The following is a 55,395-nucleotide window of genomic DNA, read 5'->3' as shown; positions in this document are numbered from 1 at the left end:
GCTCTGCTTGTCGGGGACTGGCGTCACTACCGCCTAGCGCTGAGAGCTTTTCGCGCATCGGCAGGTAGTCACCGGCGTGCTGCAGCGCTAGGGCGGAAAGAATACGCTTCAGTTCGGTGTTAAGTCGCTTCATGGTTGTCTCCCGTGTAAGTCAATTGTTGCTGATATAGCAACAGCCATGCCAGTTTTTTTGTCGGCAAGTGGTTGTTTCTTTAATGCATTTTCTGACTGCTGCGAGGCTTACTGTTGCTTGTTGCAACGCCTGTTTTGGTGGTTCCGTGAATATGTGGGAAATGCAGGGGATTCAGGAAGCTGATAGAGTTGTTGCAATATGTAACGCGGGGTTGTGTTTTGTGACAGCGGTTGGGCAAAGATGAGCAGTCTGCAGGGCAAGATCAGAGGCGCCTACATCGCCCTGGTGATGAGTACAGTGGTGCTCGCTATCATTGCCTTCTCCGATCTGCTGTTTCTGCAGCGGCAGGTGACAGAGGGTGAGATAGTCACGGCGCTCAACGATGCGATTCTTGAGATGCGCCGTGAAGAGAAGAATCTGTTCCTCTATGCCGGTGAACGGGCGCTGGCCGATACCGACCGTCAGGCGCTGCGTGCGCAGCAGATCCTGCAGCGTGAGGGGGCTGCGTTGCGTGAGAGCATTGGCCAGGATGAGCAGGCGCAGATGCGCCAGGCGTTACAGGTCTATCGTGAGCATCTGCGTCAGTGGCAGTCGGTAGCGGCTGAGCGGCGGGATGCGCTACATCAGGATCTGCGTCGCCTCGGCCGTCAGCTCTATCTGGTGGTCGAGTCTGCTTCCACGCGCGAGCGGCACCTGCTGACGGCGGTAATTCAGGAGTCGCAATGGTTTCTTTTCATCTTTCTGGTGTTGATCGGCCTGTCGATATTTATTGTCGGACGCAAGCTCAGGCGTGCCGTGGTCAACCCGCTTCGGCAGCTGGAGTCGGGGTTGGCATTGATCGCTGAGGGGCGTTTCGACCGGCTCGACACCCCCTCCGGCGACCGCGAGTTCATTGCTTTCACTGAGGCATTAACCGCATGCTCAAAGAGCTGGAGGTCCGCCGCCGACGTCTGCTGCAGTCGGAGAAGCTCGCCTCCCTGGGGGTTCTCTCCGCCGGTATCGCCCATGAGTTGAACAACCCGCTCTCCAATATCTCCTCCTCCTGCCAGCTGCTGATGGAGGAGTTGGAGGAGGCGGAGCCTGCACAGCTTCAGGGATGGTTGCGCCAGATCGACAGTGAAACCGAGCGCGGTCGAAAAATTGTGCGCAGCATGCTCGACTTTGGTGATCAGCGGCTGTTCCGCAAGCAGCGGCTGAAGTTGCTCGATCTGATCGAGGAGACTCGCATCATCATCGACAACATGCTGCGTCAGCATCGCGCCCATCTCAGCGTCAATGTCCCCGCCGAGCTCACCCTGGAGGCCGACAACAGCGCCTGCAGCAGCTCTTCATCAATCTGATCCAGAATGCCTTGCATGCCACCGGAGAGGGGGCCCGACTGCGCATCAGCGCAGTGCTCTGCGAGCGTGGTGTGGCGATGATCCCGGTGGGGGCGGAGGTGGCCGGCAACCTAAAGTGCATCACCAATGAGCAGGGGCGCTTTGTCGAGATCCTGGTGGCTGATGATGGTCCTGGGATACCGGCCGAGCACCTTGGGCGGGTCCTCGACCCCTTCTTTACAACCGGCGAGCCAGGGCAGGGTGTCGGCCTTGGATTGTTCATCGTGCAGGAGATTGTACGTGAGCACGATGGCTGTCTTGCCATCACCTCCCGTGAGGGGGAAGGGACACAGGTGATCCTGCTGCTGCCGGGGGAGGTATCGGCCGATGAGTGAGGCGGCGCGTATCCTGATCGTCGATGATGAGGTGGCGGCGGTGGAGAATTTGGCCCATGTCTGTCGTAAGGCGGGACACGAGGTGACCACACGTACCAGCAGCAGTGCCGCGTTTGAGCTGCTGGAGAGCCAAGAGTTCGATCTGGTGCTGAGCGACCTGCGTATGGAACGGGTCGATGGCATGGCGATCCTGCGGCGAGTCAAAGAGTTACAGCCGGAAACGGCGGTGGTATTGATTACTGGTTATGCCACGCTCGATTCGGCGGTGGCAGCGATGAAGGCGGGGGCCTTCCACTACATTGCCAAGCCATTTCGCTTGGACGAGGTGCGCGAGGTGGTGCGTACTGCCCTGGAGCTGGTGCGGCTGAAACGTGAGAACCGCCAGCTCAAGAGGCAGTTAAACCAAGAGCAGGCTGGTCCCACCATTATTACCCAGGATGCCGGTATGCTGCGCCTGCTGGATACTGCCCGGCAGGTTGCTGCCACCGATACCACGGTGCTAATCGGGGGAGAGAGCGGTACCGGTAAGGAGTTGCTGGCGCGCTATATCCATGGCCACAGTGGGCGGCGTGAAGGCTGTTTTCAGGCGCTCAACTGCGGTGCTTTGCAGGAGGAGCTGCTGGCCAATGAGCTGTTCGGTCACGAAAAGGGCGCCTATACCGGGGCCAGTGAGGCGCGTCCGGGACTGATTGAGAGTGCCCAGGGTGGTACCTTGTTTCTCGATGAGATCGCCGAGATGTCATCGGCGATGCAGATCAAACTGCTGCGGGTGATCCAGGAACGGGAGCTGGTACGGCTGGGGGCGAGCCACCCGATTGCGGTGGACATCCGGCTGATCGCTGCCAGTCACCGGGATCTGCGAGCTGAGGTTGCCGCTGGACGGTTTCGTCAGGATCTCTACTACCGGCTCGACGTAGTTGGCCTGCAGTTGCCGCCGCTGGCGCAGCGCCGTGACGATATCCCGCTGCTGGCCTTCTACTTTCTACGCAAATATGTAGCGCGCATGGGGCGCCATGTGGAAGAGATCGAACCGGCGGCGATGGCTGCGTTGCAGGCCTACGACTATCCGGGCAACATCCGTGAACTGGAGAACATCATCGAGCGCGGTGTGGCGTTGGCACACGGCAGTGAACTAACCGACGCCAGCCTGCCGCCGAGCCTCACCGAGCGGACGATGCAGGTGGTGCGGGAAGAGGCCGGGCGTCTACCCACTCTGGCGGAGCGCGAGACCGACTACATTCGTTATGTGCTGGAACGCAGCGGTGGAAACCGTACCCGTGCGGCACAGATCCTCGGTATCGACCGGGTCTCGCTGTGGCGCAAGCTGAAGAAGTACGGCATGGATGAGGGCTGATACACCCTTTCGCCGTCGCGGCTGTCGCCCCATCACTGCTGGAGTGATGGGGGGCGATCAGGCGTTGCCCTTGTTTTGCATACCGATGCCGTGGGTTTTGGCGAAGTCGAGCATACGCTGGATCGGTTTCACCGCCCGCTCCCGTACGGCCGGATCGATCTCAATGGCGTTCTCACCACTGCGCAACACCTGCGCTAGATTCTGCAGTGAGTTCATCCCCATCCAGGGACAGTGGGCGCAACTGACACAGGTCGCGCCCTCGCCGGCGGTGGGGGCCTCGATCAGTACCTTGTCCGGCGCCATCTGCTGCATCTTGTAGAAGATGCCGCCGTCGGTAGCGACGATGAACTCCCTGTTCTTCATCTCTTTGACCGCCTTGATCAGCGCGGTAGTAGAGCCGATCACATCGGCTTGATCGACGATGTTCTGCGGTGACTCCGGGTGTACCAGTACCGCTGCATTGGGGTGCAGGCGGCGGGTTCGTTCTAGCGCCACCGATTTGAACTCCTCGTGGACCACGCAGGAGCCAGGCCAGAAGATCATCTCCGCACCGCTGATATGCTGCACATAGTGGCCCAGGTGGCGGTCTGGCGCCCACAGAATCTTTTCGCCACGCTCGGCCAGATGCTGCACGATGGGCAGGGCGATGCCGGAGGTGACCACCCAGTCGGAGCGCGCCTTTACCTCGACACTGGTGTTGGCATAGACCACTACGGTGTGGTCAGGGTACTGGTCGCAGAAAGCGCTGAACTGATCCGCCGGACAGCCCTCGTCGAGGGAGCAGGTGGCCGCCAGGTCGGGCATGATGACCTGCTTCTCCGGGTTGAGGATCTTCGAGGTCTCGCCCATGAATCGCACTCCGCAGACCACCAGGGTTTCGGCCTCCTGCTCGGCGCCGAAGCGGGCCATCTCCAGGGAGTCGGCGACACAGCCGCCAGTCTCCTCGGCCAGCGCCTGCAGATCGGCGTCGGTGTAGTAGTGGGCGACTAGTACCGCGTTGCGCTGTTTCAAAAGCGTCTTGATCTCTGTCTTGAGTGCCTCTTTCTCCGCAGCCGATAGCGCGGGCCACTGGGGATGGTCGGGGACCTTGATGGTGGGCAGGTCGACAGTGATGGATGGGGCGTTGGCGCTCATGTCAGGTCTCGGTGTTGGGTTCATTTGATGATCTCTACCCGCTTCGGGTTTTTTACCCGATAGACGCGGGCGGGGCGATGGTTGCCGGTGCGATGTTGCTCGCCGGTCTCCTCGATCTGGCCGAGGGCGAGCATGCGCTTGCGGAAGTTGCGTTTGTCCAGTCGGGTGCCGAGCAGGATCTCGTAGACCGATTGCAGCTGACTCAGGGTGAACTGCGCCTCCATGAACTGAAAGGCAATGGTGGAGTAGTCGAGCTTGGCGATCAGCCGCTGCTGGGCCAGGGCGATGATCTCTGCATGGTCGAAGGCCAGCGCTGGCAGGGTGTTGAGCGGGAACCAGTCGGTCGCTTTGGCATCGCTGGCGGCCTTGGGTGTGAGCCGGTCGGAGGGGGTCAGGGCATAGTAGGTGACGCTGATCACCCGTTCGCGCGGGTCCCGATCGGGCCTGCCGAAGGTGTAGAGCTGCTCCAGATAGATGCCACTGATGCCTGTCTCCTCCTCCAGTTCCCGCTTGGCGCAGTGCTCAAGATCTTCGTCGATCTCAAGAAAGCCGCCGGGCAGCGCCCACATGCCACTGTAGGGCGCATTGGCACGCTGGATCAGCAGTAGCTGCAGTTCCCCTTCGCGGATAGTGAACAGCACCACGTCGGTGGTGACTGCCGGGTGGGGGTGGCGGTAAGTGTAGGGTGCATTCTGGTACATGGGTCGGAGTGGGCGGTGTCTGGTGTGGCGCTATTTAGTGTGAAGTGTACACCAAGATAGTGTCATCAATACACCTGTCGGGATCGGGTATGAACTGGAGGGGTAAATAAGCGAATGTGGACGGGGTGCGGGTTAAAGGAACGGTTTGCCAGGCCGATCTTTATGGATGTCAAGATGAGTAGGGGAGTCTGGATGTCTGCACAGCTGATGGCGAAAGAGAGGGTGTTGCGGGTCAAGCATCTGCCGCCACTGTCGGCAACGGCGTCGCAGCTGCTGGAGCTGTTGCCGCGGGAGGATGTGGAGCTCAAGGAGCTGGCTGAGGTGATTGGGCAGGATCCGGGGTTGACCGGGCGTCTGCTGGGGCTCGCCAACTCGGCCTATTTTGCACTACCCAGCCCGGTGCTGACGGTGGAGGCGGCGATCATTCGGGTGCTGGGGCTGAAGATGGTGAAGAGCCTGGCGTTCAGTATCGTGCTGGCCGGTGCCTTCGATACCCATCAGTGTCCGGCTTTTCTGCTCGATCGTTACTGGTACAAATCACTGGCCACCGCTTTTTTGGCGCGTCGCCTGAGTGAGCTTGATAGCGGTGATGAGGTGACAGACCCGGATCGGGCCTACCTCTGTGGCCTGCTGTTGGATCTGGGGCAGTTGCTGCTGGCGCATGAGTTTCCACACGTCTATTCGCAGGTATTGAGTGAGGTGGAGCGGCGGCCGGAGCTCGATTCTGCACAGCTGGAGCGGCAGTCGTTGGGGATTACGGCACAGGATGCCGGCGTTTGGCTGGCTGACCGCTGGCACCTTCCAGCGGAGGTGGTGGCGGTTCTCGCCGGCTGTTCTGGTGTTAAGGAGGGGAGGCGCGTACCGGCAGAGACTCCCCTGGTGATGGCGGCTGAGGCCTTGGTGCTGATCTCAATGCGTGGTGAATCCTTTGCCAAGTTGGGCGACGGCCGGCCGTCTGGTTTGCCGGCAACAGAGCAACTGCAGCGGATGGATGAAGAGTTTGTGCAACAGCAGGATGCGATACAAGCGCTAGCGGGTCTGCTGGTGAGTTAGGGTGCCTCTGAATGAAGCTGGGTGAGCAGAATTGTGAGGCTGAATTTTCCGCTGCAAGGCGGAAATTGCAGGTAATAGCCGGACTATTGCCAAGATTTTCAACGCAGCAGCGGGAAATTTGGACCGCAAGGCTGCCATCCATGATTCATTCAGGGGCTCCTTAGAGGTAGTGTGGTGGATTTCTCCTTCAGTCAGGTATCAATGGATCTTCGCGAGCGGTTCTTCAACCTGCTCGATTCGCTATCGGCATTGCGTGCCCTATCGCGGATCGATATGGCGCGGCTGACCGAAGAGGAGCTGGTCGAGCAGGCGCTTGAACAGCTGGTGCGTTACCAGAACCTGGAAAGTTGCTCGGTGTTTTTCCTGGAACAGGGCGAGCTGCGCTGTGTTGCGGGAACCAGCATGTCGGAAATTCATACCAGGAGGGCCGGGATCCAGATGCATGTCAGTCGCGGCTCGTCACAGATGCATTTCGGGCTGGGGGAGGGGATCATCGGCATCGCAGCCCAGACCGGGGACCTGCAATATTGCAACGATTGTCAGCAGAGCCCTGCCTACAAACCCTTTCCCGATGAAGAGGTAGGGCGGCCGGGGTCACTGGTCTGTGTGCCGATCAAGATGGGGGATCGGACTCTCGGTGTACTCAACGCCTCCCATCCGATGAACGATTATTTTGAGCCCTGGCAGCAACACACCATCAGCCTCTTCTGCAGCATGCTGGGACAGATGTTGCACAATCATCGGCTGCTGCATGACCTGGAGTATGTCGTGGATCAGCGCACCGTGGAGTTGCGTGCGGCGCTGCGGGAGGCGGAGCAGCTGCGACAACGCTATGAGCGGCTCGCTGCCATCGATGGGCTGACTGGCCTGCACAATCGGCGCTTCTTTTTCGATGAGGCGGGTAGGATGCTGGCCCAGGTGCTGCGCCACGATTTCGCCTGCAGTCTGCTGCTGCTCGATGTGGACTACTTCAAGCGGGTCAATGAAGAGTGGGGTTTTGCGGTGGGGGATCGCCTGCTCTGCCGTATCGCGGAGATCCTCAAGGCAGAGGCGCGTGGCGGTGATCTGGTGGCGCGGATTGGGGGAGAGGAGTTTGTGGTGCTGATGCCAGATTCCCAGTTGGAGGGTGCGCATCTGCTGGCACAGCGGATCCAGGAGCGTTTTGCGCTGATCGATCTTGGTGTGGAGATTGGCCGGCCCAACCTCAGCCTGAGTGTAGGGGTATCGATGTTGGATCGGCAGAAGAGCCGGCTGCGCTCACCGGCTGAATTGGTGGAACAGCTCTACACAGAGGCAAACCAGGCGCTCTACCAGTGCAAAAGCGAAGGTTGCAACTACAAGGCCTACTCTCTGTAACGCTCAGCAGGCGTAATCAGTTACTTGTGTCTCCGGCCGCGGCAGTGTCGGTTTGGAGGCACTGCCGCGGCTATTTTCTCTATGCGTTCTGCTCCTGAGCGGTCGCTATCTCCTCTGCTGGAGCAGTATCAGTGGAATCCTCCGGTGCTGCAGAATGGTGTGCGGTCTTCAGGCTGTTACCCGACGGATTGGTGAAGCGGTCGTTGAGGGTCTGCACATAGTTGTCAGTCGACTTGATCACCTCGGTCAGGCGGGCACGTGTGCGACGTCCCCAGCCTGCGGGAGCGCGCATGAGCATACTGCGCCAGGGTTTGGTGCTGCGCAGGAAGCTGCCGAGCGGGTTGCACAGCAGGCCGGCCGCTTCGCTCTGTTTGTGCAGGCTGGCAATCAGGCTCTTTGCTGCCAGTGAGCGGACACTGAAGTGGATCGCGCCGAACACCAGCAGCAGCGGGATCAGTAGCAGCCATGGGTTGAAGATCGGGTTGCCTGCCGCGTCGAGCAGCCAGGGCGGGGTGAAGCTGAAACCTTTCCAGTAATTGGCCTTGATGCTGAAGAAGAGCAGCAGTGCGAGCAGGCCTCCGATCAGCACGCCATCCCCCCAGAAGACTCGTTTGCGCCACCTCTTCAGGGTCTTGGCGACCAGCGGGATGCTGCGCTCCTCGATGTCGCGCGCGGTCTTTTCGAGGGCGCCGACGATGCGATAGGCGCGCTCGATCTCGACCTCCTCCATGCGGCCGTGGATATCTTTCAGGTCCTGGTCGCGTTTCTGCTCGTAACGTTCTCGCAGGGCAGTATCTTCGATCGGTATCGCCGCCTCTGGACTGTAGATGGTGTAGAAGCGTCCTGCGGTGAGGCCGCGCTCACCCAGGGCGCGTTGCCAGGCAGCGATTACGTCTTCCGGATTGTTCTCGCGGGCGGTGGTGTCGATCTGGTTGAGAATGTAGAGGAACTTGCCGGAGTCGGGGCGGTTGATAGTGTCGTCGATCAGGTGGTCGAGGGTGTCGCGCATGGCGCCCGGTTCCGGGTGACGCGCATCGAAGAAGACCAACACCAGATCCGACAGGCCGATGATATGGTCGGTGATGCGCAGGGTGGCGGTGCGTTGCGCATCGGCGTCAAAGCCGGGAGAGTCGATGACGATTTTGCCGCGCAGCTTGTCGCTGGGGCAGGTCTTGAGCTGCAGGTAGGCGTCGATGCGGGCGCCCTCGCCGGTGGCCACCTTCTCGATCTCATCGGACATCTGATAGAAGGGGAAGCGCGGGTCGGAGTCGAGCGCGACACCGGGCAGGGCGTGGCCGGTCTCCTCCCGGCTGTAGCAGATCACGGTGAATTTGTCGTCCACCGCCTGGTTGCCGGAGCGCTGGATCTTGTGGCCGATGTAGTGGTTGATGAAGGTCGATTTGCCCGCCGAAAAGGTGCCGAGAATCGAGATCAGCGGCCACCAGGGGATCTGCATGGAATAGGAGTTGTCGCCTTCGAGTAGGCCGAGTTTAAAGCCGATCTCGTCCAGGGTGCGGAAACTTTTGACCGTCTCCAGCAGGACGGGATTCTCCTGTTCAAGGTGGGTTTCCAGGTGTTGCAGGCGCGATTCGATAATCTTTCCGGCGGGGTGCATAGGGTGCTTTCTCCTCAACAAGGCCGATGATGTCGGGTGGTTGTTCGACGTTCCCTTAAAATTAGCGATTTCCACATACTAGCGCGAGCCAGATTTAGGTTACAGGGATAATTTGTCTCTGTGGATTGCATGCCAAGTTACAAGTCAAAGGGCGCGCGCGAAAAAAGTCGTATTTGTGCAGATGCTTAAATAGCCTTTATATCAGGGTGTCGGGCTGTCTGTTTTGTTGCATTGGTAATCGGCATCGGGGATACTTTCACGCCAAAATCACTCCAGTTCCTCTACTGTTTGCTGGAAAGCGCCTTGGATTTTGTGGAGATGGTATGGCTGATCTTTTTTCCGATGCATGGATGAAGGGTTTCATGGAGCACTGGAATGCCGAGCCAGAACTCTCCGACGCACTGGCCCAAATCGGTTTCAATAGTGTCATCGGCTATGGTTTTGTTGGCGATGCCCAGCCGCGTGGTGTGCTGTNGTGGATAATGGCAAGGCGACCTCTGCTGGGGAGTATGAGGGAGAGGCACTCAACTGGGACATCCGGGCTTCGGAAGCACAGTGGAAAAAGTGGTTGGCAAAGCCACCGGGCATGATGGGATTGGGCGTTGCTTTTACCTCTCGCAAGATGCGTTTTGAAGTGGGTGATTACGCCTCGATGCTCAAGGACCCACGCATGGCTGGTCCCTTCATCAAGAGTTTTTCGGTAATGGGGCGTGTCTGATAGCCTCTCCTCAGGCGGATCGCTGGCTCACTGCTGAGCCGAGGATTTGGCAGATTTCTCATAAAGATTCGGATATTTATACTCATCTAGGTTGCGCAGGATTATGGGTGACAGAATAAAAACGTTGGTTATTACTCTTAGCATGGCCTTGGCTGCGGCATCGGCAAGCACGCAGGCTCAGGAGTATGACGCCAGCAGCGGTGATCGCTTCGTGGTGCAGCAGGCGCAGGGCGTAACCCAGGTTTCTTTGGGCGGCACGGTGGTGCCCTATAAGGAGGTGACTCTGTCGGCGCAACTGCCTGGTCGGGTCAAATACCTGGCCGGTATCGAGGGCGATGCCTTCAAGTCGGATGATCTGCTGGTCGAACTGGATGACAGTGAGCTCTCGGCGAAGCGCCAGGCGGCACTGGCGCAATTGGCCAACGCCGATGCTCAGCTGCGTAATGCCGGGGTGCAATACTCCCGAGAACTTTGGTCGCCGAAGTCAAAAAATTCTCCTGGTGGCATGGGGGTGCCGAATCTGTTTGATCAGATGTTCACCCGTCAGATGGAGGATGTGATTGGCGAGCGTGATCGTGATGCAGAGCGCGGCGCCGATCTCTATGCCTCGCAGACCCGTATCCAGCAGGCGCAGAACACCATCCTGCGGGTCCAGTCAGAGATCCGGGCGATCGATGCCAAGCTGCGTGACGCCAAGAGTGTTGCGCCATTTGCTGGCGTTATCATGAAGAAGTTTATCGAGGTGGGTGACACGGTGCAGCCGGGGCAGCCGCTCCTCAAGTACGCGATGTGGAGTACCTGCAGATCGTTGTGGAGGTGCCCGGACGGCTGCGTCCCGGTCTAGCGAAGGATGATGCTGCGTGCCGAGCTGGATGTTGGCTCCCAGGAGATCCCGGTGAGGGTGGCGCAGATCTTCCCTATGGCCGACGCCCAGCGCCACACCGTCACCATCAAGTTTGACCTGCCGCAAGGGGTCTCGGCACCCGGCATGTACGCCAAGGTGCAGGTGCCGGACTTCAACGCGCCGACCCGCAGCAATCCGGTTATCCCCTCCAGCGCCATCCGCTACAACGGTAGCCTGCCCGGGGTCTACGTCATCGGCGAGGATGACAAGCCGATGTTGCGCCTGATCCGTGTCGGTGAGGAGCTGCCTGGTGGTTACACCATGGTGCTTTCCGGTCTGCGGGCGGGCGAGCAGGTGCTGCGTAACCCCGGTGTCGGTGTTAGTGCCGGCTGGACCCAGCCACAGCGCTAGTTAGCAGCTATCCAAACAGAGGCAGGTGGGTGATGATCAAATTCCCGCGCCTTTTCTTTCGCTATTCGTAAGGGGACCCAGCCCCTTCTGTTGCAGAGGCTTTGCGAGCGAATATGAGCCAGAACGACGACCACAACGATCAGCTCCACTCGATGGATCCCGATTACGAGGCCCACCTGGGCATAGCCGGCAGGACCGCTCGGTTCTTCATCGAGTCGCCGCTGTCGCCGCTCTTCTTCATCGCGATGATGATGATGGGGCTGATGGGCCTAATGCTGACTCCGCGCCAGGAGGATCCTCAGATCTCGGTGCCGATGGTCGACATCTTCGTCCAGTATCCGGGGGCGGCGGCGGAGCAGGTCTCCAGCCTGGCGATCGAGCCGCTGGAACGGATCATGTCGGAGATCCCGCGGGTCAAGCATGTCTACTCTGCCGCTCAGCGTGGTGGCGGTGTGGTCACCATCGAGTTCGAGGTGGGCGAGGAGATGGGGGCCTCGCTGGTCAAGGTGAATGACAAGCTCGACTCCAACATGGACAAGATTCCGCCGGGGGTGATGCCACCGCTGGTGAAGGCCAAGGGTATCGACGATGTGCCGGTGGTCAATCTGACTCTCTGGTCGAAGGATATGGATGGGGATTCAGTCCCCGATGTGGACGATGGCCAGCTACGCATGCTGGCCCACGATGTGCTGCAATCGATCAAGCAGCTGCCCGACACCGGTAGCGGTTTTGTGGTGGGTGGTCGGCGTGAACAGATGACCGTCGAGGTCTATCCGGAGCGTCTGTCGGGCTTCAACATCAGCATTGATCAGGTTGCCCAGACGATCAAGAAAAACAATATCGAGCTGCAGGCGGGCGGCATCGAAGGCGGTGATAGCCGGTTTAATGTGACTACCGGCGCCTTTCTGCGCTCTGCCGACGACATCAACCGTCTGATGGTCGGCATGCATAACGATGTGCCGGTCTATGTGCATGACNTAGCGCGGGTGACCCAGGGGCCGGAAGATGCCAAGCAGCTGGTGGCCTATTACACCGGCAAGGCCAGCAATCTCGATATCCGGGCCGATGGCGTCCCTGCAGTGACCATCGCGGTAGCCAAAAAAGAGGGCTCCAACGGCGTCACCGTGGCCAGTTCGATCATCTCCCGGGTCAACAAACTCAAAGGCACTCTGATCCCCAATAACGTCGCGGTCAGCATTACCCGGGATTATGGTAAGACCGCCGATGACAAGGTCAGCGATCTGATCTTCAAGCTGTTTGTGGCCACTGGCTTCGTCTTCCTGCTGGTGCTGGCGGCGTTTCGTGCCTTCCGTCCCGCTATAGTGGTGGTGCTGGTTATCCCGGTGGTGCTGCTGATGACCATCTTCAGCGCCTGGCTGATGGGCTACACCATCGATCGGGTGAGTCTGTTTGCCCTGATCTTCTCCATTGGCATCCTGGTGGATGACGCGATCGTGGTGGTGGAGAATATCTACCGGCGCTGGCTGGAGGAGGGCAAGACCGATGTAGCCACCGCGGTGGATGCGGTGCGTGAGGTGGGTAACCCAACCATCCTGGCCACCTTTACTGTTATCGCGGCGCTGCTGCCGATGGGATTTGTCTCCGGCATGATGGGGCCCTACATGGAGCCGATTCCGGCGCTGGGTTCGTCGGCGATGCTGATCTCGGTATTTGCTGCCTTTGTCTTCACTCCCTACCTCACCATGTCCCACTGGTTGCGCCCCTCGATGCGCTACCTGAAGACTGCCGGCGAGCGCGAGCACAAGGAGGCGGAGAGGTTGGAAAGGATGTTTCGTCGCGTCCTGGTGCCGATGATCGAGACTCCGAGAAAAGCGCGCTTGTTTCGGCTGGTGATGTGGGGGACGTTCCTGTTCGCCTGTTCGTTCTTCTACTTCAAGTGGGTGGCGGTGAAGATGCTGCCGTTGGACAACAAGCCCGAGTTTGCGGTGGTGCTCGACATGCCGGAAGGCACCGCGCTGCCGGTTACCGCGAACCTGGCGCACCGTATGGCGGAAGCGATCCGGGTCCATCCCGAGGTGATGGCGGTGCAGGTCTATGCGGGGACTGCACGCCCGTTCGATTTTAACGGAATGGTGCGTCACTACTACCTGCGACAGGATCCTTGGCAGGCCGAGGTTCAGGTGCAGCTGACGCATAAGGGCAAGCGTGCTGAGAGTAGCCACGATATTGCAGTGTATACACGGCGCCTGCTGACCGATATGACCGAGAAGCTGAAGCGGCAGAAGAGGATCCCGGCGGGTGTCAAATTCTCGGTGGTGGAGATGCCGCCAGGTCCGCCGGTGCTGCAGTCGGTGGTTGCAGAGGTCCACGGCCCAAACCAGGCGGTGCGCCACCAGGTGGCGAGTGAGTTGACCGAGATCTTCAGCCGCACCGAAAGTCTTAGGGACGTCGACAACTATATGCGCGATCCCTACAAATACTGGCGTTTCGAGGTGGATACTGAGAAGGCAGTGCGGCGCGGTATTTCGGTGGAGACGATCAATCGCAACCTGGCGATGGCGCTGGGCAGTGCGCCGGTGGGTGACGTCAAACAGCGCGCCGGGCATGAGCCGATCAATATCGTGATCCAGGTGCCCCTGGCAGAGCGTTCCGAGGTGACTCGTCTGGGCGATCTGCCGGTTCAGTCCGACAGCGGCATCACTGTGCCGTTGCGGGAGTTGGGGCAGTTTGTGCTGGTCACTGAAGAGCCGATTATCTATCATAAGGATCTGCGCGACGTGGAGTACGTGGTGGCAGAGGTCGGTGGCAAGTTGGCGGCGCCGGTCTACGGTATGTTCCAGGTGCAGGATCTGCTGAAAGAAGATGGCTACATCAGCCCCGACGGGGTGGCGCTCGAGAGCTTCTGGCTGGGGCCACCGAAGGATGACACCACCTCCGCCATCGAGTGGGCCGGCGAGTGGACAGTGACCTACGAGACCTTCCGCGACATGGGCGCAGCGTTCATGGTGGCGCTGGTGTTGATCTATGTACTGGTGGTCTGGGAGTTCGGTAACTTCCGCATCCCGGCGTTGATCATGGCGCCAATCCCGCTGACCCTGCTGGGCATCATTCCTGCCCACTTCGTGTTCTTCCACTTTGGTGCGGGCGGCGAGTTTACCGCCACCTCAATGATCGGCTGGATCGCCCTGGCGGGCATCATCGTGCGTAACTCGATCCTGCTGGTCGACTTCTCGATCCATCAGATCCAGCAGGGTGAACCGGTGGTGGAGGCGGTGATCCAGTCCTGCAAGACTCGCACCCGGCCTATCCTGATCACTGCCCTTGCGCTGGTGGCGGGTTCCTCTGTGATCTTTTTCGATCCGATCTTCCAGGGTATGGCAATCTCGCTGGCCTCAGGTGTGCTGGTCTCCACGGTGCTGACCCTGATCGTGATCCCACTGGGCTGCATCAAGGCGAGCAAGGATCTGGTGGAGGTTGCCGCGGCAACCTGTCCCGCCGGGGTGACCATGAAGAGCTATGAAGAGCTGATGCCGGGCGGTACGGCAGCAGCGATGAGTTCGGCGCAGCCAAAGCCGGTAGCCGATTCGACACCGCTCTGGATTGGGGTGTGGGGCAAGCTGATCACCATCGTGACCATGCTGTTCTATTTTGTTCGCGGCATCGTTCTGCTGTTGATGCAGCTATTCAGGAAAAAGCCATCCAGAGGGAAAGGCACGCCAGCAGCCGGCAATGCGTCGACCCCGCCCTCCTCTGGAAGCGGTGGGGCTGGCGGTGCAGATCGGGTTGTCGCTGGCTTGGCAGAGGCCGCCCCTGCGTCAGCCTTACGCCAACAGCAGCAGATGCTTCGGCCCGGGTGGAAGCGGAGCCGGCAAAGATAGTCGCGCAGGCTGATGCCGTTGACAAGGTTTCTGGGGCGACGAGGCAGGAGGGTGTCGCTAGCGAAGCGCCTGAGCCAGTTGCGGAAGCCGTGCAGCCAGATATGGCCGCAAGCGGGAAACCGGCGGCAGAAGCGGCACAGAGTGAACCGACGCCCAAAGTCCCGGCGAAGGCGCCGCCGAAGGCCAAAAAACGGCCATCGACTCTGAAAAAGAAAGTGGCGAAACCGAAAGCGGTCGAGGCCGTGACCAAGTCCGCTGTTGGCGTTAATTCAGCCGTTGCTCTGGAGGCGGGAACGCCCCGAGCAGGAGCGGTTCCGCTCCGGCTAAGAAAAAGGGCGGGCGTCGGGGCATTCGTTTGAAGAGCTGAGTCTGATGATGGTGGCGTCGCTTTGAAAGCTCTTCTGAATCGTCATCTGCTTAGCTTGGTGTTGGCTGTGGTCTGCCTGTTCGGTCAAGCCACTGTTATTGCAGGAGATCCCTATCAGGGCTATCGCTTTCGCCCACTGACTGATTCCCTCTGAACAGCGGCGGCAGGTGGTGCAAGAGCCTGCCGCTTTGCCGTGGCGCCCGAGTCTGGGTGAGACCAGAGACAAGAGGCGATCTGAGACGGCAAAGGGCTCACTCAGCGATGGCTCTGCTGCATTGGGCCTGCCGCGAGGCACCTATCGCCCAGTCGAGCGCTTTACGCAGGTTCCAGCCCAGGTCGGCAGCTATCAGTTTCGTCCGATTTCGTCGACAGAGGGGAAGCGCATAGATGCCCAGGGCAGGCCGCAACCACAAGATCGCGCAGCCGCCCTTCATAATCCCCCTCAGCGCTATCGCTTTCGTGGTGATCCGCTGCCTGAAAAGCGTAATAAACCTGCCCCCTTCAATTGGAAAGACCCCGATCAGCCAGCGGTTTCGCCCAGGTTTCGACCCGATAGTCGATTTCGCAAAGCAGGGCCCTTACAAAGTAGGGGGGCGGTTGCGCTATCTGGTCCCGCTCGAACTGAATCGTGTCTGCGAGCCGCCGCCGATGGGCTTCATATCAATCCTGTTGGTTATGCGATGATCTCTGAAAAACGGGAGANAATGAATAAGGGTAAAGGCTTGTATGCTGCTCTGGTGTGGCTGGCGTTGTCGTTCAGCGGCGCTCTTCAAGCGGGCTTCGCCTGCATTGAGTTTTCAGCGGAGATGGTCCAGCTTAATCCGGGCGGTGAAACCGTCAGCGGTAGGGTGTTGTGGGCAAGCGACACATGCGTACAGAGCTCAGGCAGGGTGGGGACACGATTGCGTTGATTGCTGATAGCGAATCGGGGAGCAATCTGCTGCTAAATCTTGAGCAGCGCACCTATCTGCTCCAGCAGGGGCGCCCAAACGTCGATGTAAAGTCTGGACGCGGTGAAGAAATCCCTGTGAAGAGGTAGAGGGCGCACTCTGTGAAAGGCTGGGTGAAGAGCAGCTCAATGGACGGCCAGCGAGCAAATGGCAGATCACCCTCGGCAGTGGGGAGGGTGCTCAGAAGGTGACCCAGTGGCTCGATAAACAGCGAGGCTTTCCGCTACGTACTCTCTCAGAAGGCGGGCAGCAGGCTGAGATGCGCCTGCTGGGCAGAGAGACCCTCGCAGGCCGGAGTGTGGAAAAGTGGCAGGTGAGTGTGAACCGCCCCGAGCAAGAGGTTGTTCGGACCACCCAATGGTATGATCCGGCGCTTTGTCTTGCCATTAAAGAGATTTTTCCGGGGGGTAGGGTGCGCGAGCTGAAACAGATCGAGCTTGGTGAGCAGTCGCCCGCTCTTTTTGTTGTGCCTGAGGGGTTCAAGCAGGTGGAGCTCCCCCGCTAGGGGGCTGATAAATAGGGCCTTGAAGGCGGAGTGACAGCTTCCCCGGTGGTTTTTTATCGGCTTGATTACCGTTAAACTGTGCGGCTAGTAATGGCGCGCCTGCTTGATCAGGCTGGCCGGCAATGCCTGCCCTGTCTGGCGCTTCCTCTTCCCATGTTGGGTCTTGTTCCCAGCAAAAATAGGTAGTTTGATGAAGACGGATAGACTTAAGCTGTTCTCTCTCGGCTCATTTTTCCTCATGTCTTTGCCGCTGATTGACGCAGAGGCCTATGTGCCAAACGGTGGCTTCTACTCGCCTTATGATTATCGTGCGTCGTTCTATCCGGAGCGTCAGAGGAGCCCTGATTATCCTCTGCCGCAGCCACGGGTTAGCTATCCGTTTCAATGGCAAGGCGTAACCCCGACACGTTTTCTTGAAGAGCTGCCACCGTTGTGGAGGGAGCGTTTTCGCCCCTATTCATCCGCTGGCGATCGCTATGGTAGACGTTATGTTCAGCCCGTCGACTACCGGGAGCCGGCGCCACGGATTCGATACTCTTTTCCTGCTCAGCCTCATCAGGCGTATGGATGGCGGCGTTCGAGGCCAGCGGTGGCGGATCGGTACCAGGGTTACACTGGACACATCTATCCGCCCTACTGGAATGCGTCAAGACAACCAGCGCCTCCTGCCTGGATGGCACATGAGTATGCCAACTATCGTTTCCGGCCGATGCGCCGGCAGTCTGGGCCGCAGCCGGTGCGCAACTGGGGCATGGTTGCACCGCGATCTACGGGCTACTCCCCGCAGTTTGCTGTGCCGCAGCAGGTTCAGATGCCGACCTTTCGGCCATCCCCTGATTACTACCAAGCAGCCCAGGTGCCAGATTATTCCAGGTTCAACCAGACGCGAATTCAGCACGGGTGGCAGCGACCTGGTCGTGAGTGGGCTGGAGCAGGCCCGGCTGCGAGCGGGCGCTATATCTATGGCTATTCAGCGCCTGCACGCTATGTATTTCGCCCTATGACGCAACCAGTTGCGCCGCAAAACAGGGCCAGTGGCTATCACAGAGCTATTCTGCCGGTGCTTATTCAAGATCCAACCCAGTCGCGTCGGCGCTTCAGGATAGGAGATCTGCCGCCTACAATCCTGCAGTGCAACCAGCTAATAATTGGAGGTTCGTGCCCCGTAATGAGAACAGGCCAGCGATGCAGCGGGGCTATCGTTTTCGGCCTGTCGGAATGACGCGCCAGGTGCCGGTTGCTGTGAGTGGTTGGCGAGGCGATTTTCGCAACAGGAACGAAGAGAACTATCGGCATGCTCAGCCTCAGGAGCTCTCCCCCAGTCGAGACGAATGGCCGATGTTGTCGAGCCTGCCGGACTGGCCGTCACGATGAAACGGATGATGATCCAATGCCGCGGCCTTTAGCTGCTTGGCGGGATGTCATATTGCAACGAGAGACGAACCTATGATCACGGTAGTCGGTAGTCTGAAGGGTGGTTCAGGAAAGAGTACCCTGACCTTTAATCTCGCTGTCTGGTTGGCAATGGCCGATACCGATGTGGTGTTGGTGGATTGCGATCCACAGGCGACTTTGACTGACGTGGTCGAAGTGCGTACCGAGGAGGGCTATGATCCGCGCATCAAGGTGCTCGATTCGAATGGCCTGGATGCAGCGCTGGCGGATGAACAGGGTGAGATGCTCATCGATGTGGGTACTGCCGATATCGAATCCTTGAAAAAAGCGTTGAAGATGGCCGACCGGGTGGTGATTCCGGTTCCCCCTTCGCAGGCCGATGTCTGGTCAACACAGCGTTTTATCCGCTTCGTTGAGGAGGCGCTAGGTGACCGGGAGATGCCTGAGTTAGTGGCATTTATTAATCGTGCGGACACCCACCGGGCGATCCGTGAGTCGGATGAGGCGGCCGCTGCTCTGATCTCCCTGCCTGGTATCGATTTCGTAAAGCAGCGTCTCTGCCAACGCACAGTCTTTCGGCGCTCCTTCAGTGAAGGGTTGGCGGTGTTCGAGCTCGACCCGCGCGGCAAAGCATCGCGGGAGTTCAATTCACTTACAGCAGCCCTCTATCCGCAGCATCTGCGGGCATAGGCATCAGCCGTTTATCAATAACCAATCGCAGCATGATAATCAGGCGTTCGCAGAAGCGTCTCTGTTTGCCAAAGAGGAGAGAGGTATGGGGATTATAAAAAATTTGTTGGCATTGATTGGCTTGGTTGCCATTCTTGCTGGCGGTGGGCTCTATATGAAATATAAGAATGTGGCCTCAGAGTTCGACCCGGGGGCGATTGACGCCTATGGGGATATGGTGCGGCAGCTGCTCGAAACGAAAAACGCAGCAGAGGCGACGATCTGGAAGCTCCCCGTTGAGGAAGGGCTCTCGGCTGATGAGGTTGAGGAGACCATGAAGTTCGTTGCAAACGAATACAATATGTCACATGTGGGTGAGCTGCCGCTCTCCAAGGATATCGAGGCGAAGAGTGGCAAGAAGTATCGCTATGTGAAGATCTTCCTCTTCTGTAACTCACTGACTGCAGCCAGAATGCTCGACTATTCAGATGCCTACTCTGCCTATCTGCCCTGTAGAATCACCCTGATAGAAGACGAGCAGGGAAAGCTCTGGCTGATTGCGCTCAATATGGATTTGATGATCTACGGTGGTAAACCGCTGCCTCCTGCGTTGAAAGAGGAGGCGATTCAGGTCAAGGAGTACATCCTCGATATCATGAAGCGTGGGGCGTCCGGAGAGTTCTGAGCCTGGCCGGAAAGGCCCAGTCAGCAGCTAAGTGGTTCGGTATCGCTTGTTGGTCTGGAAATCTCTGAATTAGAAGGCCTGCGACGATTATCGTCGCAGGTTTTTTTATGGGCTCGAGGGGGGGGGCAAACAGGCAGCCATAGTTGCAGCTGGCAGTGCTTGACGAGAAACGCCCCTGAACAGGGGCGCTCTTATATCGTTATCTGCAGTGTGGAGTGGGCCTGCGGCTACTCCACTTTTTCGATGCGCAGATTGGTTGGTGGATCTGGGGCGTAGGTCTCGATGGCGCCGATCTCCCAGGCTGCCCCTTTTGGCCGTCGGTTGCCCTTTAGATCGTAGCGGATGTCGATGCCGTAGAGGTCTTCGAATTCCTGATACGCCTTGCTGAGAATGCCGGCATCAACACCAGGGGAGTTGGAGACCTGCTCGTAGCTGTCTCTGGCAAATACAGGGGCTTTTACCAGATTGTTGCTGCTGCTAGCCAGCTTTGATACCAGGCTGGAGTCTGACAGCAGATCGACATCCGAACCGGAGCGGGAGGTCCCGCCGATATCGACCGAAGCACCGGCCGTGGCGCTGTTCCACAGCAGGTTGTTGCGCAGATCTATCTGTTCCGAGATGCAGCTATCTACGATGATGTTGTGTAGAGATGCGTCCAGGATCAGATTGTTCTCGATACTGAAAGAATCCGCTCCGCACTGCCAGGAGTGATGGATGCCATCCTCTGTGTTGACGATGGTGTTATTCACCACTTTGACATTGGTGGAGTCGCCGCCGATATCGAATTGGATGCCTCTTCGAACATTACGGATTATATTGCCGATGACATAGCCATCCTTGACCCCCTCGATTCGCAATCCACGTCCACCTGCCTGTGAAATGTCGTTGAAAAGCAGCCATGCACGGATGGGCCCATAGCCTCCAGCGAGATCGATGCCGTTACTGCCAAAGATGACGGCGTCGCCGATGGATGTATCAGACTTCTCATATCCGTAGATAGTGTTTTGGGAGATGATAGCGTCATGGATGGTCTTCAGGTCGACGCCGTTTTCGCGGTCCTCATGCATCACATTCTTGCCCACATAGACAAACCGCGGTGCAGGTAGACAGCGGTGGCAGCCTTGGAATGAGTCGCCGCTGTTGTGGTGGATGTGGTTCTCCAGAATCCACATATTGGTGGCACCGCTGCTCAGATTGACACCATGCATGTCGATCGGATTGCTTGGGCTGCCCCGGTGGTTGTCATGAATGTGGTTATGGTAGACCACATTGTTATTCGAGCTCCCCATCGAGACGGCGGAACCGTGGTTGCCCCAGTAGTCGGGGTCGCTGCTGACTTCACTGTGGCGGAGCACGATGCTCTCGGAGCCCGAGGCCATCTTAATGTTGATGCCGGTGTGGAAGTGGAGGTTCTCGACGATCAAGAACGAGCCGCCCAGCTCGATAACGCTCTCGCCGGGATCCTCAAAGCGGGGCATATTGTCAGGATCGGTGCCGCGGACGAAGACCGGTTGGCTGGCAGTGCCCGATGCTGTGATGTATTTGTCCCGGCCGATGTAGTAGGGGCCGCCATGGATCTCCACCACCGAGCCGGCGGGTAGAGAGATGGAGCTGCTTTTGAATAGGTCACAGATGGGGGCGCTTTTGGTGCCAGGCCAGTTGTTTTCGCTGCAGTTCGGGTCAGTGTTATCCACATAGTGGGTGTAGGGGGCAGTGCTATCGTTGCCATAGCCGGAGGCCCCGCTGTACATCTCGACAGATTCATCAATGCCAAATGGCGGCTCTGGAATGCCGATCGGTGGATTGTAGGCCAGGGCGTGCTGGACTGGTAGAAAAACACACAGCATTGCTGCCAGTTTGATCTTGCTTAAGCTGTTCATATCGCTCACTTTAGCGTTAGTTCCCAACGTCATGTCGTATGTCGTCCTTTGCTGCCGTTTATAAAGCCCTGCGGCTTGGGTTTGTGACCAACTCTGCGTTCCGGGTGTCATGACAGGACGCAGGAGACGTGTCGGGTGTCCGGCTGGGCCGGGTACGGCTGTTGAGGCGGCAATCCGCAGGTGAATCGTTCCGTTAGTTGCCAGATAGTGCCAGGATTATAGGTGTCAATTATCCCGACAGTCTTCGGCCTGCTTCACACTCCCCGCGTTCGGCGGCCTCTGAAGGATCATGGACAGCAGACTGCGACGTGAGACTGTGTCAGTCGTCGAGTTTGGCGATGATGCGGTTGCGCACAGGTTCATTCATGTCCGGGATCGGAAAAAGAGATGTTTTTCCCCAGAATCCCCTCCATCAGAAATCTGCCAATCGATCTGCTGATCTGTTGCGGCCCACACTGATCACCCTCCCGGGTTTGCAGCTGTCCGCCAATGATGAGCATCGCGAGGCCATGCATCATGGACCAGGCGGCAAGCGCCAACTCTTCGGTAGGCTCGTCACGGAAGACGGCTGCAGCCTTGCCGCTCTCGATCAGGGATAAGAGACTGTTGAATGCCCTTTCGAGGCCTCGGCCAGTGTGCCGGAACACTCACCAGGCGTGATGAATCCGCCAAACATCAGCTGGGTGATCTCGGGGTTTTCCACGGCCAGCTCAACATAGGCGATGCTTGCCTCCTGAAGCTGCCTGGTGGGGTCATCGGGGAAAGTCAGGGATGCCTCCCGGGTGCGTGTCGCCAGCGCATTGAAGCCGGATTCAGCGATCGCCATGAGCAATGCGCCTTTGTCTTTGAAATGACGATAGGGGGCAGAGTGGCTGACCCCGGCCCGCTTGGCCACCGCTCTCAGGCTGATGGCGTTAGGCCCCTTCTCGGCAATCAGACTGATTGCGGCCTTGATTAAGGCATTTTTCAGATCACCGTGGTGGTAGTTCAATCGCTGTTCCGTCTGATTACAGTGAGTTAGTGGTTAACCTGTGCAATGTTGACGCTGTCAACTTGTGGTGTAGGATTGCATTCCCAGATCCACACCAACAGCTGATTGATTGGTGCTGCCAAGCAGGCTGCCACCGCTACAAGGGAAGATAACAATGAAATCGATACTATTGGTCAGATTTTTTGCTGGATCGCCCCTGTTTGCGGGAGTCGCTACACTAACCGTCATGCTCCATTCTGTCATGGGGCTCCTCAGCATGCTGACTGCATAGGTGCGGGAGGCAATGGACAGCTACCTACTGCTGAAGGCGATCCACCTGCTGGGTGTTACTGCCGGTGCAGACCAAACAGGCCAGAATGGCGAAGGTATTTCGGCGGGATCAGCCGATCCCCGAGCACTACTGGCAGCTCGGCCGGATGTGAATCATATTCGGTCCCTGCCCTGCTGCCGCTGCTGACCCTCTACTGGATGGTTTTCAAGCCGGTGTCATGGCCTCATCTTCTGATGTCATGCGACCTGTTGGCGAAAAAGGAGTTTGACGTGAACAAGATCCTCACTCTACCTCTGCTGATGCTATTGTTGCCGCTGCCAGCATTGGCAGCCCAGCTGCAGAGCGTTGCGGCCCGAGTGGCCACCCAGCAAGAGACCCTCACCGGCTTCACCCGTGAGGCGGCGCTGCTGGTTGTTTCTACCGAGGTTGCCGGCCGGGTCGAGCGGGTGACAGCGGATGTGGGCGACAGGCTTGAGAAGGGCACGTCGTTCGCCTGTCTCGACACAACCTTCATCGACCTGGAGATTCGTGCCAATCAGGCGGAGCAGCAGCGTCTGCAGGTGGATATCACCCACTACAGCAAGCAAGTGAAGCGCTTCAGCCGGCTACTGCAACAGAAGAGCTCATCCCAGAGCCAGCTGGATGAGTCAGAACGCGCCCTGCAGAGCAGCCGTGCCCAGCTGGTTGCCAGTCAGGTGCAGGCCCAGATCCTGCGCGAGCGCCGGCAGCGTCACTGCGTGGCGGGGCCTGCGGGCTGGCGAGTGATTGAACGTCATGTGGAGCCGGGGCAGTGGCTGAATATCGGAACGCCAGTGGTGACTCTGGGGGACTACTCACGCCTGATCGTACCGTTTGCCCTTAACAATGCGGAGTTCACCGTACTTGAGCGACAGGCTGGCGATCTGAAACTGCGCCTGCCAGATCGGGGAGGGGAGGTAACGGCGCAGATCGAACATGTCTCCCCTGCCTTCGACCCCGTGTCACGCAAGATCCAGGTAGAGCTGGCGATCGAACAGCCCATGCAACAGCCCCGCGGCGGTATCCGTGCCGAACTCCGGCTTGAGTTGCCAGCATCTTCCGGGACGGTGCTACTGCCCCGCGCCGCTCTCAGCGAACGTTATGAGCAGCACTGGCTGACCCGCGCCGACGGCGAGCAGCTGAAGGTGGTCTATCTGGGAGTAGCCAGCGGGGTTGAGGGGGAGTGGGTGCGGGTTGCCGCGCCGGGGCTCAAGGCCGGTGACCGTTTCCAGCTCCCGGCGGAGTAGGGCCATGGAGTCGCTGATACGTTTCTCCCTCAAGCAGCGGGTCTTTTACAACCTGATGTTCGTGGTGTTGATGGTGGTGGGCTTCATCTCCATCTTCGCCATGCCCGCAGAACGCTACCCCAACTTCGGCTTTGGTGAGGTGATCATCAACACCATCTACCCCGGTGCCTCGGCGGTGGAGGTAGAGACCCTGGTGACGCGCAAGATCGAGGATGCGCTGGAGACGGTGGACGATGTGGAGTGGGTCAATGCCACCTCCTTTAGCGGTCGCTCCAATGTGCGCCTCAAGTTTGTCGACGATTCGGACTACGAGGCGCTCTACGACGAGGTGCGCTTCGAGGTGCTCAATATCATCAACGAGCTGCCAGAGGGGGTCGATCCGCCGCACATGCTGTATGTGACGGTGCAGGACTGGCTGCCGGTGATTGCCGTCAATTTGGTGGGGGAGCATAGCAACCGGGCGCTGGCGCTGATGGCGGAGGAGCTGAAGAGCCGCCTCAAGCAGATTCCCAACGTGCAGGAGGTGAAGCTGAGTGGGGAGGATGTGCAGGAGTTCCACGTCTCCCTCGATCCCGCAAAACTGCGAGCGCTGGGGGTCAGCTACGAGCGGGTTGCTGCTGCCCTGAGCAGCGCCAACCTGTCGATCCCGGCGGGCAAGTTCACCGCCAGCAGTGGTGAGTTCTTGGTCAAGGTGGATGAGCGTTTCGTCAGCCGTGAGCAGGTGCTGCAGACCGTGGTGCGCAAGGATGCCGATGCCAGTCTGGTGCGGGTGGCGGATCTGATCAGTCACGCCGGCATGGGCTATCGCGACCCGGTGGTGATCTCCTCGGTCAACGGCAGGCCCTCGCTGGGGTTGCAGGTGATCAAGTCCGATGCGGGCAACGCGATGCGCATCCGTGATGCGGTGGTGGCGCTGCTGGAGGAGTTCAGGCCACTGCTGGCAGCCCAGGGGGTGGAGCTGGTGCTGACCCAGGATTCCACCGTCTATATCGAGGATGGCCTCAACACCCTCGGCATGAACATGTTGGTGGGCATAGTCCTGGTGTCGCTGATCATCTGGTACTTCATGGGCATCCGCAATGCCGGGCTGGTGACCATCGGCATCCCCTTCTCTTTTATGATCACGATGCTGATCATGTACCTCACCGGCAACAGCTTCAACGAGATCACCCTGTTCTCGTTCGTGCTGGTGACCGGCATCATCGTCGACGATGCGATCGTGGTGACCGAGAACATCTACCGTCACGTGCAGGAGGGGGAGCCGCTGCAACAGGCGATCGTTAGTGGCACCGCTGAGGTGGCGCTGCCGGTGATCTCCGCCACCATGACCACCGTCGCCGCGTTCCTGCCGATGTTGATCATGTCGGGCACCACCGGCCAGTTCTTCGCCCTGGTGCCGAAGGCGGTGACCTTTGCCATCCTCGCTTCGCTGGTGGAGTGCCTGCTGATCCTGCCGATCCACTACCTCGATTTTGGTCCCCGTGGCGGTAGCATGATCAAAGCGGTGGAGCGCGACAATCTCCTGCTGCGGCTGCTGCGCAGCTTCACCGACCGGGTGCTGCGGTTCACCCTGCGTTTCCGCCTCACCAGCGTGTTGCTGGTGGTGATTGCTTTCGGTGCGGCGGTGGTGATCCTGGGCCTCTCAGTCAGCGGCAAGGCGCCACTGATCCGCATCCAGTTCTTCCCCGACGACTACAAGCTCTACTATGTGGATGTGGTGGGGCCGAGCAACACCCCGATCGAGACCATCGACCGCAAGGTGCGGACGATTGCAGAGGCAGTGATGGAAGATGGCCCCGGCTACGCCCGCTCCGCTGCCGGATTTGCTGGCTACTACTTCAATGAGGACTACGAGCCGGTGTTCGGCAACAACCATGGCTCGGTGATGGTCACCATGCCGGCGGTGGCGGAGCAGGCCTTTGCCGACCCGCTGGCCCACCTAGAGCGGATGCGCCAACGCCTCAAACCGCGCTTCGAGACCGACGGTTACCAGCTGCATATCCACCCGCAGAAGGATGGTCCGCCCACTGGCAAGGACATCAACGTGCGTATCGTCGGCTCGAAGACCGAGACGGTCGCCGCGCTCGCCGCCGAACTCCTCTCCTTCATGCGCGCCGATCCCGATATTGGCCCGCATCTGCTCGATCTGGCGGATGACCAGGGGCGCCCGCGCCGGGTGATCCGGCTCGAGGTGCTACAGGATCGGGTGGCGGAGTATGGTCTCGATAACGCCCGGGTGGCGCGGCTCGCCGCCAGCGTGCTCGACGGCCGCTATATCGGCAAGTACCGCCATTTGGATGAGGAGATCGATCTCAAGCTCTATGTGGATCAAGCACAGCTGACGGAGCCGGAGCATGCGCTCTACCTGCCGGTGGTGGAAGATGCCGACCGGCCGGTCCATCTGGCCGATCTGGTGCGGCTGCATAGCTATTCGGAGCCGGGCGAGATCAAGCGCTACCAGGGGCAGCGGGCGATCAGCCTAAAGGGGAATATCAAAGAGGGCGCGCCGACTTCGACGCCGGCGATCGTCAGCGCGGTGCGCGCCCACTACGAGACCCTGCGTGATCGCTATCCGGGCGCTACGGTAATCTTCGGCGGTGAGCATGAGGACACTCAGCGTTCTTTTGAGTCGCTGGCCTACGCCTTCATCATCGCGGTACTGGTGATGTATGTGATCCTGGCGACCCAGTTCCAATCCTACCTACAGCCGATGATTATCCTCTCGGCGATTATCTTCGCCCTGATCGGCGTGGTCTTCGGCAAGCTGGTCAGCCAGTCGTTGTTCACCGTTAACAGCTTCATCGCGGTGATCGGCGTGGCCGGGGTGGTGGTCAATGACGCGCTGGTGCTGATCGACTTCATCAATCGTCGCTACCGGTCGGGTATGGCGCGGCGCCAGGCGATCATCGAGGGGGTGCATGTGCGGCTGCGGCCGATCGTCCTCACCACCCTCACCACCACCCTTGGCCTGCTGCCGATGGCGCTGGGCATCCCCAGCTACTCGTTGGTGTGGGGCAGTATGGCTTCCACCTTCGTCACCGGCTTGGCCACCGCCACCGCCCTGACCCTGTTCATCGTGCCGGTATTGTGGGATCTGCTGACCGGGCTGGAGGAGCGCCGCCAGCGTCGTCGTAAGGGTACAAATCGGAGTGTGGATCTCGATGTGGATGAACATGAACAGATCACGGGTTGACGGATTGGGAAAAATGGACCGATTATGACCTGAAATTGACCGCGGTAGAGGGATATAATCAGTTCTCATTTCGATTGCAGGAACGGGCCATGCGATCACTTATCATGATCTATCTGCTGCTGGTAATGACTCTGCTAGCAGGCTGTGGCGGCGGTGATTCATCCACTACCACCACCCAATCCACTGACAGTGGCGATGCGGGTGGCACCACGCTCCCGCTCACCAGGGTCGACGCTGGCCCGAGCGGCCGTGTCGATCTGCGAGTCTCCTGGGATCTTACCCCCACCACTCAACTGCCGGTAACAGGCTTCAAGGTCTACCATGCCGCCACTTCCGACTACGATGCGATGCTGCCGGTGGGGGAGCAGAGCGATGGCAGCAGCAGGCAGTTCATACTGCGGGATGTGGCGGTCGGCACGCACTACTTTGCGGTCACCGTCGATGACATCGACGGCTACACCAGCGGCTACTCGGAGATGTTGGCGGTGGAGGTCCAGTAGTGCGGTTTCAGGCCTATTCCGGTAGCTGTTCCTTTAGGTAGTCGATGCGCTTCAGGCGTTTTTTCAGATCTCCCTGTAGCGTCTGGGCTGCTGCTGGGTTATCTAATCCTTTTGTGGCGACCTGAGTCGCGTCCATTGCCTCCCGGTAGCATTGTGCAGCCGCCTCGATCATCTCCATCTCCTCCATCACTTCGCCCAAGGCGATCTGGCTTTGGGCGTACAGCAACGGGTCGTCTATCTTTGTGGCGATCTCTGCCGCCCGCTGGAGCTGTGATTCTGCTGAGGCACGATTGCCCTGCTCCTGTTCCAGCTCTGCCAGTTGCAGCAAGGCATCAAACTCAGCGCTAGAAATATTGAGCGAATCGGCTAGTTTCTGAACTTCTTGGTAGATCGGATAGGCTGCTCCAAGATCACCGCGCAGTCGTTCAGTTTTTGCTTCGGCGAGCCGCAATCGTAATTCTGCTTTACGGAAACGGTTAGACTCGGCGATCTCCAGAGCTTGATGGATATAGCTTTTTGCCTCATTGAGTTCGCCTCGCTGCTGGTTGATGCTGGCGAGTGTCTCCAAGGCCTCTAGCTCGGCGCGGTTGTCGCCAATGGCCCGCGCCAGGGAGAGGGCCTGGGCGGCCGGCTCCTGGGCCTCGGCAGGATGTCCGGCGGCGAGTTCGATCTGTCCTTTGAGGCTGAGCGCCGCCAGTTCCAGACCCCGGTCCTGATGGTCGATGCCTGCCGCCAGCGCCTCCTCCACATACTGGCGTGCCCAGCGCAGATTTCGTTGCTTGAGACGAATCTCGGCACGCAACAGTTGTAGTTTGCCGCTGCCAAGCGGTTCCTCTCTGCTTTTCGTGATCTTCAGGGCCTTTGCTGCCACGGCCTCAGCCTCATCGAGCTGATTCTGGCCTAGCAGTTGATGGATCTGCTCCAGCGCCTTGAGCACCCTGTCACTGACATGATCAGCCGGTTTGGTTGGTGGTGGTTCAGCGGTAGTTTCTGCTTCACTGGTCGATGTGGTTTGGCTGACGGGCTCAGGGGGCAGACCGAATTCGAAGTAGCTCCTGGCCTCCTCGATACTCTCAAAGCTGCTGACCAGCGGTTGCTCTGACGGCTCGGCATAGAAGCAGGTGGCGAACAGCTCGGCCAACGCCTCGCTACGATGAAAGGGGGCATCTTCCTGCTCTCCAAAGGCCTCTGTCAGCGTCTGACTCTCCTCTTCATCAAGGGCGACCTCGCCGCTGGCCAGTTTGAGAAAGTGGCTCTGATAGCGCACAAACAGGCCGGGATCAGCGCGGCAATGGTCGATGAATCTGCTGAAGCGTCGGTTCAGCACGATCATCAGTGCCACTCGGCCCGGTTCGAGTTGGCTGCTGCCATTCAGGTTGGTGTTGGCCTGCCCCTTGTCCCACTCTGAGATGAACTGGTTGATCAGGCGTTTGGCATCGCGGAAGTTGGCGCCGCTGGCATCGCGGATGATCTGCGCCCAGATCTCCGGTCGCTCTAGTAACTGATCCACTGCGCTCTCCCCCAGGCAGTGGCGAACATATCTGAGAAAGCTAGCGCTGGTGACCTGAGGGACAGGGAAGGGGATCTGGATCAGTTTCTCGATGTAGCGTTTGCCCCACTCTGGGTCGAGCTTCTCCCGGTCGGTATTGAGCAGCTTCGAATAGAGGGCGTAGACTGCGCGCGACAGCTCCTGTTCAGCAATCCCCATCACCACGATCATGTTGGGCTGGTTGAGCACCAGTTTCAGTGCCTCCAGCACCGTCGCTGCGGCGTCGGGCAGGCAGCGGTCCAGGTCATCGACAAATAGCACCACCAGCCGCCTGACTCTGGGGGCTGGTTTGCTCTGGAGCAGTGTATCGAATGGCTTCCTGATCTGGTGCAGCACTCTTTGCCTTAAGGGAGATCTGCTGTTGGGGCGGGTTACCTCCTGAATCAGCAGCCCGATGTTCTGCTCGAACTGGTGCAGGAACTCCGGTGACCAGGGCTCCTGTTGCGCCGCATGGACCAGCTCTATCCCCGGGGTGCCTAATAGTCGGCCCCACAGTAGCTTGGCGAGACTGAGCTTGATGCCCTGCTGACGGCGCTTGTATTGTCTTGTCGCCGAGTCGCGGTCGGTGATCTTATGCACCAGCTCCAGCGCCAATCCTTTCCACACCTCCTCTCGGCTATGGTATTTCCAGGGGTCGAACCAGACCGTATGGCACTCATCCTTCAGGCGTTGCTGCAACATGTGCATGATGCTGCTCTTGCCCATACCCCACTGGGCGAAGATGCCGATGGTCAGCGGTGTGTTGTGCTGGTCGGAGGCAAGAATGCGATGGGCGAGGGGGTTGATGAAGGATGCAAAATCAAGCCGGTCGTCCCGTGAAGCAGAATCTTTTACCTGATCATGGCCGACTGGATTGTCGTTGAGAAACTTGAGGCAGATCTCGGATGCCATCGGTGTCTTCCCCCCGTTCCAGCCGCTGGAGCCATGTTGAGAAACTAGTTCCTGCTCTGATAGGCGTCAAGCCGGTGATTGGCTCGGTTATACTGCCGCCTCTATACGTAACCTAACTGATCGCCGATGAAACTGCTTGCCCTTGAGACAGCCGCCGAAGCCTGTTCCGCCGCCCTCTATCTGGAGGGTGAACTTACCAGCCGTTTTCAGGTAAAACCCCGCGGCCACAGCGAACTGATCCTCACCATGATGGACGAGCTGCTGGCCGAGGCCAGTCTGCGCCCGAACCAGCTTGATGCGTTGGCCTTTGGCCGTGGTCCCGGCTCTTTCACCGGGGTGCGCATTGCCACCGGGGTGGTGCAGGGGGTGGCGTTTGCCGCCGAGCTGCCGGTAGTGCCGGTCTCGACCCTGGCCGCGCTGGCGCAACGGGCGTTTCGTGAGCGTGGTGAACGCAGGTTGCTGCCGGCGTTTGATGCCCGGATGGGGGAACTCTACTGGGGCGCCTACTGGGTCGATGATGCGGGTATCGCACAGCTGCAGGGGCAGGAACTGGTGGCTCAGGCCGACCAGGTAAGCCTGCCCAACGGGGAGGGCTGGTACGGCATCGGTGGCGGCTGGCAGGCCTATGGCGAACAGCTGCGTCCGCGGCTTGGCGCTCAACTCAAGGCCAGTGACGGCGAACTGCTGTGCCGGGCCGAAGAGGTAGCCCTGCTTGGTGTCGATGGCTTTGCCCGTGGCGAGGCGGTGGCCGCCGAGGCCGCACTGCCAGTCTATCTACGTGATCAGGTGGCGAAGAAGCCCCGTTCCTGATTACGGCTCACCCGGCACGCATCGAGATTGTTCCAGCTCTCCAGAGCTGGGTACGGCTGGGTTTAGCTAGGCTCTCGCGTGGATCGAGAAGTAGCGGCCTGTCATCGGTGTTCAAGTTGCCGAGTGAGGCATCAGGCGCATGCGGACGCGATGGGGTAGCTGTAATATTGAGGTGCGGCGCATCTAGCTGAATCTCGATCTGGCCAAGAAGTCACGTCAGTGTCTGGAGTGCGTCGTCGTACATGAGGTGTTGCACTTGCTGGAGCGTCATCATAACAATCGGTTTCGGCGCTGATGGGGCGTCTCATGCCGCCGTGGCGGGTGTATCGGGAAGAGCTGAATCGCGCACCGCTGGCGCATAAGGATTGGTGTTACTGATCCCGCCTTCTCCATCCGCTCTCAGCCTTTGACCAAGCGCACGCAGCAACCCCAGTTGAATAGTAAAATTGCCGGTCAGGCCAGATCCAGGTAAGTACAACATGACACTGCTCAAGACGCTGACAACGAACCAAATCAAACGCTGGGCCGGTTCCCGCTCCTATGGGCGTGGTGAGGCCTATTACCAAGATGAGCGGGTCCGTAACCTGCGGGAACGCCGGGGTAAGATCGCGGCGACGGTTAGAGGCACTCACAGCTACCATGTTCGGTTGTGGGGAGATGGCAAGGTTATCGATTACGATTGCGACTGCCCGGTGGGGCTGGGTGGCGATTTCTGCAAGCATTGTGTGGCGGTTGCACTGGCCTGGATGGAGGAGCAGGCGCCGGCTGGCAAGATGGCCAGATGCAGGCAGCCGAAACAGGCGGAAGCGGATCTGACTATGAAGGATGTGCGAGGCCTGGCTGCTGCTACAGGAGAGGGAGGCTCTGGCGGATATGCTCCTTGAGGCCGCCGTGGAAGATGAACAGCTCGTCGACCGGCTGATGCTCAAGGCTGCCGCAGCCCGGGGTGTGAACCTGGATACCTATAGAAAAATCATCGACCAGGCGATCGGTAGCGACGGATTCATCGATTACTATGCGATGCCCGACTATTACCGCGGCATGGACGGAGCGATCGATGCCATTGACGAACTCCTGGCCCAGGGCCATGCTGCCGCGGTGATCGAACTGAGCGAGTATGCTCTGCAACGGACGGCGTGCGCTATTGAGACTGTGGAGGATTCTAACGGCTACATGAGTCTGCTGTTGGAGCGACTGCAGGCACTGCATCTGAGTGCCTGCCGCAAGGCAAAACCTGACCAGGAGGCGCTGGCGGAACGGTTGTTCCGTTGGGAGTTGAGTGGTGACTGGGATGTGTTTCAGGGCGCCATCAAGAGCTACGCCCAGGTGTTGGGGATGCGGGGCCGCGAGCACTACCGCGCACTGGCCGAGGCCGAGTGGGCCAAGGTTCGGTCGCTCAAACCGGGTGAAAATGATCAGAGCCGATACTGTCGGCGTTTCTACATCACTAGCATCATGGAAAGCCTGGCCGAACAGAGCGGCGATATCGAGGCGCTGGTGCAGGTCAAGAGCCAAGACCTGTCATCCAGTTACGCCTTCTACCAGATCGCCGAAATTTACCGCAAGGCGCGCCGCAGCGAGCAGGCGCTGGAATGGGCGGAGAGAGGCATCCAGGCCTTCGGCGATGAGGCGGATAGCCGCCTGCAGGATCTGCTGGCCGATATGTATCACCGTCGCAAGCGGTACGACGAGGCGATGACTCTGATCTGGCCCCAGTTTGAACAACGCCCCTACCTCAGCAACTATCAAAAGCTGAAAAAACATGCTGATCGCTACAAACACTGGCCCTACTGGCGTCAACGTGCCCTGGATCAGTTGCGGGCGGGCATCGAGCCGAGGGTGAAGAAGTCGCCGCGCGGCCAACGGCATTATCGTCCCGGGTCGGATCGCTCCAGGCTGGTGGAGATCTTTCTGTGGGAGAAAGAGATCGAGGCCGCCTGGCAAGAGGCTGTTGAAGGGGGGTGCAGTGAGGAACTCTGGCTCAGGCTGGCTGGCCTGCGGGAGAAGGAGCATCCTCGCGATGCAGTTGCTATCTATCAGAAGCTGATCGGCCCGATTGTGGAGCGCACCAACAACGATGCCTACGCCGAGGCCGCCGCCTTGCTGAGCCGGGTTGAAAAACTGATGGGCCGGTTGGGGGACAAGGCCGAATTCCGGCACAATCTTTTGCAAATCCGGGAGAAATATAAACGCAAACGTAATTTCATGAAATTGCTGGAGCGGTTTGGAAAATAACCAAGAAGGCCGCCTTAAAACCGATCCCTTTATTCGTCACCATTGTCCTAACTTCCTCTTGTGCTTGTTCCAGCCAAGTCTCCCGGAGGCCAAATATCGGCCATACTTAAAGCAGCAGAGGAGGGCTGGTATGCAATGCGGGCGGGGTTTCCAGCAGTTGCTGGTGGTGTTGTTATGGTGCGGGGTGTTGTTCCCAGTTGCCGCAGAGGATGTCTATCGACAGCAGCGCGAGGTGATGCTGGATGAGGTCGAGCGGGAGCTGCGGGTATTGGCTGTGCCATTTGGGCTGGAGGGGCTCTCACCCCGGCTCCGCGTGGCGATGGCTGATGTGCCCCGGCACGAGTTTGTGCCGCCACAACAGCGCGCCAACGCCTATCAGAATCGTCCGTTGTCCATCGGCTATGGCCAGACCATCTCACAACCCCTGATCGTGGCGTTGATGACCGAACTACTCCAGGTCTCGGCAGGGGATCGGGTGTTTGAGCTGGGCACCGGGTCCGGCTATCAGGCGGCGGTGCTCGATAGGCTCGGCGTGGATGTCTACTCCATGGAGATCGTCGAAGAGCTGGCGGATCAGGCCAAACAGCGCCTGCAGCAACTGGGTTTCGACCGGATTCGGGTGCATCTCGGGGATGGCTATCATGGGCTGCCGCAGGCTGCACCATTCGACGCCATCATCGTCACCGCGGCAGGCAGCCACGTTCCGCCACCGCTGGTGCGCCAACTGAAGCGGGGTGGGCGTATGGTGTTGCCGGTGGGCAACCGCTACCACGTCCAGCAGCTGGTGCTGGTGATCAAAGGGCTGGATGGCAGTCTCACCACCCAGGAGATCCTGCCGGTCTCCTTTGTGCCTCTGACGGGCAGTCACTGAGTGGTGTGGGAAGGGTCGTCTGGAAAATAAATGACGACCGTTTCTCATCGTTGTGTAGCGGATGCGGGGTTTCCACCCTATCTGGCGATCGGCCTGCTGTCGGCTTCGGCGCTGGCCTACGAGGTGTTGCTGACCCGGCTCTTCTCGATGATCCACTGGCCCGGCCTGGTCGGTATGATCATCAGTCTGGCGCTGCTGGGGTATGGCGCCAGCGGTACCTTTCTGAGCCTTCTGGGCGACACACTGACACGCCATTTCCGCCTCTTTTTCGCCCTCAATGCGCTGCTGTTTGGTCTGCTTGCCTGGTATGCCTTCCAGTTTGCCGCGCGGGTGCCGCTGAATCCGCTCGATCTCGCCTGGAACTGGCGGCAGTTGGCTTATCTGTTGCAAGTCTATCTGCTGTTGGCGCTGCCGTTTTTTGTGGTGGCGAATGCGCTCGGTCTCGCCCTGCGTCGCTATCGCAGCTGGGTCAACCGGATCTACGGCAGTGATCTGCTGGGGGCCGGGATTGGTTCCGCTGCGGTGCTCCTGTTGCTGTTTCTCTCTGCGCCGTCCCAAGCACTGTTCATCGTGGCTGCCTGTGGCACTACGGCGGGGATCGTTGGCGTCGTGGAGTCGATGGGCTGGCGACGCCGCCCGTTGTGGTGGCTGCTGCTGCCCTGTCTATTGGCGCTGATCAGCTGGCTTGCCAAGCTGGAGCTGGCTGTAGAGCCGGCCGACTACAAGGATCTGTCTCAGAGTCTGACGGCGCGGGGGGCGGCGGTGCTGGTGCAGGAGAGTCATCCACTGGGGGTGGTGACGTTGCTGGAGAACCGCCAGGTGCCGATGCGCCATGCGCCTGGTCTGAGCCTGCTGTCGCCGTTTGCGCCGCCGGGGCGTGCGGCGCTGTTTGTCGATGGGGATTTCAGCGGGGCGCTGGCTGCGCCGGATCAGCAGAGCGACTATCTGGGGTATCTCAGCTCTGCGCTTGCCTATCAGCTGGTGGCGCCAGCTCGGGTGCTGCTGGTTGGTGCAGGTGATGCGACTGGAGTAGAGCAGGCGCTGGCGCTGGGCGCGGAGCAGATCGACCTGATCGAACCCCATCCCAGGCTGTTGGCGCTGCAGCAGGCTCAGCTTGAGCACAATAGAGCATTTGCTGGGCGGGTGAGTTTCTATCCGCGTACCTTGCGCAGCCATCTGCGCCAACCGCACACTCGTTACGATCTGATTCAGTTGACGGTAGGGGAGGGGCTGGGTGATGTGGGCGGACTGAATTCCAGCCAGGAAGAGTATCGCTACACCCTGGAGTCGTTACGTGGCTGTCTGGAGCGGCTCACGCCCAACGGTGTGGTGACCCTGACCCGTGGGCTCAATCTGCCGCCCAAGGATGGCCTGAAACTGGTGGCGGCTTTCAACCTGGCGCTGCGCCAGCTGGGCAAGTCAGAGCCGGCGCAGCATCTGGCGCTGATCCGCGGCTGGAATACACTTACCCTGGTGGTTGCGCTTGAGCCCTTGAGTGGTGCGCAGCGGCAGGCGGTGCGGCGCTTCAGTCGCGAACGGATGTTCGATCTGGTCTATCTCTCCGATCTCGGCCCGGAGGAGGTCAACCGCTTGCACCGGCTGGCGCGACCCTTTTTCCATGAGGGGGTGCGGGCCCTGCTGGGGGAAGGCGGGGAGCGCTTCATCGATGATTACCGCTTCGATATCAGGGTGACGACGGATGACCGCCCCTACTTTAACCACTTTCTGCGTCTCTCCAGAGTTGGAGAACTGTTGCAGCAGCCTGCCGGCAGCGGCCTGGCTCATCTCGACTGGGGCTACGCCCTGCTGCTGATCGCCCTGCTGCTGGCCCTGTTGAGCAGCCTGTTGCTGATCCTGTTGCCGCTGGCCCTGTTGCGCCGGCGTCTGCCGGCAGAGCCGGGTTGGGGGCGGGTCGTGCTATTTTTCAGCGCCATCGGCATCGCCTTTTTGTTTATCGAGATCGCCTTCATCCAGCGCCTGCAGCTGTTTCTCGGTCATCCTGTCTATGCGGTGACGGCGGTGCTGGCGGGTTTTCTTGCCAGCGCTGGCTTGGGGAGTTTTGCCTCCCACTGGCTGGCACAGCGATTTGGTGCCCGTGTTGTGCTGGCAGCGGTGGTGGTGACGATTGCGCTCTGGGTGGCGCAGTTTCTCTGGCTGGGGCCCGCGCTGCTGGAGAGGCTGGGGGGGCTCCCGCTGCTGGCCCGGTTTGTCTTCAGCTTTCTGCTGATCTTGCCACTGGGGCTGGCGATGGGCATGCCGTTTGCCTTGGGTCTACAGGCGCTCGGCGAACGTCAGCCAGCCCTGATGCCTTGGGCCTGGGGCATCAATGGTTGCGCCTCGGTGGTGAGTGCGCTGCTGGCCGCGCTGCTGGCGGTGGATCTGGGGTTTAGCGGGCTGATGCTGCTGTCGGCAGCGCTCTATCTGCTGGCCTGGGCCGGGTTTCCTGGCGCAGATTGACGCCAGTTGTGGCTTCAGAATTGGATGCCGACACCGACCCCGGTGCGGATCCGGCCGCCTGAGCCGCCGCTGATGCCGAAGTTAAATCTTGGCGTGACACCGCCCCGGCTCTGCTCAGGCCAGAGCTCGATCTCGCTGCTGTCGACCACAGGAAAGAGGTAGTCGGCCTCACCCACCTTGCTGGGACGCAGTGCCGAGATCCTGCCGCTGAGGGTGACCTGGCGGCCCTTGGCATAGTCCACACTCTCCAGATAACCCGGGCTGACGACGATGAAGCGCCCGTTGGGCGGTTGTTCGAGATCGGGGCGCGCCGCCGCATCCAGCGGGTAGGCGAGTACCTGGAGTTCGCTGCTCTGATGCAGGTTGCGTGACTCGACGATCACCCCGCCCCATTCGACCTGATGGGAGAGATACTGCTCTCCGGTATCGACCACCATTCTGGGGGTGATTGAGCGGTCGGCAGCTGGTGGGCGGGTGGGGGTCTGGGCGCAGCCGGTGAGGCTAGCGAAAAGGCAGATTATCAGTAGGCTTTTCATGGGTCACCGGATTACCAGTAGTAGGGGTGCCGATACCAGGGCGATCCCCAAGGGTACCAGGGGTCGTAGAAGGGATCGCGGTTTCGCCAGTCGCGCGCCTCGCGCTGATCCGGCCAGAGGTGGTGAATTTCGCTCTCCACCAGCGGGTAGAGGTAGGGGTAGTCACCGATCGTGCGCTGGGTGGTGCCGGCAATTGTGCCGCTGATCGTCAGCAGTCGTTCTTTGGGGTACTCCTCCGGATCGAGAAAGCCCGGAATGCGGGCTAGGAAGCGGCCCTGCGTGCGGCCTGAGCTGTCTGGCTTGCCGTTGCCAGAGAGCGGGCGGGAGAGCAGTTCGATTAGGGTATGCTGCGGTAGATTCTCCACCTGGATGATGCTGCCGCCCCAGCGCACCCGGCTGCCGAGAAAGCGCTCGGGTTGTTGGCGTACCTCCTCGACCCGGATCTCGGTCGGCGGCACCTGGCTGATCGCCTTGGGCAGCGGGCTGGCGCAGCCGTTTAGCTGGATCGCCAGGCTCAGCAGGAGCGCGTTTGTGACTTTGTTTATCATCTACCCACCCTCTGACTCTGGCCAAGCTGTAGGGCAGCGGTCTATTCGGTCTGGGGCTGCTCGTCTTCGATGATTCGCTGTTGCTTGGCCTCCTGCTGGAAATAGTAGTCGTATTTGCGGTGCAGGCGGGTGGTGAAGCCCCAGGCCTCGTTGTAGGAGAGACCGCTGTTTTTCGGGATGATCACCTTGATATAGAGCTTGTCGCCCTTGGCTCCCTTGATCTCGTCCAGGCTGGCCTCGAGCTCCTCGTTTGAGATGGTGCGGAAGTGGCTCTGTTCCGGCAGCTTCAGGTCGATTAGCGGGTTGCCATCCTGTTTGGAGTAGCGCACCTCGACCACATATTTGCCTGTGGCGGTGCGGGCCGGCCGCACCAGTCGATCATACTTTATCCTCAGATTGGCGAACTTGGTCTGCAGATTCTCCAGCTCCTGCTGGCCCAGCAGATCGCTGCTGCGCGCCTGTTGCAGCGCTTTGCCCTGGTCCGCGTAGGCGCTGCGCAGGTTCTCCATCTCTGTCAGGGTCTCACTGTGGCGGCTGCTCAGGCGTCCCATATCTTCGTTGAGATTCTGGATGTCGCGCAGCAGCTGTTCGAGCTGGCTCTGCTGCTGGTTGATCTGGGTCTGCTGACGAGCCATCTGTGCCTGCTGCAGCTTAGTGAGATCGACCTGCCGTTCAAGGCGGATGTTGAGATCATCCCGTTCGAAGCCAAGTTGTTTAAGCTGGGTCTCCAGCCCCTCGCGCTCCCGGCCTAGATCGCCGATCTGATGACGCTGGCTGGCGATGGCCGCTTCCTGCTGCTCCTGCAGCTCCTCCATGCGCATCAGCTGCAGCCGCAGCATCGAAATCTCATGCTCGCGGGCGATCAGCTGATCTTCCAGGGTCTCGTTCTCGGCGCCGGTGGAGCGTACCAGTTCCATCGCCTCCTGCTCAGAGGCGATCGAGGTGCGCAGCTGCTCGAGCAGCTCCATGTTGCGGATCAGCAGCACCACCATGGCGAGCAGGAAGATCATCATGATCACCGTCATGATGTCGGTGAAAGAGGGCCAGAAGCCTTCGTCCGCTTCGCCAGCGTGGCGGTTGAGGCGCAGATCGATGAAGCCGTCGTCCATCATCAATCGTCGTGCAGGCGGAAACCGCGGATCAGGATCAGCTTGATCTCGTCCATATCGGCGGCGAGCGTCTCGGTGGTTTTGTCGTGGGCCTTGAGGGTGGCGACCAGCTGTTTTTCGAGGCCGCCGAAGCGCTCCTGGGAGCGCGCCAAATTGGTCACCAGTCCTTGCATCGAGCGCACCAGGCCGGTGAATTCGTGGATCGCACTGTCAGTGGTGGTCTGAAAGCGGGGCATCAACTCATTCACCGTGATCTGCTCCACCGCGCTCACCAGGTTGGTTTGCACGTCGGTCACTTTGAGGTAGAAGTAGCCGAAAAAGAGGTAGCAGACGATAGCGGTGATGGTGGTGGAGAGCGCGGTGGACATGCCGTGCACCACCATTCCCATGCCGCCGGAGCTGACCGCGTTGGAGAGCATGTCGGAGGCGCCGATTAGGGCGATCGAGAGCGACACGATGGTGCCGAACACACCGGTCAGGATCAGCACGTTGTTGATGAATTTTGGCAGGCTATTGCGGGTGCTCTCGTTGGCCAGCAGGGTGGCGGCCAGCGAGCCGTGGTTGATCGGGCAGTTGGCCTTGTGCAGCCCCATCATGGTGCGGTAGCGCATCGCGATGATAGACTTTCTGGCGATGTTTTCCAGCGGGTCGCGCTGGCCTTCACGCAGGTTGCGCAGGAAGCGGATCAGGTCATTCTCTTCACGGCTATAGTGGGCGAAGATGGTGATCATGCGCAGGATGCCGACAAAAAACAGCAGCACGATGGCGCCGTTGATGATCAGCCCGGTGCTGGTCAGCTGGTCGCGGAAGTAGACCTGATTGATGAACTCGAACTTCCAGACGATTAATCCCAGCGCGATCAGCGACATGATGATCATACGGATCAGGATGTTGCGGCTGAAATTACGGCGCAGTTGTATGCTCCCCAACGCTCTATCTCCATTGAGTTCGACAAACCGACCCAGTCTAACCTAGCAAATCAGCCGATGACAGCGATTCATCCCCATCGCCGGGCGCTTTTGCAGATATTCAGTGCGGCTCTCCAAGCAGTGGCGGGCGACGACTGTGTCGCGGCTGCCCTGCAGCGGCGATCGCTGCCAGATGGTGTGCGCCTGGTGGCTGTGGGCAAGGCGGCTCAGTCGATGGCGGATGGTGCGAAAGCCGCGCTGGGTGGGAGGCTGGCGGCGGCGCTGCTGATCTCCAAGGTTGGGCATCTTGATCGGCGCCGCTGCCGCGGCCTTGGCTGGCAGGCGCTGGAGTCGGGTCATCCTCTGCCGGACGCGGCCAGCTTGCAGGCGGGGCAGCAGTTGATCCGCTTCATCGAGGCCGATGCGGGGCCGCTGTTGCTGCTGCTCTCTGGCGGCGCCTCAAGTCTGCTGGAGCTGCCGGTGGCCGGGGTCGGTCTGGAGCAGCTGCTGCGGACCAACCAGTGGCTGCAGGCTAGTGGTCTGCCCATCGATCAGGTCAACCGGGTGCGCAAGTCGCTTTCGCTGATCAAAGGCGGGGGGCTGCTCAACTGGCTCGGGGGGCGAGAGGTGACAGCGTTGGCGATCTCCGATGTGCCAGGGGACGATCCTGGGGTGATCGGTTCGGGGCTACTGCTGCCAGACCCGACGCTGGACCAGCGGGGTTGGCGGCAACAACTGCCGGGCTGGCTTGATGTGCTAGTGGCAAACGGTCTGAGTCAGCGGCGGCGGCCGCTGCGGGATCCGCCGCCGGTGGAGATTGTCGCCAACCTGCAGATGGCAAAGCAAGCCGCGGCGCAGCAGGCGCGGGCGCTGGACTATGCGGTGAGAGTGGAGCCTGAGTTCATCGCTGGTGATGCCGCCGAGGCGGGGCGAAGATTGGCCGCTCGGCTCAGGGTGGGGCCGGCGGGGGTGTGGATCTGGGGTGGCGAAAGCACGGTGGTGTTGCCGCCCTCGCCCGGCCGCGGTGGTCGCAATCAGCAGCTGGCGTTGGCTGCCGCCTGTGAGCTGGCTGGGGAGCAGAACTGCTTGTTTCTCTCCGCTGGCAGTGATGGTAGCGACGGCCCCACCGATGACGCCGGTGCGCTGGTGGATGGTGCTACAATCGCTCGCGCTGAGCGAGAGGGCTTCGATGCCGCTGCCACCCTGCGTGTCTGCAATGCCGGTGAGCTGCTGCAGGCGAGCGGTGACCTGCTCAGCACCGGCCCCACAGGCACCAATGTGATGGACCTGATGCTGGGCTTGAAGCTGGCTCCCGATAATGACCAGATATAGGCCCGTGGCCAGCGCATGCCATCGATTGAAATCAAGGATAATGTCGGGCACAGCCTGACCTATAGATCTGCTTAATTAATTGCCTGGTCAATCTTCAATGCATACAGAGAGTCTCTATCAAGCCGCCCGCGAATGTTTGCTGTGCGACGACCTGGAGCAGAAGTTGACGCTGAGCGATGCGACCGCTGCGGCTTGGCGCAGCGGTGAGCTGGAACTCTCCGGTTGGTGCGCTGCGGACGAGATCAAGGAGGCGGGACGGCCAGCGTGCCCTGAACTGGTCCATCCGAGCCGCCTGGCGCGACGTGGTCTGGGCAGCGAGGCGGGCCGGCTGGCGCTGATCCACGCCATTGCCCACATCGAGTTCAACGCCATCAACCTCGCCTGGGATGCGGTGCAGCGCTTCCCCGATCTGCCACCAGAGTTCTACGACGATTGGATACAGGTGGCGGTGGAGGAGGTCTACCACTTCCGCCTGCTGCGTCAGCGCCTGCGCGATGGTGGCGCCGACTATGGCGACTATCCGGCGCACAACGGTCTGTGGGAGATGGCCGTGCGCACCGCCCGGGATCCGTTGCTGCGCATGGCATTGGTGCCACGCATGCTGGAGGCCAGGGGCCTGGATGTGACGCCGGGCATCATGGAACGATTTCGCGCCATTGGTGACGAACAGACCGTGGCCTGCCTGCAGGTGATCCTCGATGAGGAGGTGGGGCATGTGCGGTTTGGCAGCCGCTGGTTTCATTACCTTTGTGAACAGCGGGGGCTGGAGCCGGAGGCGACCTACTTTGACCTGTTGGAGCAATTCCTCAATGGCGGGATGCGCTGTCCGCTGCACCAGCAGGCGCGGCTTGAGGCGGGGTTTTCGCCACAGGAACTGGAGCGATTGGAGCGGTTATGCGCCAGAAAATAATCGGAATTCTACTCGTGCTGGCGTTGTCGGCAGCAGTATCGGCGAGCGCAACAGAGCTGGATGCCAGACTGTTGGTGTTTCGGGTCAGCGAGCCTGGCGCGGAGCCCTACATCAGCCGGGTGATCGTCAGCGACGATTTCCTGCGTCTGGATCAGGGGGCGAGTAGTCCCGGGTTTATTCTGTTAGATCGCCAGGCCGGGGTGATCTACAGCGTCAATCCGGATGACCGGCTGGTGCTGGTGTTCCGAGCCGAAGCGGGTGGATCCGAAGCGCCTGTGCAGGCGCAGCTGGAGATGCGCCAGTTGGAGCTGGCCGATGCCCCCACGGTGGCTGGAGTGCAGCCACAGGAGTGGCAGATTAGTGTGGCGGGTCAGCTGTGCGAGCGTGGTCTGGTGGCGCCCGGCCTGATGCCGGAGGCGCGAGCTGCGCTGCAGGAGTATCAGCGACTGCTTGCCCGGCAACAGCTGGCGACGCTCGCTTCGATCCCGCCGGAGTTCCAGGAGCCCTGCGATCTGCTATTGAACATCCAGCGCCCCGGCCTGCTGCTGCAGAAGGGATTGCCGTTGCAGCAGTGGAGCCCGGCCGGGCATCGCCAGGAGCTGCTCGATTTCCGCCGCCAGTTCCCGGTCAACCGTGAGCTGTTTGTGTTGCCGGAGAGCTTCCGGCGGCTTGAGATGAGTCCGCCTTCGGGAGGAGCTGCGGAGGCGGGCTGAGGCTCAGGCAGGTAGCCGCTTCAGCTCAACCCCTTGCGCCGAGGCGCTGAGGATCTCGGCGCCGCCACTGTCCCACTCGCCGAGTACGTAGCGTTGTACTGGCTGGCCATCCAGTTCGAAGTCGTGCAGGCCGGGGCGGTGGGTGTGGCCGTGGATCAGGCGGCCACACTGCTGTTCGCGCAGGTAGCTCTCCAGGGTCTGCTGGTTGACGTCCATGATCGCCTCCGCCTTGAGTGAGATGGCCTCACCACTCTTGGTCCGGTACTCCTGGGCGGCGGCGATGCGTTCGGGGATCGGCTGGCTGAGGAACTGCTTGATGAAGGTGGGTTCCCTCACCTGCTGGCGGAACGCCTGGTAAGCGGTGTCGTCGCTGCAGAGTAGGTCGCCGTGCATCAGCAGGGTCGGGGTGCCGTACAGCTCGATCAGGGTTGGGTCGCTGATCAGGGTTGCGCCGCTGGCGTTGCAGAAGATCTCGCCGAGCAGGAAGTCCCGGTTGCCGTGCATCAGGAAGATCTTGGTGCCGCTCTCTGCCAGCAGACGCATGCCGTGGATGATGCCGTTGATCTCTGGTGTCACCAGGTCATCGCCGATCCAGGCATCGAATAGGTCACCGAGGATGTAGAGCGCCTCCGCCCCCTGCGCCTCCGAGGCGAGGAAGCGCAGGAAACGGTGCACCGTCTCCGGCCGCTCGGCGGAGAGGTGCAGGTCGGAGATGAATAGGGTTTCAGCCATCGGCTTTAGTCGCTGATCTCGGCTTTTTCGATGACGATGGTCTCTTTCGGCACGTCCTGGTGGCCTGCCATCATGCCGGTTTCTGCGCCTTTGATCTTGTTGACCACATCCATGCCGCCGGTCACCTTACCGAACACGCAGTAGCCCCAGCCATCCTGCCCCGGGTGGTCGAGGAATTTGTTGTCTGAAATATTGATAAAGAACTGAGCGGTGGCGGAGTGGGGGTCCGCGGTGCGCGCCATGGCGATGGTGCCGGTGAGGTTGGAGAGGCCGTTTTTGGCCTCGTTTTCGATCGGCTCGCGGGTCGCCTTCTGCGTCATGTCGGGCAGCATGCCGCCTCCCTGGATCATGAAGTTGTTGATGACGCGGTGGAAGATGGTGCCGTCAAAGAAACCCTCCTCGACATACTGCTTGAAGTTGGCGCAGGTGTTGGGCGCCTTCTCCTCGTCCAGTTCAATTTCGATCTTGCCGAGGTTGGTGGTGAGCGTAATCATGAAAATACCTGTTGTCTGGTGAACGATCTCTAAGTCTGTGGTGCGGCAGCGATTTATCGGCTGACGCTGACTTTCTCGATGATGACGGTGTTGGCCGGCACGTCGCGCATGCCGTTTTTGCGGGTGGTGGGCTGCTGGGCGATCTTGTCGACCACATCCATGCCGCTGGTGACCTTGCCGAACACGCAGTAGCCCCAGCCGTCCTGTCCCGGGTAGTCGAGAAAGCTGTTGTCTTTGAGGTTGATGAAGAACTGGGCGGTAGCGGAGTGGGCGGCGGAGGTGCGCGCCATGGCGATGCTACCGCGGCTGTTTTTGAGCCCGTTTTTCGCCTCGTTACGGATCGGGTCGCGGGTTGACTTGCGCTGCATGTCGGGGCTGAAGCCGCCGCCCTGGATCATGAAATTCTTGATCACCCGGTGGAAGATGGTGCCGTTGTAGAAGCCCTCTTCGGCGTACTGGACGAAGTTCTCCACACTCTGCGGTGCAGCGGTGGCGTTGAGTTCCAGGGTGATAGTGCCCAGGTTGGTCTGCATCTCCACTGTGACAGGCTTGCTGTCGGCTGCGATGGCCTCACCGGCAGTGAGAAAAACCATGCCCAGGACTAGGCCCAGAAAAATCCGCTTCATAACTCATGCTCCCTCTAGGAATCTCTGTAAAGGGCGCATCATATCGATATTAAGGGGTGGGAAAAAGGGGCTCCCCGGCTCTGTTGGAGCCGGGGAGCTGGCTCAACGCACCGAGAAGAACTCCACCAGCTCGGCCATGCGGGATGCTTGCTGGGCGGTACTGGTGCTGGCGGAGGCGGTTTCTTCTGCGAGCGCCGCGTTCTGTTGGGTGGCGTCGTCGATTCTGGTGACTGCCTGGTTGACTAGCGCGATGCCGTCCATCTGCTCCTGGCTAGCGGCGGCGATCTCAGAGATCAGGTCGCCGACCTGCTTCACTGACTTAACGATCTCCTGCAGGGTGTTGCCCGACTCGTCCACCAGTTTGTAGCCGGCATTGACCTTGTCGACGCTGTCATGGATCAACTCCTTGATCTCTTTGGCAGCGGAGGCGCTGCGCTGGGCCAGATTGCGCACCTCGGTGGCCACCACCGCAAAGCCGCGCCCCTGCTCGCCGGCCCGGGCAGCCTCTACCGAGGCGTTGAGCGCGAGCAGATTGGTCTGGAAGGCGATCTTATCGATCACGCCGATGATGGCGGCTATCTTCTCACTTGAGTCGCGGATGTCGCCCATCGCGGCCACCGCATTGCCTACCACGTCACCGCCTTTGACTGCGATACTGCGGGCGCTGATCGCTAGCTGGTTGGCCTGACTGGCATTGTTTGCATTGTTGCTGACGGTGCTGGTGAGCTCTTCCATGGAGGAGGCAGTCTGTTCGAGGCTGGCCGCCTCCTGCTCGGTGCGGACCGAGAGGCTGGTGTTGCCGGCGGCGATCTCGTCTGCGGAGGTCCTGATGAAGTCTGAAGAGTCGCGGATCTCGGAGACGATCTGGTTGAGTTGGCTGACGGTTTCGTTGACGCCGTCTTTGAGCTGGCCGAATGCGCCCTGGTAGTCGCTGGTGATGGTCTTTGTCAGGTTGCCGGCAGCCAGTTCGGCGACGATCCGAGAGATGTCGTTGATGGCGTTGTCGGTGACCTCGAGGAGGTGGTTGATCGACTCGCTGAGGAGGGCGTAGAAGCCCGATTTGCCGCTCATTGAGATGCGCTGGCTGAGATCGCCCCGGTTGGCGGCAGCGATGATGTCGCCAACCTCGCGCTCCACCTCCACCTCGCTGGTTCGGTCGGCCCATTCGACGGCGGTTCCCAGCCGCTGGCCCTGTTCGTCGATCACCGGGTTGGCGATGATCCTTAGGGTGCGTCCGCCCAAGTGGAGTTCGGTGGCGTGGGTTGAGCTGAGGTGATCGAGTATCTGGCGGTTCTCCGCAGGGTTCTGATGGAAGGCGTCGATGTTCTTGCCCAGCAGGTCGTCAGCGGAGAAGCCGGGTAGCGCCTGTTGGATCTCGGCCTCGGCGTTGTGCAGCAACTGCAGCACTGATTTGTTCATGTAGATGATGTTGTGGGAGGTGTCGGAGACCATCACGCCGCTGGAGACGTTGTCGAGAGCAGTCTTCAGTCGTTGTGCCTCGGCCGATTGGCGTTTGGTATCGTCGATGATACCGCCGAAGCGCTTGATCGCCCGATTGAAGTGGCTCGCCAGTTCGCCGATCTCATCGTTGGATTCCACGTGAATCCGTTTGGAGACGTCCACTGTGCCTTCGGCAACCGCTTGCATGCGCGTGGAGAGCTTTTTCAGCGGTGCTGAGACCAGCCGGCCGAGGGTCGCTGAGATCACAAACAGCGCAATCAGCATCACCGCCGAGTTGATGCCGACATTGACCAGCAGATCCCGGTTGATGGCGGCATCGAGTTCAGCGGTGGAATAATCGAGACGTATCGCGCCCAGCACGCTGTTCTCTTCGACTACGTGGCACATCAGGCAGTTGGTGCCGCGATACTCTTTTTTTGCCCGCATCGGGATTACCACGGTGAGCACCCGCCCATCTGCGCCTTCGCGGAACTGCATGATGTTTTCGCCGTTGAGGCCGCGCTGGTCCCACTCATCCTTGACCTTGGCGTAGTCTGTGCCCTTGCCGAAGGTCTTGGTGATGCCTTCACCACGCACGATGCGAGCGTCGAGTACCTCCGGACGCGACAGCAGTTTGCTGCGCGGGATCTCCCGGCTGGCCATGCCGCCGCTCAGCATCAGGGTGTTGATGTTGTCGAAGTAGGCATCGGCCAAGCTGCTGGCCTGGTCCTCTACCAACTGCTCCACCAGTACACTCTGGCTGTAGGCGAGATAGGAGGCGGTCAGCAGCAACATGATGGCGAACTGGATCAGCAGGGTGCGACGGATCTTGCTGCGGATGGAGCGGAACTTTTTCTCTTCAGGCATGGTGATACTCGCCAGTTTTTACTTCTGATGGAGGTGCCAAAGGGGCTACTGCCAAGAGCTAGGAAACAGCTTCTCTCTGGTTGCAGTCTGGGTATCGACTGGCTGGGAAAAGAGTTTAGAGATTGTGTGGGAATTGGTGCCTGGCCGGCCCTGCTTTGTGGTGGATAGTGCTTTTGCTACCATGCGCCCACCACACAGCAGCAGACGTAGTCCACACCATGCTCAAGATCTACAACGACCTCAATAACCGCAAAGAAGAGTTTAAACCCCTCGAAGAGGGGCGGGTACGCATGTATGTCTGCGGCATGACCGTCTACGATCTCTGCCACCTGGGGCATGCGCGGGTGATGGTGGTGTTCGACGTGGTCTACCGTTATCTGAAGGCGATGGGGTACGAGGTCACCTACATCCGCAATATCACCGATATTGACGACAAGATCATCAATCGTGCCAACGAGAATGGCGAGCCCTTCATGGCGCTGACCGAGCGTTTCATCCAGGCGATGCATGAGGATGCGACGGCGCTCGGCGTGCTGCCACCTGACGATGAGCCACGCGCCACCGGCCATATGAAAGAGATCCTGGTGATGATCCAGCGCCTGATCGACAATGGTCACGCCTATGCCGTCGAGAATGGTGACGTCTACTACGATGTGCGCAGCTTCCCCGACTACGGCAAGCTCTCCGGCAAGTCGATCGATGACCTTGAGTCGGGTGCGCGGGTCGAGGTGGACGAGATAAAGCGCGATCCCCTCGACTTTGCCCTGTGGAAGTCAGCTAAGCCTGGCGAGCCGGCCTGGGACTCTCCCTGGGGCCAGGGTCGTCCCGGCTGGCACATCGAGTGCTCTGCCATGTCGACCTGCGCTCTAGGCGATAGCTTCGATATTCATGGCGGCGGCGCTGATCTGACCTTTCCGCACCACGAGAACGAGATCGCCCAGTCGGAGGGCGCCACCGGCCACTCCTTCGTTAAATACTGGATGCACAACGGCTTTGTGCGGATCAATGATGAGAAGATGTCGAAATCCTTGGGCAACTTCTTTACCGTGCGGGAGATTCTGCAGCGCTATCGTGCCGAAGAGGTGCGCTACTTTATCCTCACCAGTCAGTATCGCTCACCGCTCAATTATGATGAAGAACACTTGGAGAATGCTCGCGCTGCGCTGACCCGCTTCTACACTGCCTTGCGCGGTCTGGATGAGGTTGAGCCCGCCGGTGGTGAGGCCTTTATCGAACGTTTTCATGCGGTGATGGACGATGACTTCAACACTCCGGAGGCTCTGGCGGTGCTATTCGATATGGTGCGCGAGATCAACCGGTTGCGGGAGACCGGTGCAGCGAAAGCCGCAGGGCTGGGGGCCGAGTTGCGGCAGCTGGGTGGCGTGCTGGGGATTCTGCAAGATGACCCAGAAGCCTATCTGAAAGGCGGCGTTGGTGCGGAAGGGGGTTTGTCGGACGCGGATATAGATGCGCTGATCCAGCAGCGTCTGGATGCACGGGCAGAGAAGAACTGGGCCGAGGCCGACCGCATCCGTGATGAACTGCAGGCCGCCGGTATTCTGCTCGAGGATGGCCCTCAGGGAACCAGTTGGCGGCGCGGCTGATCTAGGTAGCTTTGAACGATGGGAAAATGAATAGCGGCAATTCCGTTGCCGCAATGATGGTGAGTGAACAGGGAGTCCGTTCCTTTATTCTTCTTCGTCCGGCCAGAAACTGCAGGATCAGCTGAAGTAACTCCATGTCACTCCGCTTCCCATCCAATCCATTTCTGACGGCTTATCCGAAGGTGAAGCTGTTGAAAACCAACTTGTAATTTTGCTTCAGGCCGGTCCGTAAGCTACCTTGAATCGGTACATTTTTCCAGCCTTGATGAGGCCAGTGCGTGCTGGCCTCAGCTGGAACTGTTGTCAGCATAGCGTTTCTGTTCGTACAGGGAGAACTGCGCGGCACTCTCCAACGCATGCTGCAGGTCGGCCAGTTCATCGCTCTGCTTGCGTTCGCAGTCGGAGAGGATGTGGGACTGGCGAAGACGTGAGCCGATCTTCTCGATGCTGCCATCCCGGCCCGCGACGGCTGGCGGGGTCGGATTTTTCTCGTGCAGCGGCTGCTTGAAGCGGAGTTCATAACTCTCTTCGAAAGAGAACAGCGCCTTTCGCACACTGGCCTCACTAATGTCTTCTTTACGGATGATGTTGGAGAACTGGGCAAACAGACGATCGAACTGTTCATTGGTTGCGAGCGCACCCTGCTGGCGCGGCGTCATCTGCACGACGGGTGATGAGGCGCCGCTGCGGGGCGGGTTCATCTTCCACGAGCGGCTCATTTTGTTGAGTGGGGAGTGGCCGATAAAACGCTGTTTGAGGATCTCGGTGATGGCGTGAAAGCAGCGGCTGGAAGGGGCGTTAGGCGCGCTGATGCTCACCGGCATATGGTTGTAGACGGCGTTGTGCAGATGCCGGTCGGCGGTGACATAACCGAGTGAACGTACACTCAGACCGAGGTTTTTCTCCACAACGCGCTTGAATTGACGATAGACTTGTAGTCCCTGCTGGCGGCCCTTGATGCGGTTGATCAGCACCTGCACCCCGCCCATATGGCCGCGACGGCGCAGCGCCCAGAGCAGTGTGTAGCTGTCTTTGATCGACTCCAGCTCGGGCGAGAGTACCAGCAGGATATGATTGGCGGAGCGCAGCAGCGACAGGGTGGTGAGCGAGTCGCCGGGTGGGGTGTCGATGATCAGATAGTCGAAATGGCTCTCCAGCTTCTGGAATGCGGTCTTCAGACGCAGTGTCTGGGTGTAGTCGAAGGCGGCGAGGTTGGAGGGGGCAGCGAGCAACTGGATGCCGTTTCGCCCCGTCTGAAGCACCGCCTCTAGCGGTTGGCCGTCGAAGATGTGAGAGCCGAGCCCGAGTTCGCTCTTGCCACCCAGCAGTTGCACTGCACCGGAGAGCTGGTTATCACTGTCGAGTAGACAGACCTTGGCTCCACCATTTGCTAGGTTGACTGCAATGTTGACTGCAACGTTGGTCTTGCCAACACCATGTCTGCCACCGGCGAGGGCGATGACCAAGGCATTGCTCCGGGCACCGGCAGAATGGGAGGTAGTGTGTTGATCTGGCTCTTGAGGGGGGTTCAGCATAACCATTGGAGCTCTGAATCGTTAAAAGACTTATCCCGATTCTATCCCAGAAAAAACGACATTAATCACTCTTCTTTCAGAACTGAGTCACAAAACAGGAGTTCGGAGGTGGATAGGATGGGGCGCCTTAATGGGTGACGAATGACTACCCGGACATTTACACCAGCCTTCCCAGGATCTATGGATAGCGTTAAGAATAGTTGTCTGCTGGCGGTTGACCTGGAGCGGCTGCCCGCCATTCCAGCGGTGTTGCTTGAGCTGATTGAGGCCTGCAGCCAGGCTGACACAAGCTTGAAGCAGTTGGCCGATATCGTCTCGCAGGATGTGGTGCTGAGCGCGAAGGTGCTCGCCGCTGCCAATTCGCCGCTCTATCGCCAGTGGGGCGAGGTGGCGGGTCTGGAGCGGCAGCTCTCCGTACTCGGTGTGGAGACCCTCAAGAGCATCGCCATCACCAGCGCGGTACAACAGTTTTTCTCCCGCTTGGGTGAGCAGCACGAGGCCTACCTCGACGGCTACTGGTACCGCTCCCTGAAGGTCGCCCAGATCGCCAGAGAGCTGGCCATCCTGCTGCAGCACCACTCCGAAGAAGAAGCCTATCTGGCTGGGCTGCTGCATGGGCTGGGAGAGCTGGCGTTGTTTCAGCTCTCTCCTGACGACTATGTTGAGATCGCCGCCAAGCCACGTGGCCTGCAGCGGGAGGAGCAGCAGCGGCGGTTTGCGGTTATTGGCGAGGAGGTTGGCTTCCATCTGATCGATCGCTGGCACCTGCGATCGTTCCTTGCCGATGCGGTGCGCTATCAGGACGAGTCGAGCGAGGCGCTGCTGGATGCGCCGCAGCTGGTGAAGATTGTGCACCTGGCGCAGCGTCTGGCGCAGCCGGACGCCTACGATCTGGATCAGACGATCCTGGCCGCAGAGCAGCTCTCCGGCATTGACCCATCGCACATCGAGTCACTGGTGCTACGGGTGGATGGGCGGCTACAGCAGCTGGCCGGCTCCCTTGAGCTGATGCCGCTGGAGGCTGGGGCAGTGCGCGAGGAGCAGGCGCTGCAGGTGAAGCTGACGACGCGTCTGGAGCTGGCCCGCCATGTGCGAGATTTTGCCCTGCTCAGCGCCTCCCGCCAGCAGATGGCGGAGGCTGCCAGCTGGCATGCCATTGTCAATGAGTTGCAATACAACCTGGGGGTGTTGTTCGGCCTGAAGCAGAGCATGGTGCTACGCTACAATCCGGATCAGGAACGCCTGGAGGGAGATGTCGGGGGGCGTGTTGGCAACAAGCCGATGGATGCGCTGCACCTCTCGCTAGAGGCGGGCAAGAGTCTGGCCGCTGACGCGTTGCTGGAGCAACGGGTGCTGCATTCATTCGATGATAATCCGGCACGCAGCCATGCGGTGGTCAATCGGCAGCTCTGTCACCTGCTGGGAGATGAGGGGGTGGTCTGCATCCCTCTGTTTGTCGGTCAGGCGATGCTCGGTGTGGTGGTGGCGGGGATCAGCCGAAAGCGCCTCAAGCAGCTCGATTTCCAGCAGGATTTTATGGAGGTGTTCGCACAGATGGCGGCTGCCTCGATCCTGCGCCAACAGCGCTGGCAAGAGGCGGAGGAGCTGCATCTCAACGAGCTGCGCATCAAGGTGCAGAACCATGCGCGCACCCTGCTGCACGAAGCCAATACGCCGTTGGGGGTGATCAATAACAGCCTGCAGCGGGTCGACTCGAAGCTTGGCAGCGGTCATGCGGTACAGGCTGAACTGGCAACGATCAAAAACGAGTTGGAGCGGCTTGGGACGGTGCTGCAGCGGATGCGGGACCCGGTAGAAGAGATAATCGACGGCGATGGCCTAGTCGATCTCAACCGTCTGGTTGAAAATCAGCTGGCGGTGTTCAAGGCCTCGTTTTGTGCCGGGGACAAGATCAAGTGCGTCAAGGACCTGGACGATAGGCTGCCGGCCATCCACAGTCACCACGGCCGGTTGAAGCAGGTGCTAGCCAACCTGATGAAGAATGCCAGTGAGGCGCTGGAAGAGGGTGGCACGATCAAGCTGGAGACCCGGGATGGGGTCAACCTGAACGGCGAGGAGTTTATTGAGATCTCGGTCAGCGATGACGGCCCGGGTATCCCGCGGGCGGTGATGGATGAGCTGTTTCTGCCGGTCAAGAGCGAAAAGAAGGGCAACCACTCGGGCACTGGACTGGCCATCGTAAAAAATCTGGTGGATGAACTGGAAGGTACCATCTCCTGCTACAGTCGTGAGCAGGAGGGCACCCGCTTTGGCATCCTACTGCCGCGCCGGCTGGTGGATGAGCCGGCTTGAGCCTGGTGGGGGGCTATTCGAAGCTGTAGTGTTTCTCCACATCCTTCAGGATCTCCCAGCTGCAGGCAAGCCCAGCAGGAAAGGTGACCAAGTCGCCCCGGCCAAACTCCTGTGGTTCCCCGCCCTTAGGGGTCACCACCACCTTGCCGCGCAGAAAGTAGCAGGTTTCGCTCTGATCATAGCTCCAGTCGAACTTGGAGGCCTCCTTACGCCAGATGGGCCAGTCGTAGATACCCATGATCTCCAGTTTCATGGCGGAAGGGCGGTGTTCACACTCTATCGTCAGATCGCTCATTACTGACTCTCCTCGACTGCGGGGCTTGTTGGAAAATGATCGTCTAGTGTAACCGGAAGCTGTTGCAGCGTCAGGCGCGTCTAACAGCCTGTTAGGCGCTATCTCCCCTTGTTATTAATCGGCAATCCTTTCTACCTCATGTTGTCGGTTTGGCTTCGGTAGGCCGAAGCTGGACCTGCAAACAATCTATTTGACTGCCAGGTTGCATAGAATGAGAGTGTCGGAATATTGAGAAGGAGTGGCGCAGATGAACGCAGATGATCAGGCGTTGACCCAGCTGGCCGGGCAGCTTGGGGATTGTCTCAGACGGCAGTGGGCCAGGGTGGCCTTTGCTGAATCCTGCACTGGTGGCTGGATTGCCAAGGTGGCCACCGATGTGGCAGGCAGCAGCGCCTGGTTCGAGCAGGGGTTTGTCACCTACAGCAACGCGGCCAAGCAGTCGATGCTCGGCGTGCAGGCAGAGACGCTGGTGGAATACGGCGCGGTGAGTGCGCAGACGGTGGCGGAGATGACCGCCGGCGCTCTGCAACGGAGCGAAGCAGATTGGGCAGTGGCGGTGAGTGGCATCGCCGGTCCGGGGGGCGGAACTCCCGACAAGCCGCTGGGCACGGTCTGGTTCGCCTGGCAGCAGCGCGGTGCGGCAGCCGAGGTGCAGCGGCACTGTTTTGCAGGCGACCGGGAGGCGGTGCGGCGGCAGACGGTGGCCCGCGCCCTGCAGGGGCTGTTGCAGCGGTTGGCTGAAGATGAGTAACAGCCGGGCCTTTTTCGCCCTCTGGCCCGACCTGGAGGTGCGTCGACAGATCGCCCGTGTTGGCCGATCCCTGAACGGTTGTGGCGGGCGCATGCTGCAGCCACAAGATCTGCATCTGACCCTCTGTTTTTTGGGGGATCTGGACGCACAGCGCCGGCATTGTGTTGAGACCGTGGCCGATTCGTTCAGTGCGGCGCCTGTTGTCCTGCAGATCGACCGGATCGACCAGTTTCCTCGGGCGCGTATCCTCTGGGTCGGGCCGCTGGAGTCCCCGCCGTCACTGATCACGCTGCATGATCGACTGAGCAGTGCCCTGCAGTCCTGCGGTTTTGCCCCGGAAACCCGCGCCTTCACCCCGCATCTGACCCTCTATCGCAAAGCCCAACGGGTCGAGCCTGGTAGAATCGATCCGCCGATCCGCTGGCAAGCGGAGAGCCTGACCCTGGCCTGCGCCGTCGGCGGCTCGTCTGGTGCGCCCAGCTACCGAATTCTCAATGAATGGTCGCTAAGGAGTCTCTGAACGAATCATGGGCGATCCAAATCTTCCGCTGCTGCGTTGTACCCCAAGGGCATTTCCTGCGGGGCAAAATTCAGGCAATAGACCGGCTATTATCTGCGATTTCCGCCTAGCATCGAAAAATTTGGCCTCACAATTCTGCTCGCCCAGATTCATTCTGAGGCTTCCTAAAGGCGAAGCTATGACCTGAGTCGATCCCTGTGTGATAATTTCACCTTCAAAAAAGTACTGTATGAATGTACAGTAAGCAGCAAGATGCAGAAACAGGGGGGAAGAGCGGATGGATGACAATCGTGCAAAGGCGCTGAGTGCGGCACTGGGGCAGATCGAGAAGCAGTTTGGTAAGGGCTCGGTGATGCGGATGGGTGATTCCGGCTCGATCCGCAATATCGAGGCTATCTCCACCGGCTCCCTCGGGCTCGACATCGCACTCGGCGTGGGGGGGCTGCCAAAAGGGCGCGTGGTGGAGATCTACGGGCCGGAGTCTTCGGGCAAGACCACTCTGACGCTGCAGGTGGTGGCGGAGGCGCAGAAGCAGGGTGGCACTTGTGCCTTCATAGATGCGGAACACGCCCTCGATCCGATCTATGCGGAGAAGATTGGTGTCAATGTGGATGAATTGCTCGTCTCTCAGCCCGACACCGGCGAGCAGGCGCTGGAGATCACCGACATGCTGGTGCGTTCCGGCGCAGTAGACGTGGTGGTGATCGACTCAGTGGCGGCGCTTACCCCCAAGGCGGAGATTGAGGGCGAGATGGGTGATACCCATGTGGGGCTGCAGGCGCGACTGATGTCGCAGGCGCTACGCAAGCTGACCGCCAACATCAAGCGTACCAACTGCCTGGTGATCTTCATCAACCAGATCCGTATGAAGATCGGTGTGATGTTCGGCTCGCCTGAAACCACCACCGGCGGCAACGCGCTCAAATTCTACGCCTCAGTGCGTCTCGACATCCGCCGGATCGGAGCGATCAAAAAGGGCGAAGAGGTAGTCGGTAATGATACCAAGGTGAAGGTGGTGAAAAATAAAGTAGCGCCCCCCTTCAAACTGACCACTTTTGAGATCATCTACGGCGAGGGCATCTCCCGTGAGGGTGAGATCATCGAGCTGGGCGTGAAGCAGGGCATCGTCGACAAGGCAGGCGCCTGGTACAGCTATAATGGTGATCGAATTGGCCAAGGCAGGGAGAATGTGCGCCAGTTCCTGAAGGATAATCCCGATATTGCAGCGGACATTGAACTGCGGGTACGGGCTGAGCTGCTGCCTCCGGCCGAGAGTGCTGAAGATGCGGCGCAGGAGAAGGCCTGATCGACGCGGCCGAGATTCAGGCGACGGCGCTGCGCCTGCTGGCGCAGCGTGAGCACAGCCGCCAGCAGCTCCAGAAAAAGCTGGCCAGACGGGGCTTCGATGGGGACATGATTGAGTTTCTGCTCGATGGGCTGGAGGCACAAGGGCTGCTCAGCGATCTGCGCTTTTGCGAGAGCTATGTGGAGATGCGGGTGCGCAAAGGCTATGGGCCGCTGCGCATCCGTGCCGAACTGAGCGAGCGCGGGGTGGATGAGGCGCTGATCGAGCAGACCCTCAGCTGCTATGCGGAGGGCTGGTGGAGTCAGTTGCAGCGGGTTCACGATGCAAAATATGGTGGCGGATCGGTGGATGATCGGCGCGAACTGGCCCGTAGGGCGCGTTTCCTTGAGTACCGGGGGTTTCCCGCCGCGATGATCCGTGAGCTGTTGATTGACTGATCCCGAAGGTGGGGCTTCGCACGGATGGCGACGGGGTGATCCTCCCGGTTCCACAATATTCTT

The 55,395-nt window shown here is 59.8% G+C and carries 44 protein-coding genes and 3 pseudogenes; 30 read left to right on the top strand and 17 right to left on the bottom strand.

All coding sequences use genetic code 11. The features are described 5' to 3' along the window. Positions 1-373: 373 nt before the first annotated feature. The 4 genes from RIFP1SYM_RS01860 to RIFP1SYM_RS01845 are packed head-to-tail and all read left to right on the top strand — an operon-like array spanning position 374 to position 3,201. Positions 374-1,147, top strand: a complete 774-nt coding sequence (locus RIFP1SYM_RS01860; RefSeq protein WP_139042033.1) for a methyl-accepting chemotaxis protein — start codon at positions 374-376, stop codon at positions 1,145-1,147. Continuing rightward, complete coding sequence (locus RIFP1SYM_RS01855) at positions 1,051-1,473, top strand: sensor histidine kinase (RefSeq protein ID WP_005958937.1); 423 nt, start codon at positions 1,051-1,053, stop codon at positions 1,471-1,473. Before RIFP1SYM_RS01860 ends, RIFP1SYM_RS01855 begins: the two co-directional genes overlap by 97 nt. A gap of 11 nt (positions 1,474-1,484) precedes the next feature. Next, a complete protein-coding gene (locus tag RIFP1SYM_RS01850; RefSeq protein WP_005958936.1) occupies positions 1,485-1,847 on the top strand; it encodes an ATP-binding protein in 363 nt (120 codons plus the stop codon). Then, the gene (locus tag RIFP1SYM_RS01845) at positions 1,840-3,201 is read left to right on the top strand and encodes a sigma-54-dependent transcriptional regulator (RefSeq protein ID WP_005958935.1); all 1,362 of its coding nucleotides are present in this window, start codon (positions 1,840-1,842) and stop codon (positions 3,199-3,201) included. The genes RIFP1SYM_RS01850 and RIFP1SYM_RS01845 overlap by 8 nt, the downstream gene beginning before the upstream one ends. Positions 3,202-3,258: 57 nt before the next feature. Here the strand turns inward: RIFP1SYM_RS01845 and nadA are convergent, their stop codons facing one another. Beyond that, the gene (gene nadA / locus RIFP1SYM_RS01840) at positions 3,259-4,335 is read right to left on the bottom strand and encodes a quinolinate synthase NadA (protein WP_420855209.1); all 1,077 of its coding nucleotides are present in this window, start codon (positions 4,333-4,335) and stop codon (positions 3,259-3,261) included. Between the two features lie 20 nt (positions 4,336-4,355). Then, the gene (locus RIFP1SYM_RS01835; RefSeq protein ID WP_005958933.1) at positions 4,356-5,036 is read right to left on the bottom strand and encodes an NUDIX hydrolase; all 681 of its coding nucleotides are present in this window, start codon (positions 5,034-5,036) and stop codon (positions 4,356-4,358) included. A 192-nt stretch (positions 5,037-5,228) separates the two neighbouring features. Between RIFP1SYM_RS01835 and RIFP1SYM_RS01830 the strand changes: the two genes are divergently transcribed. Together RIFP1SYM_RS01830 and RIFP1SYM_RS01825 are read left to right on the top strand one after the other, a co-directional pair. Then, positions 5,229-6,089 (top strand): HDOD domain-containing protein, encoded by an 861-nt coding sequence (locus tag RIFP1SYM_RS01830; RefSeq protein WP_006473636.1) that lies wholly within the window; start codon positions 5,229-5,231, stop codon positions 6,087-6,089. A 174-nt stretch (positions 6,090-6,263) separates the two neighbouring features. Beyond that, complete coding sequence (locus tag RIFP1SYM_RS01825; RefSeq protein WP_138921694.1) at positions 6,264-7,445, top strand: GGDEF domain-containing protein; 1,182 nt, start codon at positions 6,264-6,266, stop codon at positions 7,443-7,445. A 79-nt stretch (positions 7,446-7,524) separates the two neighbouring features. On the opposite strand, the gene RIFP1SYM_RS01820 is transcribed toward RIFP1SYM_RS01825, so the two are convergent. After that, a complete protein-coding gene (locus RIFP1SYM_RS01820) occupies positions 7,525-9,060 on the bottom strand; it encodes a dynamin family protein (RefSeq protein ID WP_006473638.1) in 1,536 nt (511 codons plus the stop codon). Between the two features lie 323 nt (positions 9,061-9,383). Here RIFP1SYM_RS01820 and RIFP1SYM_RS17285 point away from each other — a divergent pair. The 6 genes and pseudogenes from RIFP1SYM_RS17285 to RIFP1SYM_RS01775 all read left to right on the top strand — a co-directional run bounded on the left by RIFP1SYM_RS17285 (position 9,384) and on the right by RIFP1SYM_RS01775 (position 19,443). Next, positions 9,384-9,778 (top strand): annotated as a pseudogene (locus RIFP1SYM_RS17285) (SCP-2 sterol transfer family protein). 142 nt (positions 9,779-9,920) lie between these two features. Next, positions 9,921-11,033 (top strand): annotated as a pseudogene (locus RIFP1SYM_RS01810) (efflux RND transporter periplasmic adaptor subunit). Between the two features lie 113 nt (positions 11,034-11,146). Further along, a complete protein-coding gene (locus tag RIFP1SYM_RS01805; protein ID WP_039959560.1) occupies positions 11,147-14,872 on the top strand; it encodes an efflux RND transporter permease subunit in 3,726 nt (1,241 codons plus the stop codon). A 1,504-nt stretch (positions 14,873-16,376) separates the two neighbouring features. Then, positions 16,377-16,694, top strand: coding sequence for a hypothetical protein (locus tag RIFP1SYM_RS01785; protein ID WP_005958924.1), 318 nt, complete (start codon positions 16,377-16,379; stop codon positions 16,692-16,694). A 1,446-nt stretch (positions 16,695-18,140) separates the two neighbouring features. After that, positions 18,141-18,779 carry a ParA family protein gene (locus RIFP1SYM_RS01780; RefSeq protein ID WP_006473648.1) on the top strand — a complete coding sequence of 213 codons (639 nt, stop codon included), beginning with the start codon at positions 18,141-18,143 and terminating at the stop codon, positions 18,777-18,779. An 85-nt stretch (positions 18,780-18,864) separates the two neighbouring features. Continuing rightward, the gene (locus tag RIFP1SYM_RS01775; protein WP_005958921.1) at positions 18,865-19,443 is read left to right on the top strand and encodes a DUF302 domain-containing protein; all 579 of its coding nucleotides are present in this window, start codon (positions 18,865-18,867) and stop codon (positions 19,441-19,443) included. 227 nt (positions 19,444-19,670) lie between these two features. Here RIFP1SYM_RS01775 and RIFP1SYM_RS01770 read toward each other — a convergent pair whose 3' ends face one another. From RIFP1SYM_RS01770 to RIFP1SYM_RS17280, 3 genes are all read right to left on the bottom strand, one after another. Further along, the gene (locus RIFP1SYM_RS01770) at positions 19,671-21,323 is read right to left on the bottom strand and encodes a right-handed parallel beta-helix repeat-containing protein (RefSeq protein ID WP_240991552.1); all 1,653 of its coding nucleotides are present in this window, start codon (positions 21,321-21,323) and stop codon (positions 19,671-19,673) included. Between the two features lie 589 nt (positions 21,324-21,912). Then, on the bottom strand, positions 21,913-22,314 hold the full coding sequence (locus tag RIFP1SYM_RS01760; RefSeq protein WP_005958918.1) for a TetR/AcrR family transcriptional regulator: 402 nt from the start codon (positions 22,312-22,314) through the stop codon (positions 21,913-21,915). Between the two features lie 57 nt (positions 22,315-22,371). Further along, on the bottom strand, positions 22,372-22,557 hold the full coding sequence (locus RIFP1SYM_RS17280) for a hypothetical protein (protein ID WP_139042032.1): 186 nt from the start codon (positions 22,555-22,557) through the stop codon (positions 22,372-22,374). A 297-nt stretch (positions 22,558-22,854) separates the two neighbouring features. Between RIFP1SYM_RS17280 and RIFP1SYM_RS01755 the strand changes: the two genes are divergently transcribed. The 3 genes from RIFP1SYM_RS01755 to RIFP1SYM_RS01745 all read left to right on the top strand — a co-directional run bounded on the left by RIFP1SYM_RS01755 (position 22,855) and on the right by RIFP1SYM_RS01745 (position 27,543). Further along, entirely contained in the window at positions 22,855-23,850 is a 996-nt protein-coding gene (locus RIFP1SYM_RS01755; protein ID WP_006473651.1) for an efflux RND transporter periplasmic adaptor subunit, read from the top strand. Positions 23,851-23,854: 4 nt separating this feature from the next. Then, positions 23,855-27,043 (top strand): efflux RND transporter permease subunit, encoded by a 3,189-nt coding sequence (locus RIFP1SYM_RS01750; protein WP_039959553.1) that lies wholly within the window; start codon positions 23,855-23,857, stop codon positions 27,041-27,043. A gap of 89 nt (positions 27,044-27,132) precedes the next feature. Beyond that, positions 27,133-27,543: a hypothetical protein gene (locus tag RIFP1SYM_RS01745; RefSeq protein WP_138921696.1), complete on the top strand. Its 411-nt coding sequence runs from the start codon at positions 27,133-27,135 to the stop codon at positions 27,541-27,543. 13 nt (positions 27,544-27,556) lie between these two features. Here the strand turns inward: RIFP1SYM_RS01745 and RIFP1SYM_RS01740 are convergent, their stop codons facing one another. Beyond that, a complete protein-coding gene (locus RIFP1SYM_RS01740) occupies positions 27,557-29,983 on the bottom strand; it encodes a P-loop NTPase fold protein (RefSeq protein WP_005958914.1) in 2,427 nt (808 codons plus the stop codon). Positions 29,984-30,109: 126 nt separating this feature from the next. On the opposite strand from RIFP1SYM_RS01740, the gene tsaB reads away from it, so the two are divergent. The 6 genes and pseudogenes from tsaB (at position 30,110) to RIFP1SYM_RS01720 (ending at position 36,356) form a co-directional block, all read left to right on the top strand. Further along, on the top strand, positions 30,110-30,793 hold the full coding sequence (tsaB, locus tag RIFP1SYM_RS01735) for a tRNA (adenosine(37)-N6)-threonylcarbamoyltransferase complex dimerization subunit type 1 TsaB (RefSeq protein WP_005958913.1): 684 nt from the start codon (positions 30,110-30,112) through the stop codon (positions 30,791-30,793). 127 nt (positions 30,794-30,920) lie between these two features. Further along, positions 30,921-31,171 (top strand): annotated as a pseudogene (locus tag RIFP1SYM_RS18950) (M48 metallopeptidase family protein); the annotation flags it as partial. Between the two features lie 101 nt (positions 31,172-31,272). Further along, positions 31,273-31,677 (top strand): SWIM zinc finger family protein, encoded by a 405-nt coding sequence (locus tag RIFP1SYM_RS16215; RefSeq protein ID WP_050798689.1) that lies wholly within the window; start codon positions 31,273-31,275, stop codon positions 31,675-31,677. After that, positions 31,619-33,028 carry a DUF6880 family protein gene (locus RIFP1SYM_RS01730; protein WP_240991985.1) on the top strand — a complete coding sequence of 470 codons (1,410 nt, stop codon included), beginning with the start codon at positions 31,619-31,621 and terminating at the stop codon, positions 33,026-33,028. Before RIFP1SYM_RS16215 ends, RIFP1SYM_RS01730 begins: the two co-directional genes overlap by 59 nt. Before the next feature lie 130 nt (positions 33,029-33,158). Next, the gene (locus RIFP1SYM_RS01725) at positions 33,159-33,899 is read left to right on the top strand and encodes a protein-L-isoaspartate(D-aspartate) O-methyltransferase (protein WP_006473656.1); all 741 of its coding nucleotides are present in this window, start codon (positions 33,159-33,161) and stop codon (positions 33,897-33,899) included. Between the two features lie 30 nt (positions 33,900-33,929). Then, positions 33,930-36,356 carry a spermidine synthase family protein gene (locus RIFP1SYM_RS01720; RefSeq protein ID WP_005958909.1) on the top strand — a complete coding sequence of 809 codons (2,427 nt, stop codon included), beginning with the start codon at positions 33,930-33,932 and terminating at the stop codon, positions 36,354-36,356. 14 nt (positions 36,357-36,370) lie between these two features. On the opposite strand, the gene RIFP1SYM_RS01715 is transcribed toward RIFP1SYM_RS01720, so the two are convergent. The 4 genes from RIFP1SYM_RS01715 to RIFP1SYM_RS01700 are packed head-to-tail and all read right to left on the bottom strand — an operon-like array spanning position 36,371 to position 39,478. Further along, positions 36,371-36,892, bottom strand: coding sequence for a Slp family lipoprotein (locus tag RIFP1SYM_RS01715; RefSeq protein ID WP_005958908.1), 522 nt, complete (start codon positions 36,890-36,892; stop codon positions 36,371-36,373). Positions 36,893-36,903: 11 nt separating this feature from the next. Continuing rightward, on the bottom strand, positions 36,904-37,440 hold the full coding sequence (locus RIFP1SYM_RS01710; RefSeq protein ID WP_005958907.1) for a Slp family lipoprotein: 537 nt from the start codon (positions 37,438-37,440) through the stop codon (positions 36,904-36,906). A 41-nt stretch (positions 37,441-37,481) separates the two neighbouring features. Beyond that, positions 37,482-38,552, bottom strand: a complete 1,071-nt coding sequence (locus RIFP1SYM_RS01705) for a hypothetical protein (RefSeq protein WP_006473660.1) — start codon at positions 38,550-38,552, stop codon at positions 37,482-37,484. Continuing rightward, positions 38,552-39,478, bottom strand: coding sequence for a hypothetical protein (locus tag RIFP1SYM_RS01700; protein ID WP_005958905.1), 927 nt, complete (start codon positions 39,476-39,478; stop codon positions 38,552-38,554). Before RIFP1SYM_RS01700 ends, RIFP1SYM_RS01705 begins: the two co-directional genes overlap by 1 nt. Between RIFP1SYM_RS01700 and RIFP1SYM_RS01695 the strand changes: the two genes are divergently transcribed. The 3 genes from RIFP1SYM_RS01695 (at position 39,464) to RIFP1SYM_RS01685 (ending at position 42,412) form a co-directional block, all read left to right on the top strand. Then, positions 39,464-40,789, top strand: coding sequence for a DUF4147 domain-containing protein (locus RIFP1SYM_RS01695; RefSeq protein WP_005958904.1), 1,326 nt, complete (start codon positions 39,464-39,466; stop codon positions 40,787-40,789). The two genes, RIFP1SYM_RS01700 and RIFP1SYM_RS01695, sit on opposite strands and share 15 nt — an antisense overlap. A gap of 97 nt (positions 40,790-40,886) precedes the next feature. After that, the gene (locus RIFP1SYM_RS01690) at positions 40,887-41,699 is read left to right on the top strand and encodes a ferritin-like domain-containing protein (RefSeq protein ID WP_081417682.1); all 813 of its coding nucleotides are present in this window, start codon (positions 40,887-40,889) and stop codon (positions 41,697-41,699) included. Next, on the top strand, positions 41,684-42,412 hold the full coding sequence (locus RIFP1SYM_RS01685; protein ID WP_005958902.1) for a hypothetical protein: 729 nt from the start codon (positions 41,684-41,686) through the stop codon (positions 42,410-42,412). Before RIFP1SYM_RS01690 ends, RIFP1SYM_RS01685 begins: the two co-directional genes overlap by 16 nt. 3 nt (positions 42,413-42,415) lie before the next feature. Here RIFP1SYM_RS01685 and RIFP1SYM_RS01680 read toward each other — a convergent pair whose 3' ends face one another. The 4 genes from RIFP1SYM_RS01680 to RIFP1SYM_RS01665 all read right to left on the bottom strand — a co-directional run bounded on the left by RIFP1SYM_RS01680 (position 42,416) and on the right by RIFP1SYM_RS01665 (position 46,571). Continuing rightward, entirely contained in the window at positions 42,416-43,144 is a 729-nt protein-coding gene (locus RIFP1SYM_RS01680) for a UDP-2,3-diacylglucosamine diphosphatase (protein ID WP_005958901.1), read from the bottom strand. Positions 43,145-43,149: 5 nt separating this feature from the next. After that, positions 43,150-43,638, bottom strand: coding sequence for a peptidylprolyl isomerase (locus RIFP1SYM_RS01675; RefSeq protein ID WP_005958900.1), 489 nt, complete (start codon positions 43,636-43,638; stop codon positions 43,150-43,152). 53 nt (positions 43,639-43,691) lie between these two features. Continuing rightward, complete coding sequence (locus RIFP1SYM_RS01670) at positions 43,692-44,231, bottom strand: peptidylprolyl isomerase (RefSeq protein WP_050798691.1); 540 nt, start codon at positions 44,229-44,231, stop codon at positions 43,692-43,694. 135 nt (positions 44,232-44,366) lie between these two features. Continuing rightward, positions 44,367-46,571 (bottom strand): methyl-accepting chemotaxis protein, encoded by a 2,205-nt coding sequence (locus RIFP1SYM_RS01665; RefSeq protein WP_005958898.1) that lies wholly within the window; start codon positions 46,569-46,571, stop codon positions 44,367-44,369. 218 nt (positions 46,572-46,789) lie between these two features. Between RIFP1SYM_RS01665 and cysS the strand changes: the two genes are divergently transcribed. Further along, entirely contained in the window at positions 46,790-48,175 is a 1,386-nt protein-coding gene (gene cysS, locus RIFP1SYM_RS01660; protein ID WP_006473664.1) for a cysteine--tRNA ligase, read from the top strand. 287 nt (positions 48,176-48,462) lie between these two features. Here the strand turns inward: cysS and RIFP1SYM_RS01655 are convergent, their stop codons facing one another. After that, positions 48,463-49,641 (bottom strand): MinD/ParA family ATP-binding protein, encoded by a 1,179-nt coding sequence (locus RIFP1SYM_RS01655; RefSeq protein WP_139042031.1) that lies wholly within the window; start codon positions 49,639-49,641, stop codon positions 48,463-48,465. Between the two features lie 249 nt (positions 49,642-49,890). Between RIFP1SYM_RS01655 and RIFP1SYM_RS01650 the strand changes: the two genes are divergently transcribed. Next, positions 49,891-52,023, top strand: a complete 2,133-nt coding sequence (locus tag RIFP1SYM_RS01650; protein ID WP_139042030.1) for an HDOD domain-containing protein — start codon at positions 49,891-49,893, stop codon at positions 52,021-52,023. A gap of 13 nt (positions 52,024-52,036) precedes the next feature. Here RIFP1SYM_RS01650 and RIFP1SYM_RS01645 read toward each other — a convergent pair whose 3' ends face one another. Continuing rightward, the gene (locus RIFP1SYM_RS01645) at positions 52,037-52,318 is read right to left on the bottom strand and encodes a cupin domain-containing protein (RefSeq protein ID WP_005958893.1); all 282 of its coding nucleotides are present in this window, start codon (positions 52,316-52,318) and stop codon (positions 52,037-52,039) included. A gap of 247 nt (positions 52,319-52,565) precedes the next feature. Here RIFP1SYM_RS01645 and pncC point away from each other — a divergent pair, with 247 nt between their 5' ends. The 4 genes from pncC (at position 52,566) to RIFP1SYM_RS01625 (ending at position 55,332) form a co-directional block, all read left to right on the top strand. Continuing rightward, positions 52,566-53,069, top strand: a complete 504-nt coding sequence (pncC, locus tag RIFP1SYM_RS01640) for a nicotinamide-nucleotide amidase (protein WP_039959550.1) — start codon at positions 52,566-52,568, stop codon at positions 53,067-53,069. Beyond that, positions 53,062-53,589 (top strand): RNA 2',3'-cyclic phosphodiesterase, encoded by a 528-nt coding sequence (thpR, locus tag RIFP1SYM_RS01635; RefSeq protein WP_005958890.1) that lies wholly within the window; start codon positions 53,062-53,064, stop codon positions 53,587-53,589. The genes pncC and thpR overlap by 8 nt, the downstream gene beginning before the upstream one ends. A gap of 277 nt (positions 53,590-53,866) precedes the next feature. Then, positions 53,867-54,895 (top strand): recombinase RecA, encoded by a 1,029-nt coding sequence (gene recA / locus RIFP1SYM_RS01630; RefSeq protein ID WP_005958888.1) that lies wholly within the window; start codon positions 53,867-53,869, stop codon positions 54,893-54,895. Beyond that, on the top strand, positions 54,892-55,332 hold the full coding sequence (locus tag RIFP1SYM_RS01625; RefSeq protein WP_338063160.1) for a regulatory protein RecX: 441 nt from the start codon (positions 54,892-54,894) through the stop codon (positions 55,330-55,332). The genes recA and RIFP1SYM_RS01625 overlap by 4 nt, the downstream gene beginning before the upstream one ends. Positions 55,333-55,395: the final 63 nt, after the last annotated feature.

The organism is endosymbiont of Riftia pachyptila (vent Ph05) (genome assembly GCF_000224455.1).
GTDB classification, from domain to species: Bacteria; Pseudomonadota; Gammaproteobacteria; order Chromatiales; family Chromatiaceae; genus Endoriftia; species Endoriftia persephonae.
The sequence above is the reverse complement of the archived record's forward strand: the minus strand, read 5'-3'. Positions and strand labels throughout refer to the sequence as shown.

Bases quoted from the DNA above. Each gene is read 5' to 3' on its own strand.
- RIFP1SYM_RS01860 (WP_139042033.1), top strand. From the start codon at position 374: ATGAGCAGTCTGCAGGGCAAGATCAGAGGCGCCTACATCGCCCTGGTG.
- RIFP1SYM_RS01855 (WP_005958937.1), top strand. From the start codon at position 1,051: ATGCTCAAAGAGCTGGAGGTCCGCCGCCGACGTCTGCTGCAGTCGGAG.
- RIFP1SYM_RS01845 (WP_005958935.1), top strand. From the start codon at position 1,840: ATGAGTGAGGCGGCGCGTATCCTGATCGTCGATGATGAGGTGGCGGCG.
- nadA (WP_420855209.1), bottom strand. From the start codon at position 4,335: ATGAGCGCCAACGCCCCATCCATCACTGTCGACCTGCCCACCATCAAG.
- RIFP1SYM_RS01835 (WP_005958933.1), bottom strand. From the start codon at position 5,036: ATGTACCAGAATGCACCCTACACTTACCGCCACCCCCACCCGGCAGTC.
- RIFP1SYM_RS01830 (WP_006473636.1), top strand. From the start codon at position 5,229: ATGTCTGCACAGCTGATGGCGAAAGAGAGGGTGTTGCGGGTCAAGCAT.
- RIFP1SYM_RS01820 (WP_006473638.1), bottom strand. From the start codon at position 9,060: ATGCACCCCGCCGGAAAGATTATCGAATCGCGCCTGCAACACCTGGAA.
- RIFP1SYM_RS01780 (WP_006473648.1), top strand. From the start codon at position 18,141: ATGATCACGGTAGTCGGTAGTCTGAAGGGTGGTTCAGGAAAGAGTACC.
- RIFP1SYM_RS01775 (WP_005958921.1), top strand. From the start codon at position 18,865: ATGGGGATTATAAAAAATTTGTTGGCATTGATTGGCTTGGTTGCCATT.
- RIFP1SYM_RS01770 (WP_240991552.1), bottom strand. From the start codon at position 21,323: ATGAACAGCTTAAGCAAGATCAAACTGGCAGCAATGCTGTGTGTTTTT.
- RIFP1SYM_RS17280 (WP_139042032.1), bottom strand. From the start codon at position 22,557: ATGACAGAATGGAGCATGACGGTTAGTGTAGCGACTCCCGCAAACAGG.
- RIFP1SYM_RS01750 (WP_039959553.1), top strand. From the start codon at position 23,855: ATGGAGTCGCTGATACGTTTCTCCCTCAAGCAGCGGGTCTTTTACAAC.
- RIFP1SYM_RS01745 (WP_138921696.1), top strand. From the start codon at position 27,133: ATGCGATCACTTATCATGATCTATCTGCTGCTGGTAATGACTCTGCTA.
- RIFP1SYM_RS01740 (WP_005958914.1), bottom strand. From the start codon at position 29,983: ATGGCATCCGAGATCTGCCTCAAGTTTCTCAACGACAATCCAGTCGGC.
- tsaB (WP_005958913.1), top strand. From the start codon at position 30,110: ATGAAACTGCTTGCCCTTGAGACAGCCGCCGAAGCCTGTTCCGCCGCC.
- RIFP1SYM_RS16215 (WP_050798689.1), top strand. From the start codon at position 31,273: ATGACACTGCTCAAGACGCTGACAACGAACCAAATCAAACGCTGGGCC.
- RIFP1SYM_RS01730 (WP_240991985.1), top strand. From the start codon at position 31,619: ATGTGCGAGGCCTGGCTGCTGCTACAGGAGAGGGAGGCTCTGGCGGAT.
- RIFP1SYM_RS01725 (WP_006473656.1), top strand. From the start codon at position 33,159: ATGCAATGCGGGCGGGGTTTCCAGCAGTTGCTGGTGGTGTTGTTATGG.
- RIFP1SYM_RS01720 (WP_005958909.1), top strand. From the start codon at position 33,930: ATGACGACCGTTTCTCATCGTTGTGTAGCGGATGCGGGGTTTCCACCC.
- RIFP1SYM_RS01715 (WP_005958908.1), bottom strand. From the start codon at position 36,892: ATGAAAAGCCTACTGATAATCTGCCTTTTCGCTAGCCTCACCGGCTGC.
- RIFP1SYM_RS01710 (WP_005958907.1), bottom strand. From the start codon at position 37,440: ATGATAAACAAAGTCACAAACGCGCTCCTGCTGAGCCTGGCGATCCAG.
- RIFP1SYM_RS01705 (WP_006473660.1), bottom strand. From the start codon at position 38,552: ATGATGGACGACGGCTTCATCGATCTGCGCCTCAACCGCCACGCTGGC.
- RIFP1SYM_RS01690 (WP_081417682.1), top strand. From the start codon at position 40,887: ATGCATACAGAGAGTCTCTATCAAGCCGCCCGCGAATGTTTGCTGTGC.
- RIFP1SYM_RS01685 (WP_005958902.1), top strand. From the start codon at position 41,684: ATGCGCCAGAAAATAATCGGAATTCTACTCGTGCTGGCGTTGTCGGCA.
- RIFP1SYM_RS01680 (WP_005958901.1), bottom strand. From the start codon at position 43,144: ATGGCTGAAACCCTATTCATCTCCGACCTGCACCTCTCCGCCGAGCGG.
- RIFP1SYM_RS01675 (WP_005958900.1), bottom strand. From the start codon at position 43,638: ATGATTACGCTCACCACCAACCTCGGCAAGATCGAAATTGAACTGGAC.
- RIFP1SYM_RS01670 (WP_050798691.1), bottom strand. From the start codon at position 44,231: ATGGTTTTTCTCACTGCCGGTGAGGCCATCGCAGCCGACAGCAAGCCT.
- RIFP1SYM_RS01665 (WP_005958898.1), bottom strand. From the start codon at position 46,571: ATGCCTGAAGAGAAAAAGTTCCGCTCCATCCGCAGCAAGATCCGTCGC.
- cysS (WP_006473664.1), top strand. From the start codon at position 46,790: ATGCTCAAGATCTACAACGACCTCAATAACCGCAAAGAAGAGTTTAAA.
- RIFP1SYM_RS01650 (WP_139042030.1), top strand. From the start codon at position 49,891: ATGGATAGCGTTAAGAATAGTTGTCTGCTGGCGGTTGACCTGGAGCGG.
- RIFP1SYM_RS01645 (WP_005958893.1), bottom strand. From the start codon at position 52,318: ATGAGCGATCTGACGATAGAGTGTGAACACCGCCCTTCCGCCATGAAA.
- pncC (WP_039959550.1), top strand. From the start codon at position 52,566: ATGAACGCAGATGATCAGGCGTTGACCCAGCTGGCCGGGCAGCTTGGG.
- thpR (WP_005958890.1), top strand. From the start codon at position 53,062: ATGAGTAACAGCCGGGCCTTTTTCGCCCTCTGGCCCGACCTGGAGGTG.
- recA (WP_005958888.1), top strand. From the start codon at position 53,867: ATGGATGACAATCGTGCAAAGGCGCTGAGTGCGGCACTGGGGCAGATC.